The sequence below is a fragment of the Pseudomonas sp. 58 R 12 genome (genome assembly GCF_900005865.1).
GTDB classification, from domain to species: Bacteria; Pseudomonadota; Gammaproteobacteria; order Pseudomonadales; family Pseudomonadaceae; genus Aquipseudomonas; species Aquipseudomonas tritici.
Genome location: NZ_CVTP01000021.1, coordinates 226,509 through 283,184, shown reverse-complemented (window position 1 = coordinate 283,184; position 56,676 = coordinate 226,509). Strand labels below are relative to the sequence as shown.

Below are 56,676 nucleotides of genomic sequence, written 5' to 3'. Positions count from 1 at the left end.
CTACTTTGTGCAGATCGCGCACCCGTCTTTCGAATTCGCCAATGTGGATTCGGCGGCGTATGAAATCGCGCGCAACATCGGTGGCGACCTGTTTGTGTCGATCTTCCTGATCGGCCTGATCGTCGGCCAGTTCGCCTCGGGGCTGTCGGCCCAGGCCAGTGGTTCGCGCTTGTTGTTTGCGATGGGCCGCGATGGCGTGTTGCCCAAATCGTTCTTTGGCACCCTGCATGCGCGCTTTGGTACGCCGGTCAACAGCATCCTGTTGTGCGCGGTGGTGGCGCTGCTGGCGTTGAAGCTGGACGTGACCACGTCCACATCGTTTATCAACTTCGGCGCCTTCCTGGCGTTCAGTCTGGTGAACCTGTCGGTGATCTTCCATTACTGGATCGGCGCCAAGCAGCGGGGTGTGCGTGAGCTGATCCTGTTCCTGGTATTCCCGGCCATCGGCCTGCTGGCGGATTTATGGCTGATGGTCAGCCTCGATCACCTGGCGATTTACCTGGGCTTGGCGTGGTTGGCGATCGGGGTGGTTTACCTGGGCGTGCTCACCCGTGGTTTCTCGCAACAGCCGCCGGAGATGGATTTCCAGGAAGCGGCGTAGAGCTTTGCGGCTTGTTCGGCGGCGTGCCTTACGCCGCCGTCTGCCGAATCGGCAATACCACGCGGAATTTGGTGCCTTTGCCGAGTTCGCTGCTGACGGAAATATCGCCATGGTGTTTCTTGACGATACCGTAGGAGAGCGACAGCCCTAGTCCCGTCCCTTCGCCTACGGGTTTGGTGGTGAAGAACGGGTCGAAAATCTTCTGCACGGCGTCGGGGGCAATCCCGCAGCCGTTGTCCGCCACCTCCAGCCAGATGTTATCGCCTTCCACGCCATTGCTGATGGTAATGGTGCCGCGCTCCGGTCCCATGGCTTGCGCGGCATTGATCACCAGGTTCATCACCACCTGATTGAGCTGCGATGCCAGGCATTCGATCTCGGGCAATGCGCCGTAGTTTTTGACCACGTCGGCTTTGTACTTGAGTTCGCTGGCGACGATGTTCAGCGTTGAATCGATGCCCTGTTGCAGGTTCGCAAACTGCCAGGTCTGGTCATTGTCCACCCGTGAGAAGTTTTTCAGGTCTTTGACGATCTGCACCACGCGGCCGATGCCTTCCTTGGACTCTTTGATCAGGATCGGAATGTCCTCCTTGAGAAACTCCAGCTCAAGGTCGGTTCGCAGTGCCTTGAGCTGATCGCGCTGTTCCGGCGCCGCAATCAGCGTTTCGGCGCGTTGATAGGCATCCAGTATCTGTTGCAGCTGGTTGAAGTAGCCGTCCAGGGTGCTGAGGTTGGAGGAGATAAAGCCCACCGGGTTGTTGATTTCATGGGCGACACCCGCCGCAAGCTGCCCCAGCGACGCGAGTTTTTCGGACTGCACCAGTTGGCTTTCCAGGTGCTTGCGCTCGTCGATTTCCAGTTGCAGCGCCTGGGTGCGTTGCTCCACCAAATGTTCCAAGTGGGTGGTCTGCAGCGAGGCGCGACGGGCCATGTCCCATTTATTCGCCAGGGTGTTGGCCATCTGCTGGACTTCGATGTTGTCGAAGGGTTTTTTCAGAATCAGCAAGCGTTCATGGGCGTGCAGGCGTTCCAGCAGGTCTTCCCAGGAGTAGTCCGAATAAGCGGTGCACACCACGACTTGCAGGTCTGGGGCGATTTTCCACAACGCTTCGATGGTCCTGGCGCCATCCCAGCCTTGGGGCATACGCATGTCGACAAAGGCCAGTGCGTAGGGGCGTTTTTCCGCCATGGCCGTGGTCAGCAAGCCAAGGCCTTCTTCCCCGCCATACGCCGAGTGCAGCTCGAAAACCTGGGCCTGGGCTTTGGCCGTGTCGCCGAACAGCGCCGATTCCATGTCATCCAGCAGCGGGTTCGATTCAACGGTCGGCACCAGGATCTTGCGGAAATCGTCATGAATCGACGGCGTGTCGTCGATCAGCAGGATGCGCCGGTTGGGAGGTTGGTTCATGCGGGGCTTCCGACAAGGGTGAGAGGGATGGTCAAGGTAAACACCGCGCCCAGGCCCGGCCCGTCGCTGTGTGCGCTGAGCTGGCCATTCATTTCCACGGCGGCCAGGGCGCAGCTGTGCAGGCCAAAGCCATGGCCTTCCTTGCGAGTGGTGAAACCGTGAGTGAAGATTCGTGTCATGTTTTCTGCCGGTATGCCTTCGCCCTCATCCTTCACGCTGATCTGCAAGGTGTCGTCATTCAGCGACTGCACCGTGAGGGTCATTTGCCGCGGCCGGTCGGAGAGGGTGGACATGGCGTACTTCGCATTGCTGATCAGGTTGACCATGATCAGCAGCAACCGGTGTTTGTCCGCTAGGATTTCCGGCAGTTGCGCGTAATGCTTGACCACCGTGACGTTGTGCCGATTCAGCGCCCCTGCGTTCATGCGCAAGGCATCTTCCATCAGGGCGCTGATATGCACCGGTTCGCGAACCGCAGACGCACCGGCATAGGATTGTTGGGTGGAGACGATGTCTTTGATGTGGTCGACGCTTTTACTCAACTGCGCCAGTTCATCCGCCATGCCTTGTTGTTCCTGCGCAATGGCGTCCACCAGTTGGTTCAGGTAACCGGGCAGCAGCTTGCCCTTTTCATCCTCGGTGAAGAAGGTACCCAGGTCACCCTGGCGCTCGTTGATCAACTGCATGGCTTTGCCCAGGCCCAATGCTTTGCTGCTGCGCAGCTTTCGAGTGACCAGGTCGGCGGAGATATTCACGCTGTTGAGCACGTTGCCCACGTTGTGCAGCACGTTGGTGGCGATTTCCGCCATGCCGGCCTGTCGCGCGCTGTCGAGCAGTTCACTCTGGGCATCCTTGAGTTGTTGGGTGCGCCGCTCCACGCGTTGTTCCAGGGTCTCGTTCGCCGCGTGCAGCGCGCGGTTGACTCGGTTGATTTCGGCGAAACTGCGCAGCAGGCGCACCGCCAGGTACAGTAAAAGCGCCACCAATAAGGTCGAGAAAATCAGCAGGTAGCGATGGTATTGATGGTCGATGAGGTCAGAGGCTTGCTGGTCCTGATTGAGATGCGTGGTCAGCTCGTCCAGGCGTTCGGCCACCGGGACTGCGGCGATTCGTTCGAGCAAACCGTTGACCACCGGCTGTTCGCGCAGGATCAGCGAAATGTGATTACTGAGGATCTCAACCGGCGCCTGGAAATCACTGGGCAATCGCTCCTTGTTGATCGCCAGTTTGCCCAGGCCCACTAGGATATCGGCCGCGAGCTCGTCGCTGGTGACCTGAGCGAACTCCAGGCTGCTGAGTAGCAAGTCGTAAGTGTCGGTAGCTACGCCTTGCAGTTGCAGCCGGTCTTCATCATTAAAGCGGTTGAACTGAGCCTGAATGTCGTCCTCAGCGGTTGGTAAAAAAGCCAATGAGTTGCGCAGCACCGCATTGTGGGATTTGAACTGGTCCACCAACCGCGCTTTTTCCTTGATCGCGGCCTGATAAGCATCCCGGCTGGCTTGCCAACGTTGCAGGTCAGCAGGGTCGTGGTAGGCGTCGCCGTTTTCCAGGTCTACCCATAACCGCGTCATTTCCCGCAGGGGGGCCACCAGCGGATCATAGTTGTGGGTGATGGCGATCCTGGCCTTCAACACTTCACTGTCCCATTGGGCATTGAGTTGCTGGAGTTGGCGGATCAGGTCCCGTGAGTGTGTGTAGGTGGCGGTCTGGTCACGGGAAGACTTGAGGTACAGAAACACCAGGGTGGACGCCAACAGCAGCGTCATCAGGCTAAGCAACACTTGGCTGGCGAGGCGGCGGGACAGGGTCATGACGGTATGCTCATAAAGGCTTGCCTGACCATTCGCCGGTCAGGGTCTTGAGAAACTGGACAATCAGGTCCTTGTCTTCCTGGGACGGGGTGCGCCCCAGTTGGTACTTGAACATCACGTCGACCGCCTCTTGCAGTGTCTTGGCGGAGGCGTCGTGAAAGTAGGGCGCCGTGACCGCGACGTTACGCAAGCTGGGCACTTTGAACACGTGGAGGTCTTCTTCGTCCTGGGTCAGCAGGTAGCGCCCCAGGTCCGATTCGACCGGATTGCCGCGCGCCTTGAAGTAGTCGCCCATCACACCGAACTTCTGGAACATGTTGCCGCCGATGTTGATGCCCTGATGGCACGCGATACAGCCGTACTCCTTGAAGCGCTGATAGCCGTACTTTTCCTGGATCGTGAGGATTTCGGTATTGCCCAGGAGATATTGGTCAAACCGTGAGTTAAGGGTCAGCAGCGTTCGCTCATAGGTGGCCAGGGCATCTTGTACGTTAGCGGCGGTGACACCGTCCGGGTAGGCCTGCTTGAATGCCGCCTGGTACGTGGGCATGGCAGCGAGGTTCTGCACTACGGTTTTCCAGTCGCTGCCCATTTCCACCGGGCTGATCACCACGTGTTCGACCTGTGCTTCCAACGTGTCGACGCGGCCATTCCAGAACTGCTTGAAATTGAGGCTGGCGTTGAACACCGACGGCGTGTTGAGTTCTACCGGCTTGCCGTCGAAGCCAATGGAGAAGGGTTTGTCGTCGGCGCCTCCCGATGCCAAGTGATGGCAACTGGCGCAGGACAGCGTGTTATTGGCCGACAATCGCGGCTCGTTGAACAGTTGGCGGCCCAGTTCAACCTTGGCCGGGTCCAATGCAGGGACCGCGGGCAACGGTTTCAGGGCCTCTTCCAACGGCGCGGCCATCAATGGCGCACCCAGGCCCAGCCACAGCGTGAGGAAGAGGCTGGTACGGCAGGTTGAAACGTCGTTCAAGCGAGCACTCCTTGCAGGCGTAGGGCTATTGATCGGGCATCAGTGTCGCGCAGCCCTTCTGCAGTAACTGGGCGAAGTCCTCTGAGGGCACCGCTTTACTGAACAGATAGCCTTGGCCTTCCTCGCACAGCTGGTGTTGCAGGAAGTTCAATTGCTCGAGGGTTTCTACGCCCTCGGCGATGATAGTCAAGCCCAGGCTTTTGCCCATGCCGATAATAGCGCTGATCAGTTGTTCGTCCTGGCTATTTACCTTCAGGCCATGAATGAACGATTGGTCGATTTTCAGCACGTCGATGGGAAACCGTCGCAGGTAGCTCAGGCTGGAGTAACCCGTGCCGAAATCATCCAGGGCCAGGCGCACGCCCATGGCTTTGATCCTGTTCAGGATATCGACCGTGTCGTCGACATTCTGCATCAGCACGCTTTCAGTGATCTCCAGCTCCAACAGGGCCGGCGGCAGGTGTGTCTGCTCGAGGATCGCGGCGAGATTGTCGACGAAGTCCCGCTGGCGGAAATCGATGGCTGAGATATTCACGGAGATGCGTAGCGTGGGCAGGCCCATGTCACGCCAGGTTTGTGCCTGTTCACAGGCCTGGCGCACTACCCACTGGGTCAACTGCACGATCAATCCAGTGTCTTCGGCCACCGGAATGAAGTCAGCCGGGCTGATCCAACCCGAACGCGGTTGAAACCAGCGAAGCAGCGCTTCCGCCCCCACGATCTGCCCGGATTTCAGATCCAGCTTCGGCTGGTAGTGCAGGGCAAATTCGTTGCATTCCAGGGCATGGCGAATCGCGCTTTCCAGGTTTTGCCGGTGTTGGGCGTGCAGGTTCATGTCTTCGGTATAAAAACTGAAATCGTCCGGGCCGCGCTCTTTGCTGGCGTGCATGGCGGTTTCGGCCTGTTTGATCAACTCCACCGCTGTGCCGCTGTCATTGGGGCAAATGCTGATACCCAGGCTGGCGGTGATGCTCAGGTCATGCCCGGCGACGTGACGGGTGGCGCGGATGGCCTTGAGGATCTTTTGCGCAACGTGCTGGGTTTGCTGGGGATGCAAGATGTCGTTGAGCAGGACCACGAACTCGTCGGAACCGTAGCGAAACACCGAATCCGAACTTCGCACCGCCGCCACCAGGCTTTGGCTGACCTGCTGCAGCACCTCATCGCCCACGGGGTAGCCCAGGGCGTTATTGATGCGCTTGAAGCGGTCCAGGCCGATAAACATCACCGCCATTTGCGTGTCATGCCGCCGGCCAAGGGCAATTGCCTGGGTCAGCCGGTCGCCTAACAACGTGCTGTTGGGCAGTTCGGTCAGGGCATCGTAGTGCAGCAGGTGCGAGACTTTGAGCAGCTCCTGCACGCGTTCTTCGACGGTGCGTTCCAGGCTGATCACTTTCAGCGCAATGTCCTGGGCGAGTTGCCATTTCCAGGTCAGGGCGCTGGCCATCTGGCGGATTTCCAGGTGATCGAAGGGCTTTTTCAGGATCAGCAACTGGTCGTTGTACTTTAAACGCGCTTCGATGGCCTCGAAGGAGTAATCGGAGTAGGCGGTGCACAGGGCGATCTGCAGGTGGGGATCGACGTTCCAGAGGTGTTCGATGATCTGCAAGCCATCCCAGCCAGGTGGCATGCGCATGTCAATGAAGGCCATGGCATAGGGCGCGTTGGCGGCCAGGGCCTTGTTCACCAGGGCCAGGGCCTCCTGACCCTGATAGGCCGAGTCGAGCTCGAACGCCTGACGCACTTTGGTCGGTGTCCCGAACAGGGCCTCCTCGAGGTTTTCCAGGGAGGGTTCGCCTTCGGCACAGAGGATCTTGCGAAAGTCCTGATGGATCGAGGCGGTGTCATCGACGATCAGAATGCGCCGGTTGGCCCGTACGGAATCCGGGGTCATTGTGCGCACCACAACTGCAAGTGATTCGACGGCATGACGGTTCCTTCCCTGGGTGCATCGTGAGCGGGGCGTCTGCCTGCTCTGACAGCATAGTCGAACTCCCTTGATATCGACGGCTACTTGGCGTCAAATCAAGCCCGCGTGCCAAGCGAGGGAAGACGGCTCGGCACACGGGTTCAATTTAGCTCAATTCAATTTGATTCGAAGGCGCAGCAGGCATGGATGAACAATTCGCTACGCTCTCCACCGCACAACCCACCATTTTGCTGGTCGACGATGAAGAGTCGATCCTCAACAGCTTGCGTCGCCTGTTGCGCGGCCAGCCCTTTAATGTGGTGCTTGCCGGCAGCGGGGCCCAGGCTCTGGAAATAATGGCGGCCCAACCCATCGACCTGATCATGAGCGACGCGCGCATGCCAGGTATGGACGGCGCGCAGTTGCTGGCTGAAGTCCATCGCTTGTATCCCACCACCAGTCGTATCCTGCTGACCGGTTACGCTGACCTGCCGACAATCATCAAGGCGATCAACGAAGGGCAGATCCACCGTTATATCGGCAAACCCTGGAATGACGATGAACTGAAGCTGATCCTGCAGCAGGCCCTGGAACATCAGCGGCTTGAACGCTTGACCCTGGTGCAGAACGAGCAGCTCAAGGCGCTCAATGCGACCTTGGAAAAACGCGTGGAGTCGCGTACCGGCGAGCTGCAGCAGACCGCGGACATGCTCGACCTGGCTTACGAAGAACTCAAGCGCAGCTACGTGACGGGCACCGAAGTGTTTTCGCTGCTGGCCAACCTGCGCTTGCCCAAGGACAAGCAGACCAACCGCCAGTTGATCGAGCTGATCCGTGTGTATTGCGCCTCGCAGGCCATCGACGAGGTCAGCACACGCGACCTCACCATGGCCGCCGCGCTCTATAACATCGGCAAACTGAGCTGGACCGACAGCATGATGACTGCCCCGGCCGATAAACTGCACAGCACCGACCGCGATCTGTACCGCGCCTATCCGACGCAGAGCGAGTCGCTGTTGATGACGCTGGAGCCGATGAAGGATGCGGCGCGGATCATTCGTCATCATCAGGAGCGCTACGACGGCAGTGGTTTCCCCGATCACCTCAAGGAGGATGCGATCCCGTTTGGTTCACGCTTGCTGAAACTGGCGGTGGATTTCATCGAGTTGCAGAAAGGGCTGATCCTTGAGCGACAGATGAACAGTGATGAAGCGCTGCTCTATATCCAAAAGTATGCCGGGCGCCTCTACGATCCGAGCCTGGTCGAGGCTTTCGTGCAGGCTTGTGCCAAGTTCCTCAGTGATGTGACGCTGGGTGATCCCACCGTCAAGGTCCTGACCACCCGTGAGCTGGCTGACGGTATGGTCCTGGCGCGTAACCTCAATGCCGATAACGGCATGCTCCTGCTCAATGCCGGCAAGGTGCTGAACCTGCCGCTGGTGGACAAGCTCATTGCGTTCGAGGCAATGGAAGGCGCGAAATACGCCATTTTTATCAAAGTACCCGAAGAGACAGCAGACCTTTCATGAGCACTTCTACTATCCGCATCGCCGCCGCCCTCCTGATCGGCAGCGACGGCCAAACCCTGCTGGTGCGCAAGCGCGGCACCCAGGCTTTCATGCAACCGGGGGGCAAGATTGACGCTGGCGAGCAACCCGTCGAAGCCCTGGCCCGCGAGCTGCACGAAGAGCTCAACTTGCGTATCGAGCCCAGTGCCGCCGTCTACCTCGGCACGTTTTCCGCACCGGCCGCCAACGAGCCGGGTTTTACCGTGGAAGCCGAGTTGTTCCAGGTGCAGATCGACGTTGCGGTGACCCCCGCCGCCGAAATTGAAGAGGTCCGCTGGATTGACCCGGCCGGTGACGGCGGCTTGCAGTTGGCACCCTTGACGCGCGATTTGATCCTGCCGTTTTACCGCTCATCGCTGACCGCATGATTGTTCGCACGCTGGGGACGCATGACGCCGAGGCCTATCGTGCATTGATGCTCGAGGCCTATGGCGCCTATCCCCAGGCATTCACCTCCAGCGTGGCGGAGCGTGCCGCGATGCCGTTGAGCTGGTGGGAAAAACGCTTGGGCAGTCCGCTGGACCGGCTGCTCGGTGCCTACGAAGGGGATGAGCTGGCCGGCATTGTCGGCCTTGCATACGAGCCACGAGAGAAGGCTCGGCACAAGGTGACGCTGTTCGGCATGTATGTGAACGCGGGCCACCAGCAAAAGGGCTTGGGCCGTCAGTTGGTTGAAGCGGCACTGGATGAGGCGCGTAAGCAGCCGCGCCTCAAGGTGATCCAGCTGACCGTCACGGCCGGTAATGACGCGGCGTTTGCCTTGTACCAACGCTGCGGTTTTATCCAATACGGCCTGGAGCCATTGGCAGTGCGCGTCGGCGTTGAATACTTCGACAAGATCCACATGTGGCGCGAACTGGAAGATCACTGATGTTCAATGTTTTCTAATGAGTGCCGCTCAGCGAACAGCACTCACCCCATCCAGCGTTGAAAACGACGTGTCCTTCGCCGTCAGCAAAAAGTCGCGCATATATGGCGCGTCCAGCATGTCCGCGCGAATCCCCGCGTACAGCGTCGCAAACAAGCCTTTCTCGCCCAGGCGCTTGGCCTTCACGTAACCGCGCGAGCTGTATTCATGCAGCGCCCAATGCGGCATGCCGCACACGCCACGGCCGCTGGCGACCAATTGCATCATCATCACTGTCAGTTCCGAGGTGCGCACCTGGGCCGGTTCGACGTCGGCGGGTTCCAGGAAGCGGGTGAAGATGTCCAGCCGGTCGCGCTCCACCGGGTAGGTGATCAGGGTTTCGGTCAGCAAGTCTTCCGGCACGATGTACGCCTTGTTCGCCAGCGCGTGCTGGTTGGCCACCGCCAGCATGGCTTCGTAGGTGAACAGCGGCACATAGGTGATGCCCGGCAGTTCCAGCGGGTCGGAGGTCACCACCAGGTCGAGGTCGCCGCGCGCCAGGGCCGGCAGCGGCGCGAAGGCGAAACCGGACGCCAGGTCCAGCTCGACTTCCGGCCAGGCATCGCGGAACTGGTCGATGGTCGGCATCAGCCACTGGAAGCAGCTGTGGCATTCAATCGCCATGTGCAAACGCCCGGCGGTGCCGCCGGCCAACCGCGCAATGTCACGCTCGGCGCCGCGCAGCAAGGGCAGGGTGGCGTCGGCCAGTTGCAACAGGCGCAGGCCGGCGCTCGTGAAACGCAGCGGCTTGGTCTTGCGCACGAACAGTTGCATGCCCAGGCGCTCTTCCAGCTCCTTGAACTGGTGGGACAGCGCCGATTGCGTCAGGTGCAGGCGTTCGGCGGCTTCGACCAGGCTGTCAGCCTCGCGCAGGGCGTGCAGGGTCTTGAGGTGACGGATTTCGAGCACGGGCTCTCCATGAAGATAATTTGTGACGAAGGCGGATGGCGTGAGTTTGTCTCATGTTGCAACGTGTGTCGACCATGACCGCTGGGCACTCTTCATCAAACTGTCATGGAAGTGTGGCAGCGCGCTTGAACAAACTTCATCAGACTCGCGCTCTACTGGGGTTCTGCGTTTCGGTGTTTTTCATGCGCGTGTTGTTTTTACTGGCCGCTTTACTGTTCGGCCTGCCGTCTTTTGCGGCTTCTCGATGTGATGTCAATGTCCCGACCCAAACGGTCGACCTGGCTCAGGTGAGCATTGCTTACCAGAGCATCGGTCGTGCGTCCGACCCTGCCTTGTTGCTGGTGATGGGCCTGGGCGGGCAGTTGATCCACTGGCCGGACGAAGTGGTGGTCGCCCTGTGTCAACAGGGTTTCCGGGTGATCCGCTACGACAACCGTGACGTCGGCCTGTCGACCTGGCGCCAGGCGCCGGTAAACGCCAACCTGACCTTTGAGGTACTGCGCTACAAGCTCGGCCTGCCGGTGGCGGCACCCTACACGCTGACGGATATGGCCGACGACGCCCTGGGCTTGATGGACGCCTTGCAGATCCAGCAGTTTCACGTACTGGGCGCAAGCATGGGCGGCATGATCGCCCAGCACCTGGCGGCGATGGCGCCGCAGCGCGTGGAAAGCCTGACCCTGATCATGACCAGCTCCGGTGCCGAAGGCTTGCCGGCACCCAATGCGGCGCTGGTGCAGTTGTTGTCGCGACGCAGTGCGCCGAATCGTGAAGTGGCGCTGGAGCAGCAGGCCGATTTGCTCGCGGCGCTGGGCAGCCCGAACGTGAAGGATGATCGCCAGGCGTTGCTGCACCAGGCGGCGCTGTCTTACGACCGCGCCTTCAACCCGGAAGGCGTGAAGCGCCAGATCATGGCGATCCTCGCCGAACCGAGCCGCGTGCCGTTGCTCAACCAACTGCGTGTACCGACGCTGGTGGTCCACGGCACCGCCGATCCGTTGCTGCCGGTGATGCACGGCGTGCACCTGGCGGCGCATATCCAGGGCAGCCAGTTGAAGTTGATTCCCGGCATGGCCCATCGTTTCCAGGAAGCGTTCAAGGCGCCGCTGCTGACAGCGGTGTTGCCGTACCTGCAGGCTCATCGCGAAGATGCCGCACATTGGGCGCAGATTGACCCGGTCGCGCCTTCGAAGCTGCTGTGACATTGGTGTATCGTGCACCCTTTACGGCGTATTGAAGCCTGCGAGGTTGCCTACCATGAGTACTCCCCTGAAAATCGATTTCGTCAGCGACGTGTCCTGCCCCTGGTGCATCATCGGCCTGCGCGGCCTGACCGAAGCCCTCGACCAGCTTGGCGCCGAAGTACAGGCCGAGATCCATTTCCAGCCGTTTGAGCTGAACCCGAACATGCCCGCCGAGGGCCAGAACATCGTCGAGCACATCACCGAAAAATACGGCTCCACTGCCGAAGAGTCCCAGGCAAACCGTGCGCGAATCCGCGACATGGGGGCTGAGTTGGGCTTTGCTTTTCGCACCGATGGTCAGAGCCGTATCTACAACACCTTCGACGCCCATCGCCTGCTGCATTGGGCCGGGCTGGAAGGCTTGCAGTACAACCTCAAGGAAGCGCTGTTCAAGGCGTATTTCACCGATGGGCAGGACCCTTCCGATCATGCGACGCTGGCGATCATCGCCGAAAGCGTTGGCCTGGATATCAAACGTGCGGCCGAGATTCTTGCTTGCGATGAATACGCCGCCGATGTCCGCGAACAGGAACAGCTGTGGACTTCCCGTGGCGTGACCTCGGTGCCGACCATTGTGTTCAACGATCAGTACGCCGTCAGCGGTGGCCAACCGGCCGAGGCATTTGTCGGCGCGATTCGGCAGATCATCAGCGAAGCCAAATCCTAAAGTCGAGCGCAGTTCAAAGTGTGGGAGCGGGCTTGCTCATTGTCTTCAAGATAGGCGCTGGCCCGTCCCTTGCATTGACCCCCTAAAGCCCTAGGGGAACACTGCCTTGAACATTCTTGACCTCGACCACAGCCTCACCGGCCAGGCGCCGATTGCCCGGCGTTTGGCCAGCGGCCGTGCCACGCGTATCGACCTGCTGGACCTGGGCCCCAAGCTGCGCCTGTGGTCCACCGAAAAAACCTGGAAGCGCTTCGCTGAACGCCTGGCCCTGCGGCCTCGGCCTAAGGATGCGCGGCCGGAAATCCTGTTTGTCGGCTCCGGCGATTATCACCACCTGACGCCGGCGTTTCTCGCCGACTTGAAAGAACCCATCAGCCTGATCCACTTCGACAACCACCCCGACTGGGTGCGCTTTGCGCCCAAACGTCACTGTGGCTCCTGGGTCAACCGTGCGCTGAAAATGCCGGCGATCAAACGCATCGTCACCCTCGGCCCGTGCAGCGATGACCTGCATAACCCACAACTGCGTGGCGGCAACCTCGGTGCCCTCAAGCGTGGGCATTTGCAGCTGTTTCCCTGGCAGCATCCGCCGTCGAAAGTCTGGGGGCGGGTGGGGGATGGCGCCGGCCATCAGCAGCGCGAAGACCATTTGCATTGGCGCAACCTGGCCGAGCTGGACTGGACCGCGTTCCTCGATCAGATGATCAGCAGCCTGCCCACCGAAGCGATCTGGATCACCCTCGACAAGGATGTGCTGGCCAGCGAAGACGCGGCCACCAACTGGGACCAGGGCGGCATGCGCTTGACCCACCTGCTGCAAGCCCTGCGGGCGTTGGCGGCGCGCAAACGCATCATCGGTATCGACGTGTGCGGCGAGTTCGCCACACCGGCGTTCAGCAATGCGTTCAAGCGCTGGGAGGCCAAGTCCGACCAGCCACCGCCCGAGCGCTGGAGCGCAGAGGATCTGCAGCGCAATGCGGCGACCAATGAAGCCCTGATCGACCTGTTTGAGGAGCTGTTTCCGTGACGTTGACGGTGGTGTTGCTGGTGGCGTTTTCCATCGTGCTCGATGTGATCGGCCAACTGTGTTTCAAGCTCGGCCTGGACCGTTTACCCGAGCTGGACGGCGGTTTCCGCCTGAACGCGTTCTGGGGCCAGGTGTTTAATGCGCCGTTGCTGTGGGCGGGGATCGGTGCGTATGTCGTCGAGTTTTTCGTCTGGCTTGAAGCCCTGTCGCGTGCGCCGCTGAGCCTGCTGTTTCCAGCGGCGGCGCTCGCCTATTGCGGGGTGGTGCTGGCGGGCAAGGTGGTGCTGGGTGAAACCGTCAGCCGCCGCCGTTGGATGGGCACGCTGGTGATTACGTTGGGTGTGATGTTGGTGGCAATTGCAGGGAGTCAGGCATGAATACACAAACGATGAATACCGGATGGCTGCACGGGCGCTTCGGCACCGTGGTGTTGTGGGCCTTGTTGATCTGCACCGAAAGCGCTGGCCAGTTGTTTACCAAAGTGGCCGGTAATCAATTGGGGCAGATGGATTTCAACTGGCAATGGCTGGGTGAGGTGGCCCGCAACCCAGGCATTCTGGCGGCGATAGCCTGCTACATCGGCGCGTTCTTCGTGTGGATGCTGATCCTGCGGCGCAGCAGCCTGTCCCTGGCGTTCCCGCTGAGCTCACTGGTGTTTGTGGTGGTGTTGCTCGGTTCGTGGCTGGGGCTGGGGGAACACATCAGCCCGCTGCACTGGGTGGGGGTAGCGGTGATTATTGGCGGGATTGCTTTGCTGGCGGAAGGCGAAGAGAACTGAGGTCTCTCTCACTCTCTCGTAGCAGCTGTCGAGCCCCAGCGAGGCTGCGTCGGACGCGCTGCCGATTCAGGATCGAGTCGCGCCTGACGCAGCCTCGCTGGGGCTCGACAGCTGCTACGGAATTAATCGAATTTGTAGCTGATCGCCGTCTGCACCTGGCCCTGATTCACGTCGCCGGTTTGCTTGACGATGCTGCTGTCCGCCGCCGAGCCCACCAAATGCACCCAACTGGCACTGGTCAGCAGCGACCATTTTGCGTCCAGCGGGAACTCGAAACTCTGGGTCAGCGTCACGTTCTGGAAACCACCACTGGCGTTGTACGGGCGAATCCCGGAGGCCGCGGATTCATTGGCATCTACCCCAAAATACGTCTGGGTCTGGCGCGCGTCGGCGAAGTTCGCCGCCAGGCCGGTGCTGCCGATGATCCCGCCGCCCAGTGGGTACCCGAGTTCGCCGCCGAGCTTGCCCAGCGCGCCGCTTTGCGAATGCCCGCCGCCCACGGCCTGGCCCAGCCGCGCATAGATGCGCCAGAAATCGGCGGGCGCGTACTGGATGAAGCCGCCTATCTCAGCCATGTCCGATACATTGCGCAAACCTTGCAGCGAGCCGTTGGAGGTGCGTCCTTGCAGGTAATTGATATAGGGGCCGGCGGTGAGACCGTTGGTGTTCAGCGCGCTCCAGGTCAAGCCGTCATCGGTGCTCAGGCTGACATCGCCCCAGTCCAGATCCAGGTACGGCACGGGCCGTGTTTCATAGCGGCTGCCGGTGGGGTCGTGGGGCTGGTAGCTGAAGCCCGCGCCCACTTCGCCAGTGATTGCATCGGCCCGGACCGTGCTGGAGAAGCCGCACAGCCCCAGTAAACCGGCGAATACAGCAGAAGTAGCCTTGAGCATGGAGCCGTTTCCTCGTCTGGATAGGCACGCATGAACGCGCGAAGGGCCCTCCGTACGCAAGCACTCATCTTGTTTGTAGCAAGCTACAAAAATTGTAGCTTGCACGACACATATTGCCTCGGCACATCAGGCAAAGCCCCGGCCCCGCTGGGCGCCGGCCAGTTGGCACACTCCCTGCTCTACCCCCTTGTGCAAGCGCACTGAGCGCGCCCCTACAAGGTAAACGTAGATGATCCACTGGCATATCGTGTGTGATTTCGACGGGACCATTACTCCCACCGATGTCATCGACAACGTCCTCCAACGCTTCGCCGGCCCCGAGTGGGAAACCATCGAACAGGAATGGCTGGATGGGCACATCGGTTCACGCGAATGCCTGAGCCGCCAACTGGCGCTGATCAAGGCGACGCCCTCCGAACTGCTGGCGTATTTCGACAGCGTCGAGATTGACCCGGACTTCCCGGACTTCGTCGATCACGTGATCGGCCTGGGCGCGTCCATTGAAGTGGTCAGCGACGGCATCGAGCAGGGCATCGCGCGGATCCTCTCGCGCAACTACGTGACCTTGCTGCCGATCCTCGCCAACCGCCTGCGCCAGGTAGACCAGAACAGCTGGCGCATCGACTTCCCGTATGCCAGCGACGCCTGCCGTGCCGCTTCCGGCAACTGCAAGTGCAAATCCACCCCGCGCCACAAACGCGTGCTGGTGATCGGCGACGGCAAGTCCGACATGTGCGTGGCCTCCACCGCCGACTTCGTCTTCGCCAAGGGCAGCCTCGCCGACTACTGCGTGGCCAACCACATCCCTCACGCGCGCTTCGACACCTTTGCCGAAGTGCCTGCATTGCTGGCGCTGCTGCCACAAGGCATCGCCGCCAACGCCACCACCTTCAACACCTCTTCCGACAATCAGGAACTCTTCCACCATGTCTGATATCCGTATCGCTACCGCCGAAGACCAGATCCTTCTGGATAAAGAAGCCAAATACTGCTCCTACGGCGACACCGTCCACTACATCGAGCCGCCGCGTATTTTCAGCCGTTGCGAAGGCTCCTACGTGTGGGACACCGAGGACCAGGCCTACCTCGACCTGCAAATGTGGTACTCGGCGGTCAACTTCGGCTACGCCAACCCGCGCCTGAACAATGCGTTGAAACAGCAGATCGACACCCTGCCGCAAATCGCCAGCCAGTACCTGCACAAGGGCAAGATCGAGCTGTCGGAAATGATCGCGGTGGACGCCAAGAAGAAGTTCGGCCTCGACGGTCGCGTGCACTTCAACGTGGGCGGTTCGCAGTCCATCGAAGACTCCTTGAAGGTGGTGCGTAACGCTTCCAACGGCAAGAGCCTGATGTTCGCCTTCGAAGGCGGCTACCACGGCCGTACGCTCGGCGCGTCGTCGATCACCTCGAGCTTCCGCTACCGTCGCCGCTACGGCCACTTTGGTGAGCGCGCCAACTTCATTCCGTTCCCGTACCACTTCCGCGGCCCTAAAGGCATGACCAAGGAAGAATACGGCAGCCAGTGTGTGCAGCAATTCGCCCGCTTGTTCGAGACCGAATACAACGGCGTCTGGGACCCGAAAACCAATCAGTGTGAATACGCAGCCTTCTACGTCGAGCCGATCCAGGGCACCGGCGGCTACGTGATCCCGCCGATGAACTTCTACCGCGAACTCAAGCATGTGCTGGATCAGCACGGCATCCTGATGGTCTCCGACGAAATCCAGATGGGTTTCTACCGCACCGGCAAACTGTGGTCGATCGAGCACTTCGACGTGCAGCCGGACGTGATCGTCTTTGGCAAGGCGCTGACCAACGGCCTCAACCCGCTGGGCGGCATCTGGGCCCGTGAAGAGTTGATCAACCCCAAAGTCTTCCCACCAGGCTCGACCCACTCCACCTTCGCCTCCAACCCGTTGGGCACGGCGGTGGGCCTGGAAATGTTCAAGATGACCAACGAAGTCGACTACGGCGCTATGGTCATGGCCAAGGGCAAGTTCTTCCTTGAAGGCCTGCAAGACCTGCAGAAACGTTTCCCGATCATTGGCGACGTTGACGGCCTGGGCCTGGCCCTGCGCTGCGAAATCTGCGGCCCAGACGGTTTCACGCCAGACAAGGCGACCCTGGACTACATGGTCGAAGAAGGCATGAAAGGCGACATGGTCGTAGATGGCCAGAAACTCGGCCTGATCCTCGACGTGGGTGGTTACTACAAAAACGTGATCACCCTGGCACCGTCCCTGGAAATCAGCTACCCGGAAATCGAACTGGGCCTGAAGTTGCTCGAACAACTGCTGGTGCGGGCGACTAATCGGTGAGCCAGGCAGAGATCGACCTCGGTGAAGGTACTGCCGGTTTCGTTCTCGGTGAAGGTCCGGTCGGGATCCTGTTGATCCACGGCCTGACCGGCACCCCGACGGAATTGCGCCAGGTCGCCAAGGGCCTCGCCAAGGCGGGCAATTGCACGGTGTATGTGCCCACCCTGGCCGGGCACTGCGGTGACAACAGCGACCTGCAGGCCACGGGCTGGCGCGACTGGTACGAAGGCGTGCGCAGGACCTTCGTCGGTGTGAAACAGCGGCACGAGCAGGTCTTTGTCGGTGGTTTGTCGATGGGCGCGGTGATGTCGATGTACCTGGCGTCGGAGCATCCAGGCCAGGTCGCCGGCTTGCTGATGTACTCCACCACGCTCAAGTACGACGGCTGGAGCATTAACAAAATGGCGTTCATCACACCGTTGCTGATCCGTATTCCGTTCGGTGTGCGCCTGTTCCGGTTTACCGAGAAACCGCCCTACGGCATCAAGAACGAACGCCTGCGGGCCATCGTTGAACGGCAGATGAAAGAGGGTGAAAGCAGCGAGGCGGGCTTGTTGACGATGGAAGGCGTGACCGTGCGTGAATTGCACTGGATGAACGCCGTGGTCAAAAAACGCATGTCGTCGATCAACGTACCGGCGCTGGTGTTGCATTCCATCGAGGACGACATCACCAGCCGCTGGAACGCCGATTACGTGGAGCGCCACTTGGGCGGGCCGGTGACCAAGATTCTGTTGGACAACTGCTACCACATGATCACCGTCGACCTGCAATACCGCCGGGTGATCGAGTTGAGTGCCGAGTTCATCGACCAGCACACGCATTATGTTCTGCCAAATCGGGTCGGTGTGGGAGCTGTCGAGCTTAAGCGAGGCGGCGATGCAGGCGCCTCGGTCTATCAGTGAAACCTGGGTGATGCTATCGCAGCCTCGCTGGGGCTCGACAGCTCCCACATTGGATCGGCGTTCGCCAACGAAATAAGGGAAATACGTGATTACCACCCAAGCCTTCCCAACCATCCGGGCCATCCAGCGCAGTGCCTGGAACGACTGTTTCCCGGGCGCTCTGGAAGACTGGGACTATTACGTCGCCGTGGAAAACGCCGCTATCGATGATTTCCAGTGGCGTTACCTGGCTGTCTATGAAAATGGAACGCTGGTGGCGGTGGCCGCCGCGTTCATTACTCATTATCGCCTCGACACCACGGTATCGGGCGCCGTTAAGCGCCTGACCGAGCGTGTAGAGCGGCTGTGGCCCGGGCTTTTGCAGTTGGGGTTGTATGCCCTCGGCTCTCCGGTGGCCGAACGTTGCGACGTGGGTTTCGCCAGTGGCGTGGCGGATGCGCGCCGCCCGCAGATGCTCAAGCACCTGCTGGACGCCGCGCGCCGGGATGCTGATGACGTGGGTATCGGCCTGGTGGCGGTCAAGGACGCGCCGAGCAGAGACCCGCATTGGCTCGAGAGTTGCCGGGCCGCAGGCTTTCAAAGCATGCCGAGCCTGCCCACCGGCGTGTTGCCGCTGCCTTATGGATCGGTAGATGCTTACCTCGGCTCGCTGGGCAAATCCACCCGCAAGGACCTGCGCCGCAAACTGCGTGCGCCGGGGCCGCGGGTGGAATGGCGGCGCAATATCGACGACGTGTTGCCCGAAGTCATGCGCCTTTACGAAGCCACGCTGACACGCGCCGAGTTGCAGTTCGAACGGCTGCCTGCCGGCTACTTCACCGGCGTGCTCGAGCGGCTTGATCAGCGCGCGGTCTGTGTTCTTTACTGGGTAGACGAGCGACTGGTGGCGTTCAACCTGATGCTGGTGGACGAACAACGGCTGGTGGACAAGTTTTTCGGGCACGACGTCGCGTTCACCCGCGACTACAACCTGTACTTCCGTAGTTGGCTGACCAACGTCGACTACTGTATTCAGCATAATATTGCGTTGTATGAGTGCGGGCAGGCCGGGTATGCCAGTAAGCTGCGCCTGGGCTGTGAGTTCCAGGGTAACCGTGTGTTTTTCCGCCACCGCAACCGGCTGGTCAACGGCCTGCTCAAGCTTGTAAAAGTGTTTATTCGACCGGACCGTTCCGACCCCGCCATGGCTGCTGCGATAAGCGAAACCTGATGATTACCAAGACCCGCCAGAAAGCCCGCCCCTTTGCCATTTCGCGCTGGAGCGTCCAGCGCAAGCTGGTGCTGGCGTTCTGGTTGGTCAGTGTGATCCCGACCATGATCGCGGCGGAGTTGGCCGCCACCACGTTGTCGCAGATCTTCGACAGCAACGTGCGCATCTGGCTGCAGGAGTCCACCAAGATCGTCAAGGACGAGATCGGCGATATCCTTCATGACAACGCGCGCATGGCCAAATTGTTCCTGCGCTACACCAGCCCGCCTGAGAGCAAGCAAGCCGCCAAACACGACCGGCTGACCGCCGACATTGCCGATGCCACCGATATCGACGTGGTAGCGTTGATTCGCACCAGTGACCAAAAAGTCGTGTTCAGTACCGCCGCCTCCGACATCGTCAAGCAGATCAGCCTGGCCAAAAATACGGTGTTGCAGACTGTGCAGGTGGGGGGCGTGTCCACCGGCATCGTGGTCTCGACGTTCGAGACCTCCCAGGACGGCGTTGATTACGAGCTGCTGGTCGGGACTTACCTGGACAGCAGTTTCCTCACCAGCGTGGCCGATGTGCATTCCCTCGACCTGCGCCTGTACCTGGCCAACCCGGACGGTTTTTCCGAGATTTTCTCGACCCAACGGTTTGAGGATCACCCTTCGCGCATCCCCAAGAACGTCGAAACCGCGATGCGCGCCACAAGGCAGCCCAGCGAGCAGTTCACCAATAACTACAGCGGTTTGTACTGGCCGATCTTCAATGATGCCGGTGACCTGCAAGGCGTGATTTTCAGCGGCCTGCTGCGCCACACCAGCCTGGTTGGGCTGGTGAACCAGAGCAATCTGTTCGTGCTGATCTTCCTGCTCAGTTCGGCGCTGTCGTTGGCGGCCGGGGTGTTGGTGTCGCGACGCCTGACCAAGCCTTTGCGCGACCTGTCCCAAGGTGTAAATGCGGTGATTTCCGGCGACTACGCGCACCGCGTGGAGGTCAGCGGCGGCGACGAGCTGGCGCAGTTGAGCAGCACCTTCAACCATATGACCGAGCGCCTGGGCGAGTTGCATCACCTTGAAGCCCAGTTGCGTCGACGTGATCGCCTGCACGCCTTGGGTGAAGTCGCCATGGGCCTGGCGCACGAGATCCGCAACCCACTGGGGATCATCAAGACGGCGACGCAACTGCTGCACCGTCGCGCTGACCTGGCGGAAACCGACAAGCGTCACCTGGAATACGTGATCAGTGAAGTCAGCCGCATCAACGACCTGATCACCGAGTTTCTCGACTTTGCCAAGCCCAACCCGCCGTTGCGCGTGCTGCAGCCAACGCGACCCTTGGTGGAGGAAATCCTCGGCTTCTGCGGCCCGGAATTGGCCACCCATAACATCGATGCACACATCGATGACCAGGCGCCGGGGGCGACGATTTACGCGGATGCCAAGCAGCTCAAACAGGCGTGCCTCAACCTGATTCTCAACGCCATCGACGCAATGCCCGAAGGCGGGCGCCTGACCCTGGGCATTCGCACCGTGGGCGAAAATACGGTGATCAGCATCGCCGACACTGGCCAGGGCATTCCGGCGGAAATGGTCGAGCGTATCTTCACGCCATTCGTCACCACCAAGGCTTCCGGCACCGGCCTGGGCCTGGCTAAAGTCTATTCGATCATGGAAAGTCACGACGGCAGCATCGAATGTGCCAGCGAGAAAGATGCCGGCGCCACGTTCAGCCTGTACATTCCGGCGATGGGCGAAGACGACGAGGACAGTCATGACGCATAACATTCTGGTAGTCGACGACGAACCCAAGCTCTGCGACCTGCTCGCCTCGGCCCTGGGCCAGAACGACGTGCAGGTGTTTATCGCCGGCAACGGCCTGCACGCGCTCAAGGTGCTGGAGCAGGAAGACATCGACCTGGTGATCAGCGACTGGCGCATGCCCGGCATGGACGGGCCGGCGCTGCTGGCCGAGATCAAGGTGCGCTACCCGCACGTGCCGGTGATTGTGATGACCGCCTACAGCACGGTGAAAAATGCCGTGCAGTCGATGCGCAACGGCGCCTACGACTACATCGCCAAGCCATTCGATATCGATGAGCTGGACATCACCGTGGCCAAGGCCCTGCAATTTCGCGACATCATGCGCGACAACGCACGCCTGCGTGCCGAGCTGGATGAGCACGCGCAGTTCGACAGCCTGGTGGGCGACAGCCCGGCGTTTCGCAAGGTGCTGCAGGCAGTGGACTCGGTGCGTGACAGCAGCGCCACCATCCTACTAACGGGTGAAAGCGGCACTGGCAAGGAAATGGTCGCCCGCGCCATCCACAAACACGGCTGCCGGGCTGACAAACCGTTCGTGGCGGTCAATTGCGCGGCGATCCCGGAAGGCTTGCTGGAAAGCGAAATGTTCGGCCATCGCAAAGGCGCGTTTACCGGCGCTGTGGCTGATCGGGTAGGGCGCTTCCAGCAGGCTGATAAAGGCACCTTGTTTCTGGATGAAGTGGGCGATATGCCCCTGGCGTTACAGGCCAAGATCCTGCGCGCCTTGCAGGAACGGGTGATCGAACCGGTGGGCGACCCCCGCGAGCGCAAGGTGGATGTGCGGGTAATCGCCGCCACCAATAAGAACCTGCTGGAGGCGGTGGCTAACAAAGAGTTTCGCGAAGACCTGTATTACCGCCTCAACGTGTTCCCGATTCCTTTGCCGGCGTTGCGCGAGCGTGTGGAGGACATTGCGCCCCTGGCTCGTCACTTCGCCCAGACCCTCAGTGCCACTGCCGGCAAGCGCATTACGGGTTTCAGTGCCGAAGCGTTGCAGGCGATGGCGGCGTATCACTGGCCGGGCAATATTCGTGAATTGCAGAACTGCGTGGAGCGGGCGACCATCGTGGCCGCCTCACCCGTGATCGAAGATATCGACCTGCCGGGTTATTTGTTTGCCTCGACGCCGAGCGAGGGCGGCGTGACTGCGATCCTCAGCGACGGGCCGGGGATTCCTCAGGATCTGGATGCGGCGCTGGCAGAGGTGGAGAAGGCCTACATACTCGCGGCGTTGCAAGAAAGCAATGGCGTGCAGGCTGCGGCGGCGGCGAAGATCGGGATATCCGAGAGGAGTTTCTGGTACCGCCTGAAGAAGCTGGGGATTCAAGTGGACAAAATAGTCCGCTGACCTACCTGACACACCTCAATTCAAATGTGGGAGCTGGCTTGCCTGCGATAGCGGTGTATCAGCCAACTCATCTGGCGCAGACATACCGCAATCGCAGGCAAGCCAGCTCCCACAGTTTGATCGAGTTGTGTCAGGTGTGGACGCGTACCCAAATGCTCACCAACACCGTTGCGGCCATTAACCACGCTACCGCTGCTACGGCTAGAGAGGCCTCCAAGCGCATCCGATCCACCACCACATACAACGTCGCCAAATACACAAAATACGGAATGATCGACCACATGCCGAACAGGATCGTGGTCTTCAAATCGTCCACCGAGCGGCCCTTGCCGACGATGTAATGCGCGATCAACGCAAAGGTCGGAAACAGCGGTACCAACCCTGCAATGTAATAGTTCTTGGTCTTGGCCAGCGCCGCCAGGATCAGCACCACTGCCGCGCCCAGGGCGGCTTTCAAGAATAGATCCATCAGTGGCTCAACCCATACTTTTTAACTTTATCGAACAAGGTGGTCTTGGCCATCCCCAATTCCTGGCTGGCCTGGGTCAGGTTGCCGCCACTGCGTTGCAAGGCATCGTTGAGCAGGTTGCGTTCGAAGGCCTCCACCGCCTCAGTAAAGGCCAGGCCATGGTTGCCGCTGCCGGCGCCGCTTTTCTTGAAGGCGGGCAGGCCCAGGGCGAAGCGTTCGGCGACGTTGCGCAGTTCGCGCACGTTGCCGGGCCAGTCGTGGCTCATCAGGTTCGACAGGGTCTGGTTGTCCAACTCCGGCACGGTACGGTCGAAGCGCAGGGAAGACTGCTGCAGGAAATGTTCGAACAACTGCAGGATGTCTTCGCGGCGTTCGCGCAGCGGCGGCAGTTCAAGGGTGACCACGTTGAGGCGGTAGTACAGGTCGCTGCGGAACTGACTGGCGCGGCTCAATTCGTCGAGGTCGGACTTGGTGGCGGCGATCACCCGGCAATCCACTGCCACGCTCTGGTTAGAGCCCAGGCGTTCCAGGGTGCGTTCCTGCAGCACCCGCAGCAGTTTGATCTGCAGGTTGATCGGCATGCTTTCCACTTCATCAAGGAACAACGTGCCTTCGTGGGCGTGCTCGATTTTGCCGATGCGGCGCTTGCCGGCGCCGGTAAAGGCATTGGCTTCGTGGCCGAAAATCTCGCTTTCGAAGAGGTTCTCCGGCAAGCCGCCGCAGTTCAACGCGACGAACTGGTGCGAATGGCGCCGGCTGAAATCGTGCAGGCAGCGCGCGACCAATTCCTTGCCGGTGCCGGTCTCGCCTTCGATCAGCACGTTGGCCGAGGTGTCGGCGACGTTGGCGATCAGCTCGCGCAGGTTCTGCATGGCGGGCGAGCGGCCAATGATGCGGCCCTCAAGGGAGTCGCGCTCGGCCAGTTGACGGCGCAACGACCAGACTTCCCGCGCCAGCCCGCGCTGCTCCAGGGCGCGGCGGGCGACGTCCACCAGGCGTTCGGGGGAGAAGGGCTTTTCCATGAAATCGTAGGCGCCGTTGCGCATGGCGCCGACCGCCATGGAGATATCGCCATGCCCGGTAATCAGCACCACCGGCAGGCTTTTATCCAGGGCCTTGAGGCGGGTGAGCAGCTCCAGGCCGTCAATGCCCGGCAAGCGGATGTCGCTGATCACAATGCCCGCGAAGTTCTCGCCGATGTGCTTCAAGGCTTCTTCGGCACTGCCCACGCCGACGCTGTGGATGTCTTCCAGCGCCAGGGCTTGCTGGCAGCCGAGCAGTACATGGGGGTCGTCTTCGACGATCAGTACGGTGAGGTCGTCTTTAGGGGCTGTAGCGTCTGTATTCATGTCGACTCAGCTTTTTGAGCACCCGCCAGCGGCAGGCTCAGGACAAAGGCCGTTCCACCACTGGCCGGATGTTCCACGGCAAGGTTGCCGCCAGTGGCCGCCGCGAGGCTGGCGGAAAGCGTCAGGCCCAAGCCCAGGCCTTGCTCGCCGGGTTTGGTGGTGAAGAACGGTTCGAACAAATGTTTGCGCGCCTCGGCGTCGATGCCGTGGCCGTTGTCGCGCACGTGCAGGCGATATTTGCCCTCGCTGCTGCTCCCGTCCAGCCACAGCTCGGGGGCAGGTTGGGCCTGCATGGCGTCGAGGGCATTGCCGATCAGGTTGACCAGGATCTGCTCCAGGCGCGTCTGGTCGATTTGCAGTTGGGCGGGGACAAAGTCACGGTGCACGCTCAGCGACAGGCCGTCCAGGCGCGCGCCGAGTACCTGGAAAGCGGCGTCCACGGCTTTGGCGAGGTTGGCTTCGCCCTGGTCATCACCGCGCCGGGCGAAGGAACGCAGGCTGGCGGTGATGCGGCCCATGCGGTCGATCAGTTCGTTAATGGTCTTGAGGTTGGCGCTGGCGGTGTCCAGGGCGCCGCGCTCGAGGAAACGCACGGTGTTACCGGACAAGGTGCGCAAGGCGGCCAGGGGCTGGTTCAATTCGTGGGCGATGCTGGTGGACATCTGCCCGATGGCCGCCAGTTTGCCGGCCTGCACCAGTTCATCCTGGGCGCGGCGCAGGGTTTCTTCGGCCTGGCGGCGTTCGCGGATCTGGCCCTTGAGCCGTTCGTTGCTGGCGCGCAGGTCGGCGGTGCGTTCGGCAATCCGACGCTCCAGCTGGCTGTTGGCTTCCTGCAGGGCTTCGCGCGCGGCGAGGCGGGTGGCGATGACTTTGCGCCGCTCGTTCCAGGCAATCAGCAGGAACGCCACCAGGCCAAAGGCCACGGCCACCAGAATGCCCTGGTTGGTCGCGGCTTGGCGCAGGTCGTTGAGCGGGGTGAGCAGGGTGAAATTCCACGGCGTGTCGTTGAGCGGCCGCGTTTGGGCAAGGTAGCTGACTTCGCGCTCATCGTTCACCACTTCGCTATTGGCCGGGAAGGTCAGTTTCTCGGCGCCTTCGTTCAAGCGCTCGCGGGCCAAGGGCTCCAGCTCGTTCAGCGTCGCCCAGTAATATTGCAAGCTGTGGGCCAGGCGCTCCTTGGTGTCATCGCTCAGCGGGCGCACGGCCTTGAGGCGGCGGGCCGGGTCGCTGGAAAGGATGATGATGCCGTTCTCGTCGCTCACGAAGGCCTCGAGTCGCGCGCGTTGCCAGCGTTCCTCCAGGGCTTCGAGGCGCACTTTGACCACGGCGACGCCGATGATTTTGCCGTGTTCTTCCAGGCCGTGGGCCAGGTAGTAGCCGGGTTCGCCGTTGGTGCTGCCGATGCCATAGAACCGCCCGGGCTGGCCACGCACGGCATTCTGGAAGTAGGCACGAAAGGACAGGTCTTCACCCTGGTAACTGTCGGCATCGCGCCAGTTACTGGTGGCCAGCACGCGGCCGGTGGTGTCCATCACGTAGATGGCCCGACTGCGACTGCGTCGGTTCAGGCCTTCGAGGTAGTCGTTGACGGTCTTGCGGGTTTCCTGGGTTGGGTCGGCCAGCAGTTTGGAGACGCTGGACTCCAGCTCCAGAAGGCTGGGCAGGTAGGTGTACTTGCTCAGTTCGCTTTCGACGGTGCGGGCATGCAGCTCCAGCTGGCGTTCGCCGGTATCGCTGAGGGTGCGGATGCCGTAGTACTCACTGATCCAGAAGCCGATATAACCCAGGCCGATCATCAGGGCGATGATCAACGGCGGCAGGAACAGTTGGCGAATCAGGCGTGGTTTCACAGCAAGTGATGGCGGGGCGGCGCGAAATTGGTGGGGGTCGCATTTCATCACAGATGCCTTGGGTCAACCAGCGCTGTCAGCCCTGCTGTAAACCCACTTGTGTGGGCACTGGCTTATGTGGGAGCCGGGCTTGCCCGCGATGCAGGCGCCTCGGTGTCACAGTTGCACCGAGGCGATGCCATCGCAGGCAAGCCAGCTCCCACATAAGCCAGTGCCTGCACTAGCCGGGTTCTCAAAGGGAGAACAATGCTGTTTTAGTGCTGCAGGATTTTCTCAAGGAAGTGCTGCGCGCGTTCGGAGCGGGCGCTGATGTCGCCGAAGAATTCTTCTTTCGGGCAGTCTTCGATGATCTTGCCGGCGTCCATGAAGATCACGCGGTCGGCCACTTTGCGGGCGAAGCCCATTTCGTGGGTCACGCACATCATGGTCATGCCTTCGTGGGCCAGTTGCACCATTACGTCCAGTACTTCGTTGACCATTTCCGGGTCGAGGGCTGAGGTCGGTTCGTCGAACAGCATGACGATCGGGTCCATGGCCAAGGCGCGGGCAATGGCCACACGTTGTTGCTGGCCGCCAGAAAGCTGGCCCGGGTGCTTGTGGGCGTGCGCCGACAAGCCCACGCGCTCAAGCAGTTGCAGGCCCTTCTTGGTGGCTTCTTCCTTGCTGCGGCCAAGCACCTTGATCTGCGCGATGGTCAGGTTTTCGGTGATGGTCAGGTGCGGGAACAGCTCGAAGTGCTGGAACACCATGCCCACGCGTGAACGCAGTTTCGGCAGGTTGGTCTTCGGGTCGGCGATGGAGGTGCCGTCGACCACGATGTCGCCCTTCTGGAACGGCTCCAGCGCGTTGACGCACTTGATCAGGGTGGACTTGCCCGAGCCGGACGGCCCGCACACCACGATCACTTCGCCTTTTTTGACATCAGTGCTGCAATCGGTCAGCACCTGGAAGTCGCCATACCACTTGTTGATGTTCTTGATAGAGATCATACGGCAAACCTTTTTTGCAGACGCTTGACCAGCAGCGAGGCGGAAAAGCTGATGATGAAGTAGACGACACCGGCAAAGATCAGGAACTCATTGGAGCGGCCGATGATATCGCCGTTCGAGCGGGCGGAGTTGAGGAAGTCCACCAGGCCCACGGTGTAGACCAGCGAGGTGTCCTGGAACAGGATGATCGACTGTTGCAGCAGCAACGGGGTCATCTTGCGGAACGCCTGGGGCAGGATGATCAGGCGCATGGTCTGGCCATAGCTCATGCCCATCGCCTGTGCCGCCGCCATCTGGCCCTTGGGGATCGACTGCACGCCGGCCCGCACGATTTCGCAGAAGTACGCGGCTTCGAACATCATGAAGGCCACGACGCAGGAGGTGAACGCACCGATCGGGGTGTCTTCGCCGGTGATCCAGCGCAGCACGAACGGCACCGCCAGGTAGAACCAGGTGATCACCAGCAGCAGCGGGATCGAGCGGAAGTAGTTCACATAAGCGCCGGCCACGCGGGACAGCAGTTTGCTGGACGACAGGCGCATCAGCGCCAGGATCGTACCCAGGATGATACCGCCGACCACGCCCATGACCATCAACTGCAAGGTCATGACCATGCCGTTCCACAGGCCGGGGATGGCGGGGATGATGCCGCTGAAATCGAAGTCCATTATTTACCCCCCACGGAGATCAGGCCGGGCACCGCGACTTTCTTCTCGACCATGCGCATCAGCAGCATCAGGCTCATGTTCAGGGTGAAGTAGATCAGCGTGGCCAGGGTGAAGGCCTCAAACAGGTTGGCCGAGAACTCGGCGGTCTGCTTGGTTTGTGCCAGCAGTTCCATCAGGCCGATCAAGGACGCCACGGAGGAGTTCTTGAAGACGTTGAGGAATTCCGAAGTGAGTGGCGGAATGATGATCCGGTAGGCCTGGGGCAGCAGCACGTTCCAGTAGATCTGCGGCAGCTTGAAACCCATGGCACGTGCAGCTGATTCCTGGCCACGCGGAAGCGCCTGGATACCGGTACGTACTTGCTCACACACCCGGGCGGCGGTGAACAGGCCCAGGCACACGACGACGCTCAGGTAAGCCGAAGTAGTCGGGTTGAGGTCTTGTTTGTACCAGTCTTGCAGGTTCTGCGGCAGCAGGTCGGGTATCAGGAAATACCAGATGAACAGCTGAACCAGCAGCGGCACGTTACGGAACAGTTCCACATAGCAGGTCGCAATGCCCGCTACGAGACGGTTCGGCACGGTGCGCATGACGCCCAGAATGGACCCCAGCAGCAAGGCGATAATCCATGCCACGACAGCGATGGCGATGGTCCAGCCCAAGCCGGCGATGTACCAGTCGAGATAAGTCTCGCTGCCCACGCCAGTGGACTTGAAGAACACGCTCCAGTCCCAGTTGTAATTCATTAGGGTCTCCCCCGAAATCGATCGATGTACAAGCACCCGCTTGGGGAAGATCCTTTCCCGCCCGACGGTGAACGCCAGGCACACACGATCGGCTCGAAAACCGCCAGGTCGAGTGTTCCAATGTATTGCCAGCAGGTAGTAACAGACGCCTGAGGGAGGGTTGGCTCCCTCAGGACATAAGCTTAGTCAGGTATCAGATTTTTACTTCCGGAGCCGGTTTGTCGCTCGGAGTAGCGATCAAAGCCTTAACCTTTTCGCTCATCGGGAAGTTCAGGTTCAGGCCTTTGGGTGGGATCGGGCTCTCGAACCACTTGCTGTAGATCTTGTTGATTTCGCCGGATTTGTACAGGGCGACAATGGCGTCATCGACAGCCTTCTTGAAGGCTGGGTCGTCTTTACGCACCATGCAAGCATAGGCTTCAAAGGACTGTGGAGTACCAGTAATGACCCAGTCACCCGGCTTCTTGGCCTTGGCTTCTTCACCGGCCAGCAGGGCGTCGTCCATCATGAAGGCAACGGCACGGCCGCTTTCCAGCATCTGGAAGGATTCGCCGTGGTCTTTGGCGGAGATGACGTTCATGCCCATCTGCTTGTCGGCGTTCATCGACTTGAGGATGCGCTCGGACGTGGTGCCAGCGGTGGTCACGACGTTCTTGCCTTTCAAGTCAGCGAAGTCGGCGTAGCTCGGCTTGCCATCCTTGTCTTTCTTGACCAGCAGACGGGTGCCGATTTCGAAAATGTTGACGGTGAAATCAACTTGTTGGGCGCGTTCGGCGTTGTTGGTGGTGGAGCCGCACTCGAGGTCCGCGGTGCCGTTCTGGATCAGCGGAATACGGGTTTGCGAAGTCACCAGGTTGTACTTGGCCTTCAGGTCGGGTTTGTTCAGGTCTTTTTTCAGTTGCTCGACGACCGCCAACTGAATGTCGTGGGAGTAGCCCACTGGTTTGCCCGAACCATCCGCGATGTAGGAAAACGGAATGGAGCTGTCGCGGTGAGCGAGAGTGATGGTGCCGGAGTCGTTGATCTTTTTCAGCGTGCCGGTGAGTTCGGCGGCGAAAACTGGAGTGCTGATCAGAGCAGCAGCGATAGCTGCGCCCAGAATATGGGGAACGATGCGCATCAATACTTCCTCGACATTTGTTTTTTTTATGAAGCCGGCTAAACGGCTCTCTTGTACAGCGAATGCCCGTAACGGCTCCTGAGGCGTCTCAGGCAATCGTCCAAGAGTGTAGAGCATGAGTCGTGCCAGACCGGTACTAAAAGCTTAAAGCTATGATTTTTAAGAAAATTAACTTTATATGTCAGAAAAAACCGTATCTCCGGGTCCGGCAAACCGAATAGGGCTGGCTGTCGCGTTCGGAAAACCGAATGCAAAACAAAGCCCCTGGACCTCACGGTGCAGGGGCTTTTGTTGTTATTGGCAGTCAGGCCGCTTCAATCTTGCTGCGGTTCTGCTCGACCTTGGACAGATAACGCTGCACGTTCTCCTGTTCTTGCGCAGTGGTGAACAGGCCCAGCTTGGTACGACGCCACAGTATGTCTTGAGGCTGGGTCACCCACTCTTCAGCACACAGGTAATCGACTTCTCGGGTATACAGGCCGCCACCCAGGTGCTCGCCCAGGTCAGCGATCGATTGCACGCCTTCCAGCAAGCGCCATGTGCGGCTGCCATAAGTGGTTGACCAACGGCGGGCGATTTCACTCGGTACCCAGTCGAATTTGTTGCGAATGGCCTCGGCCAAGGCTTCTGGCGTGGTCATGTCCTCGCCGCCGGGCAGGCTGGCCCTGGCGGTCCAGCTCGGGCGCATCTGGGTGAAATACGGCGCCAGTTGCGCCATCGCCGATTCGGCGAGCTTGCGATAGGTGGTCAGCTTGCCGCCAAACACCGACAGGATCGGTGCCTCACCCGTGCCGCCGGACAGCGCCAGCGTGTAGTCGCGGGTAATGGCCGACGGGTTGTCCGACTCGTCGTTGCACAGCGGGCGCACGCCAGAGTAGGTATGAACGATGTCGTCGCGGCTCAGTTGCTTCTTGAAGTGTGCGTTGACCACTTGGAGCATGTAGTCGGTTTCACCTTCGGTGATCGCAACTGCAGCCGGGTCGCCCGTGTATTCGCGGTCGGTGGTGCCGATGATGGTCAGGTGGTTCAGGTACGGAATGGTGAAAACGATGCGTTGGTCTTCGTTCTGCAGGATGTGCGCGTGGGCACCTTCGTAGAGTTTCGGCACGATCAGGTGGCTGCCCTGGATCAAACGGATGCCGTAGGGCGAATCCAGTTTCAAGTCATCCTTGATGAACTTGGCCACCCATGGGCCAGCGGCGTTCACCAGTGCGCGGGCACGGATCGAGAACAGGCTGCCATCGGCGCGTTCCATGTTCATTTCCCACAGGCCCTTGCTGCGATGGGCGCTGACGCAACGGGTCTGGGTGTGGATGTGCGCACCTTTTTCGCGGGCGGCCATGGCGTTCAGGACGACAAGGCGGGCGTCATCGACCCAGCAATCGGAGTACTCGAAGCCTTTGGTGATTTCGCTTTTCAGTGGGCTGTCCGGGCCGAACTTGAGGCTTTTAGAGCCGGCGAGCTTTTCGCGCTTGCCAAGATTGTCGTACAGGAACAGGCCGGCGCGGATCATCCATGCTGGACGCAGGTGCGGGCGGTGCGGCAACACGAAACGCATCTGCTTGACGATGTGCGGGGCCTTGGCCAGCAGCACTTCGCGTTCGGCCAACGCTTCGCGCACCAGGCGGAACTCGTAATGTTCAAGGTAGCGCAGGCCACCGTGGATCAGCTTGCTGCTAGCGGAAGAGGTGTGGCTGGCCAGGTCATCCTTTTCACAAAGGAAAACCGACAAACCGCGACCGGCTGCGTCTGCTGCAATGCCGACGCCATTGATTCCGCCGCCGATAACGGCAACGTCATAGACTTCGGCAAGCGGTGGAGCAGGCAAGGTAGAAGGATTCATCGGCTGGCCTCGCGATCTTTTTCGTATTGGAATTCGAACATTAATGTTCATTTGCGAAAATAGTAGCGGATAAACGCGCGCACAGCCACCTGACTTCGATTGAAAAAACTCATCGAAGGGCGGGTAAAGGAAAATTTGTGAACATCAATGGGAGGGCGGAGCTACTTATGTAGTGAGCGGGCTTGCCCCGCGCTGGGTGGCGAAGCCGCCCTGAACCCAGGCGCCGCAGTCGATCAGATGCACCGCGGTGGCCATATTGGGGCGGCTTCGCCACCCAGCGCGGGGCAAGCCCGCTCACTACAGGTCACACTACTTCCAATCTGACCTTATGCTCATTCAACAATTGCACCAGCGCCGGCACCGGCTGTTGGTCGGTCACCAGACAATCCACCAGGCTGATCGGCCCCAGGCGAATCATGGCGTTGCGCCCGAATTTGCTGGAGTCGGCCGCCAGGATGACCTTGCGCGCATTGGCGATAATCGCCTGGGAAACCCGCACTTCCTGGTAGTCAAAGTCGAGCAAGCTCCCATCTTCATCGATACCGCTGATACCCACCAAGGCAAAGTCGACCTTGAACTGGTTGATGAAGTCGACACTCGCCTGGCCCACCACGCCGCCGTCACGGCGCACATTACCGCCCGTCAACAACACGTCGAAGTCGTCCTTGGCGCTGAGCATGGTGGCGACGTTGAGGTTGTTGGTGATGATTTTCAGGTGGTTGTGGTTGAGCAGCGCACGGGCGATGGATTCGGTGGTGGTGCCGATATTGATGAACAGCGACGCGTGATCGGGGATTTGCGCCGCGATGGCTTCGCCGATGCGCTGTTTCTCGTCGCGCATCTGGTCGGCACGCATGGCGTACGCGGTGTTTTCGACACTGGAATCATAGGCCGCGCCGCCGTGGTAGCGGCGCAGCAGATTGGCGTCCGCCAGCTGGTTGATATCGCGGCGGATGGTTTGCGGGGTGACAACGAATAGCTGCGCCATTTCCTCGATGCTGACATAGCCGCGTTCGCGGACCAGTTCGAGGATTTGTTGCTGGCGGGGAGGCAGATTCATGGGGCGTCCTTTGGGCTGCCGTACAAAAGTGGCCCATGATGACGCAGGAATCCGCTCCCTGCCAGTTACAACCCTATATGGATCCGGCGCTTGGCTTATTCAGCGCCTTCGTGCGGTTCCCAGTCGCGGGTACGGCTTACCGCTTTTTGCCAGCCGGCGTAGAGCTTCTCCTTGGCGACTTCGTCCAACTGCGGTTCGAATTCGCGTTCGATCACCGCCTTGCCGCGCAATTCATCCAGGCTGCCCCAGAAGCCGCAGGCCAGGCCTGCCAGGTACGCGGCGCCCAATGCAGTGGTCTCGCGCATTTGCGGGCGCTCGACCTGGGTGCCGAGGATATCGGCCTGGAACTGCATCAGGAAGTTGTTGGCCACCGCGCCGCCGTCCACACGCAGGGCTTTGAGGCGTTCGCCGGAGTCCTGTTGCATGGCGTCGAGCACGTCGCGGGTCTGGTAGGCAATCGACTCCAGGGCCGCACGAATGATGTGATCCACGCGTACGCCGCGGGTCAGGCCAAACAGGGCGCCGCGGGCATACGGGTCCCAGTACGGCGCGCCCAGGCCGGTGAACGCCGGGACCAGGTACACGCCGTTGCTGTCCTTGACCTTGCTGGCGAAGTATTCGGTGTCGGTGGCGTCGGCGATGATCTTGAGCTCGTCACGCAGCCATTGCACGGTGGAGCCGCCGTTGAATACGGCACCTTCCAGGGCGTAGGCCACTTCGCCACGCGGGCCGCAGGCGATGGTGGTAAGCATGCCGTGCTTGGATTTCACCGCTTTGTCGCCGGTGTTCATCAGCAGGAAGCAGCCGGTGCCGTAGGTGTTCTTGGCCTGGCCTGCTTCAACGCACATTTGGCCGAACAGTGCAGCCTGCTGGTCGCCGGCGATACCGCCGATAGCGATGCCGCTTTTGGTGCGGCCGTAGATTTCCGACGACGACTTCACTTCCGGCAGCATTTCGCGCGGCACGTCGAGGATCTCCAGCATCTTCGCATCCCACTCAAGGGTGTGGATGTTGAAAAGCATGGTGCGCGAGGCGTTGGTGTAGTCGGTGACGTGGGTCTTGCCGCCGGTAAATTTCCAGATCAGCCAGCTGTCGATGGTGCCGAACAGCAGCTCGCCGTTGCGCGCACGCTCGCGGCTGCCTTCGACATTGTCGAGGATCCACTTGAGCTTCGTGCCGGAGAAGTACGGGTCGGTGACCAGGCCGGTGGCGTCATTAATGTATTGCTCGTGGCCGTCGCGCTTGAGTTGCTGGCAAATCTCGGTGCTGCGGCGGCATTGCCAGACGATGGCGTTGTAGATCGGGCGACCGGTGATTTTGTCCCATACCACGGTGGTTTCACGCTGGTTGGTGATGCCGATGGCGGCGACCTGATCATGGTGCAGGCCGGCCTGGGCCAGGGCCTCGACCATCACCGCGCTCTGGGTGGCGAAGATTTCCATCGGGTCATGCTCGACCCAGCCCGGCTGTGGGTAGTGCTGGGTGAATTCACGCTGGGCGGTGCAGACCACGTTGGCGTCACGATCAAATATGATCGCGCGGGAGCTGGTGGTGCCCTGGTCAAGGGCGATGATGTAGTTCTTATTCTGAATATCGGTCATGTCGAATGCCTTGGAAAATAAGAAAGTCGGTAGTCAGCCGGGCCGCAAAAGGGCAGGAGCGGCCAGGCTGGCGTGATCAGGAAATACGGGTTTTGCCGTTGACAGCCGTGTCAGGTGTTTCTTCAGCTATAGCAGGTGCGGCGCTTGGCAGGTGACGGGCAATCAGCCCGCGATACGCTGCAGCACCGAGGCATGCGCCAACAATCGGCGCGAAAATCGGTACCAGGAAGTAAGGAATATCGCGGCCACCGGTAAAGGCCATTTCACCCCAGCCGGCGAAAAAGGTCATCAGCTTGGGCCCAAAATCCCGCGCCGGGTTCATCGCGAAGCCTGTCAGCGGGCCCATGGCACTGCCGATCACCGCAATCAGCAGGCCGATCAGCAGCGGGGCCAGCGGGCCGCGTGGCAGGCCGTTGTTGTCATCGGTGAGGGCCATGATCACGCCCATCAGGATCGCGGTGATGACCATTTCCACCAGGAAGGCCTGGGCGGTGCTCAGCAGCGCATGGGGGTAGGTGGAAAACACCGACGCCAGTTCCAGGCTGGCTTGCGTGCCGCGGACCATATGGTGGGTTTGTTCGTAATCGAAAAACAGGTTGCTGTAGAGGGTGTACACCAAGGCGGCCGAGCAGAAGGCGCCGGCGATCTGGGCGAGGATATAGAAGGGCAGTTTACGTTTGTCGAAGTCGGCGAAAATGCACAGTGCAATACTGACGGCGGGGTTCAGGTGCGCCCCGGAAATGCCGGCGCTCAGGTAGATCGCCATGCTGACGCCCACCCCCCAGATGATACTGATCTCCCACAAGCCAAAGCTGGCACCCGCGACCTTGAGCGCAGCGACACATCCCGTACCGAAGAAGATCAGAAGCGCAGTCCCCAGGAACTCGGCCATACATTGGCTCGAAAGTGAAGGCTGTTGAAGAGCAGTTGTCATGGAAAACCTCAGTTGTTGTTCTTGTCTAGCGCACAACCTCAACGGGTTATTGCGCGATTTTCACCGTGGCAAGGATCCCCATCCCGGACACGGCTTACTGCTTGAATGCTGCGGACTATTCCTACAGCATTCGGAAACGAAAAAATATAGACAAGAATGACCGCTGTCAAAGGTCGAAAGTGAACTATCAGTCACTTTCAAACTATTGGTCTGGTGAATGATCACGCTTGTCATCTTGCGTGTGTACCTTAAGAGCGGGCGTACTAGAGCGTTTTGCGTGGGCTTGGCCTAGAATCGGCCATCTGTTTGCCATGCCCGGAGACACCATGACGCCTGCATTGGATTTGTTGAAAAAAGTTCGCACCGAACATCGTATCCACAGTTACGAACATGACCCCAAGGCGGCTTCGTATGGCCTGGAGGCCGCGGAGAAGTTGGGCCTTGACCCGGCGCAGGTGTTCAAGACCTTGCTGGCGAGCAGTGAGAAAGGCGAATTGTTGGTGGCGGTGGTGCCGGTCGTCGGAAGTCTCGACCTGAAGGGGCTGGCGCACGCTGCCGGGGTGAAAAAAGTCGAAATGGCCGACCCGGCAGCGGCGCAGCGCTCTACGGGTTACTTGCTAGGCGGCATCAGCCCGCTGGGGCAGAAGAAGCGGTTGCGCACGTTTATCGATGTGACGGCGCAGCCGTTCGCGACGATTTTTGTAAGTGCGGGGCGGAGGGGGTTGGAAGTGGAGTTGTCGGCGGCGGTGCTGGCTGAGCATACCCAGGCCAAATTCGCGCCGATTGGCCGGGCCTGAATCTACTATGGAAGGTTGTGGATAACCCATGTGGGGGCCGGGCTTGCCCGCGATGCAGGCACCTCGGTGTGTTAGTTACACCGCGTTGATGCTATCGCAGGCAAGCCAGCTCCCACATTTTTGGATTCGGTTTTGTCAGTGCGCGGGGCTGTAGCGGCGTACGCCGGATTCGATTTTAGGGATTTGCGCTGCTGTACTCCCTGACGCCTGAAACAACACCAGATGCTCAGCCGCCACCCGAATTCCTACATCCGCCCCCACCTGATGGTCGGCGTGGCTGGGAAAAATCGACTCCAATTGCGCGCCTGTCGGAAGTTGCAGGCGGTACAAGGTAGACGCCCCCAGGAACGTCTTGCCGACGATCTGCGCTTTCAGCGTGCTGTCTGGCGCGTAGACGATGTCATCCGGGCGCAGCAGCACGTCCACCGCGCCGCCGGTAGGCCAGGTGTAGGCGCGGTTGCCGCGTAGCTCGCCGAGTTCGGTGCTCACGGATTCCGGTGAACTCAACTGGCCACGAATGAAGTAACCCTGGCCGATAAAGCTGGCGACATAGGGCGTCTGCGGTTCGTGATAGAGGTTGTAGGGCGTGTCCCACTGCTCAAGGCGGCCCTCCTTGAAAACACCGACCTGGTCGCTGACCGCGAAGGCTTCTTCCTGATCATGGGTCACCAGAATCGCACTGGTGCCGCGTGCCTTGAGGATATCGCGCACCTCGTGGCTGAGCTTGCGTCGCAACTCGCCATCCAGGTTGGAGAACGGTTCGTCCAGCAATAACAGGGCCGGCTCCGGCGCCAAAGCGCGGGCAAGGGCGACGCGTTGCTGCTGGCCGCCGGAAAGTTCATGAGGAAAGCGCTTGCCCAGGTTCTTCAGGTTCACCAGTTCCAGCAACTCAGCGACCACGCGGTCTTTCTGCGGATGCTTGCGAATGCCGAACGCAATGTTATCGGCCACGCTGAGGTGAGGAAACAGTGCGTAGTCCTGAAACACCATGCCGATGCGGCGTTTCTCCGGCGCCAGGGTGAACCCGGCACTGGAGATCACTTCGCCCGCCAGGCTGATTTCACCCTCGTGCACCGGCTCAAACCCGGCAATGGCGCGCAGCGTGGTGGTCTTGCCGCAGCCCGAAGAGCCCAACAGGCAACCGATATCGCCGGCATTCAGGTGCAGGTTGAGGTTCTGCACCACCCGTTGATCTTGATAGCCGCATGCCAGATTGCGCAGGTTCAGCAGTAATGGCTGGCTCATGCGTGGTGGTACGACGGCGGGACGAGGAACTCGAGCAGGGCTTTTTGCGCGTGCAGGCGGTTCTCGGCCTGGTCCCAGGCGACCGAACGCGGATCGTCGAGCAGGTCAAGGCTGATTTCTTCGCCACGGTGCGCCGGCAGGCAGTGCATGAACAACACGTCCGGCGCGGCCAGGTCGAGCAGGGCGCGGTTCACTTGATACGGGGCGAACTGGGCCAGGCGCTTGGTGGTTTCGTCTTCCTGGCCCATGGAGGTCCAGACGTCGGTGCTCACCAAGTGCGCGCCGATCACCGCGTCACGCGGGTCGCGAACCAGGGTCACGCGGTCACCGGCCTGCGCCAGGAAGCGCGCATCAGGCTCATAGCCTTCCGGGCAGGCAACGCGCAATTGGAAGTCGAACTGGATCGCCGCTTCTATATAGCTGTTGCACATGTTGTTGCCGTCGCCGATCCACGCCACGGTCTTGCCCTGAATCGAGCCGCGGTGCTCAAGAAAGGTTTGCATGTCGGCCAGCAACTGGCACGGGTGCAGGTCATCGGACAGGCCGTTGATCACCGGTACGCGGGAGTTGGCGGAAAATTCGGTCACGGTGCTGTGGGCAAAGGTACGGATCATCACGGCGTCGAGCATGCTCGACATGACCTTCGCGCTGTCGGCGATCGGCTCGCCCCGGCCCAGTTGGGTGTCGCGCGAGGACAAGAAGATGGCTTGGCCGCCCAGTTGAATCATGCCGGCTTCGAAAGATACGCGAGTGCGGGTTGACGACTTCTCGAAAATCATCCCGAGCACGCGGTTTTTCAAAGGCTCGAACAGTACGCCGCGGTTACGCAGGTCTTTAAGCTCAATGCCTCGACGGATCACGCTGACCAGCTCTTCGGGCGTGCAATCCATCAGGGAGAGAAAGTGCCTTGCGCTCATCATTAACTACCTTTTTGCAACAGACCGCAGATACTCAAAGCCTTGTTTATTGTGACAACGGGCGAGACCTGCGGCGAAAGCCGCACGGGGCGACGAAATAGGGGAAGGCGCGATCTTATAATTAAATGTCGCGTCTTACCAATAGGGCTACGGTTTTAAAGGGTGTTCAAGCAGGGCGCCAAGGCGCTTTTGAAGACGAATTCCAGACAGCAGCGGGCCATTTGTACACTGGCGTAGCAACCTTTTGCAATGCGCGGGGGCGGCTGCAGGCCAGGCTGCGTCGGTTTCAGCGCGAGTGTGTGAGGTTTCTGAAACATTTGCTCATGCTTAGCCATGGCCTGGCCTGATGCTTGTCGATTCACGGGGCGAACGTTGGTGGCGCGCGTGCCGGTCGCGGCCCATAGTTGGACCAAAGCCCTTATAAGAGACTGGCCATGACCAAGACTCTCCACCACCGTGCCTGCCATCTGTGTGAAGCCATCTGCGGCCTGACGCTGGAAACCACCCGAGCCGACGACGGCAGCCTGGCGATCACCTCGATCAAGGGCGATGCCCAGGACAGTTTCAGTCGAGGGCATATCTGCCCCAAGGCCGTAGCGCTGCAGGATATCCAGAATGATCCTGACCGCCTGCACCAGCCCATGTTGCGGGTGGGTAGCGAATGGCAGCCGATCGCCTGGGATGAGGCTTTCGCGCTTGTAGCCGAACGGTTGGCGGGCATTCAGGCGCGCCACGGGCAGAATGCGGTGGCGGTGTATCAGGGCAACCCCAGCGTGCACAACTATGGGCTGATGACCCACAGCAACTACTTCCTCGGCCTGTTGAAGACGCGCAATCGATTTTCCGCCACCTCGGTCGACCAACTGCCCCATCACCTCACCAGCTACCTCATGTACGGCCACGGCCTGTTGCTGCCGATCCCGGACATCGACCACACCGACTTCATGCTGATCCTGGGCGGCAACCCGCTGGCATCCAATGGCAGCATCATGACCGTGCCCGACGTGGAAAAGCGCCTCAAGGCGATCCAGGCGCGGGGCGGTAAAGTGGTGGTGGTCGACCCACGGCGCAGCGAGACGGCGGCGATGGCTGATCAGCATCTGTTCGTGCGCCCAGGCGGTGATGCGGCGCTGTTGTTCGGGGTGCTCAACACCTTGTTTACCGAGCACCTGACCCGCGACAGCCATTTGCCGGTTGAAGGCTTGGAGGATGTACGCTGCGTGATCGCCGGGTTTACCGCCGAGGCCATGAGCCGTCAATGCGCGGTGCCTGCCGAGCAGATACGTCAATTGGCACGCGACTTTGCCGCAGCGGACAAAGCGGTGTGCTACGGGCGCATGGGCGTATCAACCCAGGCGTTCGGCACGCTGTGCCATTGGCTGGTGCAACTGATCAACCTGGTGACTGGCAATCTCGACCGTGTGGGTGGCGCCTTGTGCACCACGCCCGCGGTGGATCTGGTGGCGTCGACCGGTGGCGGGCATTTCAATCGCTGGCAGAGCCGGGTTTCCGGGCGTCCGGAGTACGGTGGCGAGTTGCCGGTGTCTGCCCTGGCGGAAGAAATGCTCACTGAAGGCGAAGGACAAATCCGCGCGTTGGTGACAGTGGCCGGTAATCCGGTGTTGTCGACGCCTAACGGGCGGCAGTTGGAGCAAGCCCTGGATGGCTTGGAGTTCATGGTCAGCGTCGACCTCTATATCAACGAGACCACGCGGTATGCCGATTTGATTCTGCCGTCCACGTCAGCGTTGGAAAACGATCACTACGACACGACCTTCAATATGTTCGCGGTGCGTAACGTCACCCGTTTCAACCAGGCGATCTTGCCCAAGCCCGAGGGTGCGCTGCATGACTGGGAAATCTTCGTCGGGCTGGCCAAGGCCTTTGCGGCTCAGACCGGCGCCACACTCAAGCCGACCATACCGCCGGCGCAGATGATCGATTTCGGGCTGCGCGCGGGCGCATACGGTGATGCCTCCAGCCACAAATTGTCGGTGGCGATGCTGGCCGACCATCCCCATGGCGTGGACCTGGGGCCGCTTCAGCCCAACCTTGCCGCGCGTCTGAAAACCGTTGATGGCAAGGTGCAGGCGGCGCCGGCAGTTATCCTCGCTGACCTGGTGCGGTTTGCCGCGCAGCCCGGGCCTGTGGCCGACGAACTGTTGCTGATCGGCCGCCGCCATGTGCGCAGCAATAATTCCTGGATGCATAACTATCACCGGCTGGTGAAGGGCAAGCCGCGTCATCAATTGCTGATGCATCCCGACGACCTGGCCAGCCGGCGTTTACTGGATGGCCAGCGGGTGCGGGTGAGTTCTCGGATTGGCATGATCGAGGTGGAAGTGGTCTCCAGCCTGGACATGATGCCTGGTGTCGTCAGCCTGCCCCACGGCTGGGGCCATGGTCGCCCGGGCGTCCAGATGGGCATCGCCAGCGCGCAACCCGGAGCGAGCGCGAACGACCTGACCGACGAACGGCAATTGGACGAGTTGTCGGGCAATGCGGCGCTCAATGGTGTTCCGGTCCAGGTCGCAGCCGCCTGAGCACCGCGCTGGAATTTTGCGTTACAATGCGCCACCGTGCCGACCTGTGAGTCGCAAAGTTCCAGCCGAGGTGTTCCATGGATATCATCGAAACGATCAAAGAGCAGATTGCTGCCAACACCATTCTGCTTTACATGAAGGGCGCACCCAACGCTCCTCAGTGCGGTTTCTCCGCGAAGGCGTCCCAGGCCATCATGGCGTGTGGCGAGAAATTCGCTTACGTGGATATCCTGCAAAACCCTGAAATCCGCGCCAACCTGCCGAAGTACGCCAACTGGCCTACGTTCCCACAACTGTGGGTGGCCGGTGAACTGGTCGGCGGTAGCGACATCATCACTGAAATGGCCGCTGACGGTTCGTTGCAGTCGTTGATCAAAGATGCAGCGGCAAAAGCGGCAGCCAAGACTGAAGCTTGATCCGGACGCAATAAAAAGCCCCGCTTCTCGTAAGAGAGCGGGGCTTTTTTATGCCTGCGTATTGATGGGTTATTCACCCATCTGCGATTGCAGGTAGTTTTCCAGGCTGACTTTGTCGATCAGGCCCAGTTGAGTTTCCAGCCAGTCGATGTGTTCTTCCTGGTCTTCCAGGATATCTTCCAGCAGTTCACGGCTACCGTAGTCGCCGGTCAGTTCGCAGTGAGCGATGGCGGCCTTGAGGTCGCTGTGGCTCTTGCGCTCAAAACCAAGGTCGCTGCTGATCATTTCCTGGGTGTGTTCGCCGATGTTCAGCTTGCCCAGGTCCTGCACATTTGGCAGGCCTTCCAGGAACAGGATGCGCTTGATCAGCGCGTCAGCGTCCTTCATGGCCTTGATCGATTCTTTGTATTCACGCTTGCCCAGCTTTTCCAGGCCCCAATCGTCGTACATGCGTGCATGCAGAAAGTACTGATTGATCGCGACCAGTTCATTGGCAAGGATTTTGTTGAGTTGCTGGATGACTGAGATGTCGCCTTTCATGACTGGGGTCCTGCCCTGTAATAGCTGTATATAGAGCGGAGTTTGAGCGGCGCAATCCCTAGTGTCAAACCTAAGTTATTGAATAATAAATGAAAATTAATCGGAATAAGAATGTTTGTGTTCCGCGTCTTGGCGCTAACTAATTGAATTTCGGGCATAAAAAAACCGGACACTAAGTCCGGTTCTCTAAAATATGCCAAATTAGGCGTGTGTAAATTCTGCTGAATAGGGGAGCGCGGCCTGGGCAGTCTGCAGCTGCGTCAGGGTTTCCCGTACCACTTGCTTGGCGAGGCAAGCACATTTGCCACACTGGCTGGCCACACCGGTGGTTTCACGTACTTCCTTGTAGCTGCAGCAACCTTCGTAGATTGCTTCGCGGATTTGTCCGTCGGTGACGCCAGTACAGAGGCACACATACATAAGGGAGAACCATCGCGGGTTAAGGCTTAAGTGCGATGGATCTTAATGTTAACGAGAATGATTGTCAAAGTAGATTCGCCGGGTATTTGCTGGCATCGCGCCCGCACTGACGAACGGTTTTTTCAGTGTATGATGGCCGGTCTTCACGAAGCGTGACTGCGTCACAGGGCTGTCGCTTATAAACGGCAGACTCTGGGCCGGTCCTTTTACTTCAATCGTCACCCTTACATCAGGAGATACCCAATGAGCGTACTCGTCGGCAAACAAGCCCCGGATTTCGACGTTCCAGCCGTTCTCGGCAATGGCGAAATCGTTGACAGCTTCAAACTGTCTGAAGCCATCAAAGGCAAATATGGCCTGGTGTTCTTCTACCCGCTGGACTTCACCTTCGTCTGCCCTTCGGAGCTGATCGCTCTGGACCACCGCATGGACGATTTCAAGGCGCGCAACGTTGAAGTGGTAGCCGTTTCCATCGACTCCCATTTCACCCACAACGCCTGGCGCAACACGGCCATCAACGATGGCGGCATCGGCAAAGTCAAATACACCATGGCTGCCGACATGAAACACGACATCGCCAAGGCCTACGACGTTGAGTCCGAAGGCGGCGTAGCGTTCCGTGGCGCATTCCTGATCGATGACAAGGGCGTTGTTCGCTCCCAGATCATCAACGACCTGCCACTGGGCCGTAACATGGAAGAGCTGATCCGCCTGGTCGACGCACTGCAATTCCACGAAGAGCACGGCGAAGTCTGCCCTGCCAACTGGAAAAAAGGCGACAAAGGCATGAATGCTTCGCCAGAAGGCGTTGCCGCGTACCTGACCGAGAACGCTGGCAAGCTGTAAGCCAGTTTCACGGTGAAAAAAAACCGGCCTGAGAAGGCCGGTTTTTTTATACGCGGGAAACGACTGTAGTGAGCGGGCTTGCCCCGCGCTGGGTGGCGAAGCCGCCCCAATAAGGCCACCTCGGTTTCTCAGAAGTACCGAGGCGCCTGGGTTTGGGGCGGCTTCGCCACCCAGCGCGGGGCAAGCCCGCTCACTACAAAAGCTTGCGGTGTCAGTCGTTGAAGTCTTCCCAGCCGCCCATCTGCTTCCAGCGGTTGACGATGCCGCAGAACAGCTCGGCGGTCTTCTCTGTGTCGTAGCGGGCCGAATGGGCCTCACGACCGTCAAAGTCGATACCGGCTGCCTGGCAGGCCTTCGCCAATACCGTCTGGCCATAAGCCAGGCCGGCGAGGGTCGCGGTGTCAAAGCTGGAGAACGGGTGGAACGGGTTGCGCTTCATGTCCAGCCGCGTCACGGCGGCGTTCAGGAAACCCAGGTCGAAGCTACTGTTATGGCCGACCAGAATCGCGCGTTTGCAGCCATTGGCCTTCAATGCCTTGCGCACGCCGCGGAAGATATCGGTCAGCGCCGCTTCTTCACTCACCGCCATGCGCAGTGGGTGATCGAGCTTGATCCCGGTGAACTCCAGGGCGGCCGCTTCGATGTTGGCGCCTTCGAACGGCTCGACACGGAAGAAGTGGGTGTGTTCCGGGAACACAAAGCCCTGTTCATCCATGCCGATGGTGGTCGCGGCGATTTCGAGCAGTGCGTCGGTGGCGCAATTGAAACCACCGGTTTCTACGTCGATGACGACTGGCAGATAACCGCGAAACCGCTCGGCCATCGGGTGACGGGAACCGCCACCACTGTGCTCATGTTCGTCGTCGTAATGGTCTTCACTCACTTGCTTTCCTCCAGCAGGCGCCAGCGCAGTGTTTCACCGGCGCGCAGCGGGATAACGGTCAGCTCGCCAAACGGCAGGCTGGCAGGGGCGGTCCAGTCTTCACGAACCAGGGTAATGCGGTCGGTATTTGCCGGCAGGCCGTAGAAGCGCGGGCCGTTGAGGCTGGCGAACGCTTCGAGCTTGTCCAGGGCGTTGCGCTGTTCGAACGCTTCGGCGTACAGCTCGATGGCTGCATAGGCGGTGTAGCAACCGGCACAGCCGCACGCCGCTTCTTTGGCGTGCTGGGCGTGGGGCGCGGAGTCGGTGCCGAGGAAAAACTTCGGGTTGCCGCTGGTCGCAGCATCCAGCAAGGCCACCTGGTGGGTGTTGCGCTTGAGGATCGGCAGGCAATAGAAGTGCGGCCGAATCCCGCCCACCAGCATGTGGTTGCGGTTGTACAGCAGGTGGTGCGCGGTGATGGTCGCGCCGACGTTGGCCGAGGCCTCGGTGACGAACTGAACGGCATCGGCGGTGGTGATGTGCTCGAACACCACCTTCAGGGTCGGGAACAGCTCGACCACACGGCGCATGTGTTCGTCGATGAAGATCTTCTCGCGATCGAACACGTCCACGTCGCCACGGGTCACTTCACCGTGGATCAACAGCGGCATGCCGACTTCGGCCATGGCTTCGATGGCTGGCAGGATCTTGTCGATACTGGTCACACCGGAATCGGAGTTGGTGGTCGCGCCCGCCGGGTACAGCTTGGCGGCGTGCACGAAACCGCTGGCCTTGGCCTCGCGAATTTCTTCGGGCTGGGTGCGGTCGGTGAGGTAGAGCACCATCAACGGTTCGAAGCGGCTGCCGGCCGGTCGTGCAGCGAGGATTCGCTGGCGATAGGCATCGGCTTGCTCGGCGTTACGCACCGGAGGTACCAGGTTAGGCATGATGATGGCGCGGCCAAAGGTGCGCGCTACATCGGCCACGGTGTGGGGTAACGCAGCACCATCGCGAAGATGAATATGCCAGTCGTCGGGACGCAGCAGGGTCAGGCGGTCGGACATTGGGGATTCCAGGCGGGTCAATCTGGTGGGAATGCTACCGGAAAAGACTCTTGCAGGCACTCGCTATCAAGTTTTGCAGGAGGCAACCGATAGCCTTTCGTATGCCTTATCGATGTATGACGCTTTGAAGTGTTGTAGAAACCAGTGGAGCCTCCCGTGCGCCAGCATTATCTAGCCCTGCTCAGTGTGTTCGCCAGCCTGCCTGCGATGGCCCTCACGTTCCAGACACGTCTGGAGAATATTGAGTGGAAGGTAGAAGGGGACCAGTTCGAGTGCCGCCTGACCCAGCCGATCACCGACTTCGGTTCGGGTGAGTTCGTGCGCCGGGCCGGCGAGCAGGCGACGTTTCGTCTCAAAGCCTATAACGGCTCGCTGGGTGCGGGCTCGGCCACGTTGCTGGCCGCCGCCGCCCCTTGGCAGCCGGGGCGAGGTGATATCAACCTCGGCGCCGTGCGTGCCGGCAGTGGCGATGTCTTGTTCAACAGCTCCCAGGCCCAGGCTGGGCGGCTGTTCAATGGTTTGCTGGAAGGGCGTAGCCCGACCGTTCGCCATTACGGACGTGAAGGCGGTTACTCGGAAATTCGCCTGTTGCCGGTCAAATTCAACAAGGCCTACAACGACTATCAGTTGTGCACCACCAAGCTATTGCCGATGAATTACGACCAGGTCAAACAGACCGAAATCGGCTTTCCCGGTGGCGGCATTGAGCTGGACGCGGCGGCCAAGAAGAAACTCGACGTGATTCTCGCGTTCATGAAAGCCGACCCCACCGTCAACCACATCGAGCTCAATGGCCATTCGGACAACAGTGGCAACCGCCTGACCAACCGCGACGTGTCGCGCCGCCGCGCCTTGGCGGTGATGGACTACTTCAAAGCCAATGGCGTCCAGGAATCCCAGGTCACCCTGCGCTTTCATGGCGAAAGCTACCCGCTGGCGCCCAACACCAATGCGGCCAACCGGGCGCGCAATCGTCGGGTCAATATCCAGCTTGAGCGCGTGGCCGCCCCCGAGAAACCGGCCCCCCAGGCTACGGGCCCGAGCAACCCTGCGCACACGTCATAAAGTGCCAGCATCAGGTGCGACCATCGGTCGCCCGCTCGACATAATCTGTCGCTTTATCTTCATTTGCTGTCGCGCCCCTGTAAATTCACGGTTTTGGTCGGTAGAATCGACGCCTTTCCGTACAACCCCGTGGAGTGATGGCATGGCCGACGTAAACAAGGTCGTTCTCGCGTATTCCGGCGGCCTGGACACTTCGGTGATCCTCAAGTGGCTGCAGGATACTTATAACTGTGAAGTGGTGACCTTCACCGCTGACCTGGGTCAGGGCGAAGAGGTCGAACCTGCACGTGCCAAGGCGCAAGCCATGGGCGTGAAAGAGATCTACATTGACGACCTGCGCGAAGAGTTCGTCCGCGATTTCGTCTTCCCGATGTTTCGCGCCAACACTGTCTACGAAGGCGAGTACCTGCTGGGTACTTCCATCGCACGTCCGCTGATCGCCAAGCGCCTGATCGAAATCGCCAACGAAACCGGCGCTGACGCCATTTCCCATGGCGCTACCGGCAAGGGCAACGACCAGGTGCGTTTCGAACTGGGCGCCTATGCACTCAAGCCAGGCGTGAAAGTGATTGCTCCTTGGCGTGAATGGGACCTGCTGTCCCGTGAAAAGCTGATGGATTACGCTGAAAAGCACGCGATCCCGATCGAGCGTCATGGCAAGAAGAAGTCCCCGTACTCGATGGACGCCAACTTGCTGCACATCTCCTATGAAGGCGGCGTGCTGGAAGACACCTGGACCGAACACGAAGAAGACATGTGGAAATGGACCGTCTCCCCTGAGAACGCTCCTGACAAAGCCCAATACCTGGAACTGACCTACCGCAACGGCGACATCGTCGCGCTGGACGGCGTCGAAATGACCCCGGCCACCGTACTGGCGACCCTGAACCGTATCGGTGGCGAACACGGCGTCGGCCGTCTCGACATCGTCGAGAACCGCTACGTGGGCATGAAGTCCCGTGGCTGCTACGAAACCCCGGGCGGCACCATCATGCTGCGTGCCCACCGCGCCATCGAGTCCATCACCCTGGACCGCGAAGTGGCTCACCTCAAAGACGAGTTGATGCCCAAGTACGCCAGCCTGATCTACACCGGCTACTGGTGGAGCCCTGAGCGTCTGATGCTGCAACAGATGATCGACGCTTCCCAGGCCCACGTGAACGGCGTTGTGCGCCTGAAGCTGTACAAGGGCAACGTGATTGTGACCGGTCGCAAGTCCGATGACTCGCTGTTCGATGCCAACATCGCCACGTTCGAAGAAGACGGCGGCGCCTACAATCAGGCGGACGCAGCAGGCTTTATCAAGTTGAACGCATTGCGCATGCGCATTGCGGCCAACAAAGGTCGCTCGTTGTTCTAAGTTTGCGCGCGCTGTGAAGAATGGCCCCTTGTACAAGGGGCCATTTTTTTGCCTGGGGTTTTGTCGGTACTTGTGGTGTTTATAACGCTTAAACATGTGTTGATGTTTTTGGTCGAGGTCTCTCTCAAATGAAGGCCTTGAATGAATTGTTGTTGAAAGTTTGTAGGGGGAATGAATTTTTTACATCTGCGTAGGAACTGGTCTTACAGAAAATTCACTCATGTAAGTACCGCGAATATATAAATCGCAGAATGGTCTGTAGGAAATATGGAAGTAAGTGGATATGTTGAATGGAACTAAACCGACTCGTTTTTTCTTGCTGGGTTTCTCGGCAGCAGGCCAGAGGCAAGGGGCATTTCCTGAGAGTTACGTGCGGCGCGTTTACCCTGCCCCCCATACGCCATGGATATTTCACTCAAAGTATGTAAGTCCCCGGAAAGGTCTGAAAGGATCCATAAAACTGGATACGTCCGAGACGGCGTTTTTTTGTAGGCCAATTCCTTTATCGCTGTGGGTTGGGTCTCTGCTTGCTAATGCTTGGGGGTGAATGCTATGCCAACTAGTAAACGACTAGGCTATTGTGCTTGCTCTAAATAATTCGAACAGCGAAATTGGACTTTCTCATGAATAAAGTGCTGATCGTGGATGATCATCCCGTCATTCGTCTTGCTGTGCGTATGCTAATGGAACGTCATGGTTATGAGGTCGTTGCCGAGACCGATAACGGTGTCGATGCGTTGCAACTTGCGCGGGAGCATATGCCGGACATTGTCATACTGGATATTGGGATACCCAAACTTGATGGCCTGGAAGTTATTTGCCGGCTGTCCTCTACCAAACAACCTGCGCCGTTCAAGGTGCTGGTGCTTACGTCCCAGGCCCCTGGCCATTTTTCCATGCGCTGCATGCAGGCGGGGGCTGCCGGCTACGTGTGCAAGCAACAGGACCTGACCGAGTTGCTGAGTGCGATCAAGGCGGTCTTGTCGGGCTACAGCTACTTCCCGAACCAGGCGCTGAACTCGGTACGCTCCACCATGGGCAATGCCAGTGAGGCTGATATGGTCGAGCGCCTGTCGGGACGGGAAATGATGGTATTACAGCAGCTGGCCAGGGGCCGAACCAACAAGGAGATCGCCGACGGCATGTTCCTCAGCAACAAGACCGTCAGCACCTACAAGACACGTTTGCTGCTCAAGCTGAACGCACGCTCCCTCGTAGACCTGATTGAACTGGCCCAGCGTAACGGCTTGGTATAGAAGAGGGCAGCGCACCACGCATTGCTTGGATAAACGGCAGAAAAAAGCCTCCGTGAGGGAGGCTTCCGGCCGTCAACCGTTCGATCAGAGATCGAAGTCGTAATCGGCCAGCTGTTTTTGCAAGCGTCTTTCTTCCAAAAGGTTGTCGATGGTGCGGCGTTTGCTCAAATTGGTCTTGGCGACCTCTGCCACTGGTGCCTCGGCCACATCGTCATCCGATTCAACGAGGTCGTCTTCCACTTCCAGTTGTTCTTTGCCAGTGCTCATAAGGTTCACTCCGGGCTAAGACTGCCGTTGGCGCTCCTTATAACGATAATCCATGATCCGGTAAAAAAGATTTTTTCAATCGACTGATCGAGAAAACCAATGATCCCTCAATCGTCGGACGTTTTTTCCTTGTATTCGCACAAGTCTTCGATGCGACAGCTACCACAACGCGGCTTGCGAGCCTGGCAAACATAGCGCCCGTGAAGGATCAGCCAGTGGTGGGAGTCCAGCAGATAGGGCTTGGGCACGAACTTCATCAGCTGCTTTTCCACCTCCACCACATTCTTCCCGCGGGCGATGCCGGTGCGGTTGCTGACCCGGAATATGTGGGTGTCCACGGCCATGGTCAGTTGCCGGAATGCGGTGTTGAGCACCACATTAGCGGTCTTACGGCCAACGCCCGGCAGGGCTTCCAGTTCTTCACGGGTTTGCGGCACTTGACTGCCATGCCGCTCGACCAGCAGGCGGCACGTCTCGATAACGTTCTTGGCCTTGCTGTTGTACAGGCCAATGGTCTTAATGTACTCCGATAACCCGTCCACACCCAGGGCATAAATCGCTTCCGGTGTGTTCGCCACGGGATACAGCTTCGCCGTGGCCTTGTTGACGCCTACGTCGGTGGATTGCGCCGACAGGATCACCGCAATCAGCAACTCGAACGGCGTGGTGTAAGCCAGTTCGGTCTTGGGTTCCGGATTGTCTTCGTGAAGCCTGCGGAAAATTTCCAGGCGTTTTGCGGCGTTCATGGGGTGGGGCGTTCCTAGGAGTCAGTCGGCGGGATTGTAGCAATACACGCAGCAGGTTTTTGCGGATCAGATGTTGCCATGGGCATCGACTTGGCGCTGCGCCTCGTCGAGGTTATGTTGTGCCTCGGCCAGTTGCTGCGCGTCGGCGTTCAAGTCCTGGGCTTTCTTCAATTCCGCACGGCGCATCGCCAGCTGGATTTTGGCGCGTTTCAGGTCGGCCATATTCATGGTCGTACCGACGGCCTTCGATGCGGTGCCCGGTTCCAGGGTCGCCAGCGCTTGTTCTGCTGCTTCGTACTGCTGCTGCAGGACAATCAACTGCGCCTGTTGTTCATAGGTTGGCGGGTGACCGAAAGCCTTCAAGGATTTATGCAGTTGGGCGCGACTCATTGCGACCGTGATTTTGGCTTTTTTTATCGCCGCATCCTGTGCGGTACCGACCTCTACAGGTAAAACCGGTACTGAGCGTTTGGCCCGAGCCAGGCGTTCGGCGAGTTTTTGCGCTTCTTCCCGCTGCAGCCGCGCATTGCGATGTTCATAACGCCGCCTTGCGCGGTCGCGCTTGAGCCCTCGTTCATGGCGTTGCTGATCATTGGCGGCCAGGCCGCCGACAATTGGCAATACGGTCGCTGTCGGGCGCATTTCAATGCAGTCTACGGGGCATGGCGCAACGCAGAGGTCGCAGCCGGTGCACTCGTCGATGAGCACGGTGTGCATCAGCTTGGCCGCGCCAACAATGGCATCCACCGGGCAGGCCTGGATGCATTTGGTACAGCCGATGCACTCGGCCTCGCGAATATAGGCGATCTGGGCCGGCGCTTCCCCTCGGCTGGTATCCAGTTCCAGCACTGGCACATGCAGTAGTTGCGCAAGGCCAGCAATGGTCTCCTGTCCGCCAGGCGGGCACTTGTTAATCGCCTCGCCTTGAGCAATACCCTCGGCGTAGGGTTTGCAGCCGGGATGCCCGCATTTGCCGCACTGGGTTTGCGGCAGCAGCGCGTCGATACGTTGAATCAGATTCATGGGGTGATCATTGGCATGCCGTTGAGCGAACGGGCGTGTTGTGGAGTTGTAGGAGCCCGGCAAGCCGGGCTCCTACAGTAGACCTAATTCGCTTGCAGCAGGCCCATGGGCTTACTTGATCCGTTGACCCGGCTTGGCGCCGCTGTCAGGGCTCAGCAGGTAGATCTCTTCGCCGCCAGGGCCGGCCGCCATGACCATGCCTTCGGAAATACCGAACTTCATTTTCCGTGGCTTGAGGTTGGCGATCATCATGGTCAGCCGACCGTCGAGCTTGGACGGGTCTGGGTAAGCGCTCTTGATCCCGGAGAACACGTTGCGTTGCTCGTCACCGATGTCCAGTGTGAGGCGCAGCAGCTTGTCGGCCCCTTCCACGGCTTCAGCCTTGACGATCAGCGCGACACGCAGGTCCACGGCAGCGAAGGCATCAAAGTCGATTTCCGGCGAGATCGGATCTTTGGCCAGCTCACCGTTGCCGGCTGGCGCAGCCGAGCCGGTGTCTGTCTGGCTGGCGACCAGGTCTTCTTTCGAAGCGTCGGTCATGGCCTGGACTTTAACCGGGTCGATACGGGTCATCAGCGGCTTGAACTCGTTCAACTGATGGTTGCTGAGCAAGGTGGCGTGATCGTTCCAGGTCAGCGGCGCCACATTGAGGAACGCCTCGGCATCCGCGGCCAGCAATGGCAGCACCGGCTTGAGGAAGATCACCAGTTGGCGGAACAGGTTGATGCCCGTGGCGCAGATCGCCTGGACTTCCGCCTGCTTGCCTTCCTGCTTGTTCAGCGACCACGGCGCCTTGTCGGCGATCCACGCGTTGGCGCGGTCGGCCAGGCCCATGATCTCGCGCATGGCGCGGGCAAAGTCGCGGGCTTCATAGGCGTCGGCGATGCTTGGCGCAGCGGCCAGGAACGCTTCCGTCAGTTCCGGCGCGGCGTTCTCGGCCACCAGTACACCGGCGTTGCCCTTGTGGATAAACCCGGCGCAACGGCTGGCGATGTTGACGACCTTGCCGACCAGGTCCGAGTTGACCTTCTGTACGAAGTCTTCCAGGTTCAGGTCGAGGTCATCGACGCCACGGCCCAGCTTGGAGGCGTAGTAGTAGCGCAGGTATTCCGGCGACAGGTGGTCCAGGTAGGTGCGCGCCTTGATAAAGGTGCCACGGGACTTGGACATCTTCTGGCCGTTGACCGTCAGGTAGCCATGCACCGCGATGCCGGTTGGCTTGCGGTAGCCCGAACCTTCAAGCATCGCCGGCCAGAACAGGGCGTGGAAGTTGACGATGTCCTTGCCGATGAAGTGGTACAGCTCGGCGGTGGAATCCTTGGCCCAGAAGGCATCGAAGTCCAGCTCAGGCGTGCGATCGCACAGGTTCTTGAAGCTGGCCATGTAGCCGATCGGCGCGTCCAGCCACACATAGAAGTACTTGCCCGGCTCGCCCGGGATCTCGAAGCCGAAGTACGGCGCATCGCGGGAGATGTCCCACTGCTGCAGGCCGGCATCCAGCCATTCGGCGATCTTGTTGGCCACGGCGTCCTGCAGCGTGCCGCTGCGCGTCCAGCTTTGCAGCATCTGCTGGAAGTCCGGGAGCTTGAAGAAGAAGTGCTGGGAGTCCTTGAGCACCGGGGTGGCGCCGGAGATCGCCGACTTGGGATCCTTCAAGTCTGTCGGTGCATAAGTTGCACCGCATTTTTCGCAGTTGTCGCCGTACTGGTCTTCGGTGCCGCATTTCGGGCAGGTGCCCTTGATGAAGCGGTCGGCCAGGAACATTTTCTTTTCAGGGTCGAAATACTGCGTGATCGAGCGCTGGGCGATGTGCCCGGCGTCTTTCAAACGTAGGTAGATCTGGCTCGACAGCTCGCGGTTCTCGTCGGAGTGGGTCGAGTGGAAGTTGTCGAAATCCACCAGGAACTCGGCAAAGTCGGCGCTGTGTTCAGCCTGCACATTGGCGATCAGTTGTTCCGGGGTGATGCCTTCCTTTTCGGCGCGCAACATGATGGCCGAACCGTGGGCGTCGTCCGCGCAGACATAAATGCATTGATTGCCGCGATGCTTCTGGAAGCGCACCCACATATCGGTCTGGATGTACTCAAGCATATGGCCAAGATGGATCGAACCATTGGCATAGGGCAGGGCGCTGGTGACGAGGATCTTGCGTGGCTCGGACATGGGGCTCGGCTACTTGATGAAACGGAGGTCGGCCACTATAAAGCGCCGGGAAATATATTTCACCCCGTGGCGCTGTTTCAGAATCCTCCGAACCTGCGAAAGCATGCCGTTGGGCTGCTGGAACGGTTAGGATAGCCGCCTGTTTCAGTCAGTCTTTTTCGGGAGTAGCCCATGAGCGCCGTCAATCGCGCAGCGGTGGAAGCCGTTCTTCGCCAGTACACCGACCCCTATTTGAGCCAGGACCCGGTCAGTTCCGGCTGTGTGCGCGCCATCGAAGTCCACGGCGACCAGGTGTCGGTCCAGTTGGAATTGGGCTATGCCGCAGGCCTTTTCAAGAACGGATGGGCGCAGATGCTGCAAATGGCCATCGAAGGCCTGGACGGCGTACGGTCGGCCAAGGTCGACATTCAATGCGTGATCGCCGCGCACAAGGCCCAGGCGCAGATTCCGGGTCTGGCCAACGTCAAGAACGTTGTAGCCGTGGCGTCCGGCAAGGGCGGCGTGGGTAAGTCCACCACGGCGGCCAACCTGGCCCTGGCCCTGGCTCGTGAAGGTGCGCGCGTGGGCATTCTCGACGCGGATATCTACGGCCCGAGCCAAGGTGTGATGTTCGGCATCGCCGAAGGCACGCGGCCGAAGGTCAAGGACCAGAAGTGGTTCGTGCCTATCGAATCCCTGGGCGTGGAAGTGATGTCCATGGCTTTCCTCACCGATGACAACACGCCGATGGTCTGGCGCGGGCCGATGGTTTCCGGCGCGTTGCTGCAACTGGTTACCCAGACCGCTTGGGGCGATCTGGATTACCTGGTGATCGACATGCCGCCAGGCACCGGCGATATCCAGCTGACCCTGGCGCAGAAAGTCCCGGTGGCCGGCGCGGTGATTGTCACCACCCCCCAGGACCTGGCGCTGCTCGACGCGAAAAAAGGCGTGGAGATGTTCCGCAAGGTCAATATCCCGGTGCTGGGCGTGGTTGAGAACATGGCGGTGCATATCTGCTCCAACTGCGGCCACGCCGAGCACCTGTTTGGTGAGGGCGGTGGCGAGAAGCTGGCGACTCAATACGGTGTGGAACTGTTGGCCTCGCTGCCGTTGTCAATGCTGATCCGTGAGCAGGCGGACGGCGGCAAGCCCACCGTAGTAGCCGAGCCGGATAGCCCGGTCGCCATGATCTATCAGGAGCTTGCACGTCACGTGGGCGCGCGAATCGTCCTGCAGGAAGCCGCAGCGCCGGCCATGCCGACTATTACCGTCAGCGACGACTGAGGGTGATGCAGGGAAAAAGCCTCGACCCTGTCGGGGCTTTTTCATGTCTGGAGGACGGTCAAGCGGTGTCTGTTACGCATTTACGCAATTGGTCGTGTAAGCATTTACTTACTTTTTCGTAAGTGATTGGTTTTTTTACCCGTCTTGTGCGGCCCAGTTCTTCGAGAGCTTTTTCTATCTAATTGAAATATAACAATTAATTATTTCATGGTTTCCGCGAGAGCCTGTCAGCCAATGGGTTAGAAGCCTTTGAACTTCCTATGGAACTCTCTAACATCAGCCCTGTGTCCACGGATTGGCACAGCCATCAAGGAACGATGGTTGAAGGAACGTCGCAGGATGCGATTCATCAGGATGATGAAAAGGAATAAAGGGACTAGGGAAAAAATGTGGGCGGGTCATACCGCCCCTTTTTTTTGCCTGTAGAAAAGTGAAACCCGCCATCCAGGAACGCGAAAAGGCCCGCAAGGGGCCTTTTTAGGGGGAGGCGACGTTATTAGCGTTCGAGCTCTGCAATCTTACCTTTTTTGCCATCCCACTCCGCTGCGTCCGGCATCGGGTCCTTGCGCTCAGTGATGTTCGGCCAGATTTCCGCCAGCTCGACGTTCAACTGAATAAATTGCTGCATCTCTGCCGGGACTTCATCCTCGGAGAAAATAGCGACGGCCGGGCATTCAGGCTCACACAGGGCGCAATCGATGCACTCATCCGGGTGGATAACCAGGAAATTCGGGCCTTCGTAGAAGCAGTCCACCGGACACACTTCTACGCAGTCGGTGTACTTGCACTTGATGCAGTTGTCGGTGACGACGAAGGTCATTTCTAATTTTCTCCTCAGGCGGCGGCAGCGAAACCCCTTATGGCGGGGTCCGCGAGGTTCGGGAGCGATAGTCTGCAGGCCAGGCTAAAAGCCCGCAGCATCCCAAACCGCGCGAGATAATATCAGCTTGCAAGCGTCTGCGTTAGACCCGTGTCTTCAGTGCATAGAGCAATTCCAACGCTTTTCGCGGCGTCAAGTCGTCCAGGTCAAGCTTTGCCAACTCATCCAGTACCGGATGGGGCAGGCTCGCGAACATATCGCTCTGGTGCGGCGCGGCTGGCTTGTTGGAGGCTTTGGCAGCGCTGGTGACCACGGTTTCATGGGGCAGCGCCGTGGTTTCCAGCCGGCTGAGGTGCTCGCGAGCGCGGGTGATTACGTCGTTCGGCACACCGGCCAGTTGTGCCACGGCCAGGCCGTAACTCTGGCTGGCAGGCCCCGGCAACACATGGTGAAGGAACACGATGCGCTCGTTGTGCTCGGTGGCGTTCAAGTGCACGTTGGCCACCAGTGGTTCGCTCTCCGGTAGAACGGTCAGTTCGAAATAGTGGGTGGCGAACAGCGTATAGGCGCGCAAATGCGCCAGGCGCTCGGCCGCCGCCCAGGCCAGGGACAGGCCGTCGAAGGTGCTGGTGCCGCGTCCCACTTCGTCCATCAATACCAGGCTGCGTTCGGTGGCGTTGTGCAGGATATTGGCGGTTTCGCTCATTTCCACCATAAAGGTCGAACGGCCACCGGCCAGGTCATCGCTGGAACCGATCCGGGTGAAAATGCGATCAACCAGTGACAGCTCGCAACTCGCGGCCGGGACAAAACTGCCGATATGCGCGAGCAACACAATCAAGGCGGTCTGACGCATATAGGTGGATTTACCGCCCATGTTCGGACCGGTGATGACCAGCATGCGGGTGTCGTCGTCCAGCGACAGGTCGTTGGCGACGAACGGCGTGGTCAGCACCTGCTCTACAACAGGGTGGCGACCTTGCACGATACGCATGCACGGCTCGCTGACAAAACGCGGGCAGTTCAGGTCAAGGTTCAGCGCACGTTCGGCCAGGTTGCTCAGCACGTCCAGTTCGGCCAGGGCGGCGGCGGTATCCTGCAACGGCGCCAGTTGGCTGATCAAGTCTTCCAGCAACGCTTCGTAGAGCATTTTTTCCCGAGCCAGGGCGCGGCTCTTGGCGGACAGTGCCTTGTCTTCGAATTCTTTCAGCTCCGGCGTGATAAAACGCTCGGCGCCTTTGAGGGTCTGGCGACGTTGATAGTCGATAGGTGCCGACTCGGCCTGCTTGCTGGGCAACTCAATAAAGTAGCCATGCACGCGGTTATAGCCGACTTTCAGGTTGGCCAGGCCGGTGCGGGCTTTTTCGCGGGCTTCCAGGTCAATCAGGAACTGCCCGGCGTTTTCGCTCAGGGATTGCAGTTCATCCAGCTCGCTGTCGTAACCGGTCTTCAATACGCCACCGTCGCGGATGATCGCGGGCGGGTTGTCGATGATGGCTTTTTCCAACAGCGCCGCCAGTTCCGGGTAGGTGCCAGCGGTTACCGCAAGCTGTTGCAGGTGCGGCGTATCCAGTTCAGTCATCGCGACCTGCAGTTGCGGCAAGGCGCTGAGGGCGTCGCGCAAGCGCGCCAAGTCACGCGGGCGCGCGTTGCGCAGGCCGATCCGCGCCAGAATGCGCTCGATATCGCCGATTTCCTTCAACTGCGGCTGCAGCTTTTCAAAGCGATAGCCGTCCAGCAGGCAGGTAATAGACGACTGACGCGCTTGCAGCACGCTCAAGTCCCGCAACGGACGGTTCAGCCAGCGGGTCAGTAAACGGCTGCCCATGGCGGTCTGGCAACGGTCAACCACCGATTGCAGGGTGTTATCGCGTCCGCCGGCCAGGTTGGTGTCCAACTCCAGGTTGCGACGGCTCGCACCGTCGAGCACAACTGTGTCGTCCAGACGCTCATGGCGCAGGCTACGCAAATGCGGCAGGGCCGTGCGCTGGGTTTCCTTGGCATAGCCAAGCAAGCAACCGGCAGCACCAATGGCCAGGGTCAGGGTTTCGCAGCCGAAGCCTTTGAGGTCCTGCACCGAGAATTGCTGGCACAGACTTTTCAACGCCGAATCGCGCTCAAAATCCCACGGTGCACGA

The 56,676-nt window shown here is 59.8% G+C and carries 52 protein-coding genes and 1 pseudogene (2 of these 53 running past the window's edge); 23 read left to right on the top strand and 30 right to left on the bottom strand.

The window, feature by feature from the left end:
* Positions 1 to 601, top strand: partial view of an APC family permease gene (locus BFP95_RS18675; protein ID WP_065880110.1) — the 3' end only. It extends 725 nt beyond the left edge of the window; only the last 601 of its 1,326 coding nucleotides appear in the window; the start codon falls outside the window, past its left edge; its stop codon occupies positions 599 to 601.
* Positions 602 to 629: 28 nt separating this feature from the next.
* Here BFP95_RS18675 and BFP95_RS30385 read toward each other — a convergent pair whose 3' ends face one another.
* The 5 genes and pseudogenes from BFP95_RS30385 to BFP95_RS18655 all read right to left on the bottom strand — a co-directional run bounded on the left by BFP95_RS30385 (position 630) and on the right by BFP95_RS18655 (position 6,693).
* A complete protein-coding gene (locus BFP95_RS30385) occupies positions 630 to 1,007 on the bottom strand; it encodes a sensor histidine kinase (protein ID WP_371905339.1) in 378 nt (125 codons plus the stop codon).
* A gap of 345 nt (positions 1,008 to 1,352) precedes the next feature.
* Positions 1,353 to 1,436, bottom strand: a pseudogene (locus BFP95_RS30380) (hypothetical protein); the annotation flags it as partial.
* Between the two features lie 569 nt (positions 1,437 to 2,005).
* On the bottom strand, positions 2,006 to 3,820 hold the full coding sequence (locus tag BFP95_RS18665) for a DAHL domain-containing protein (protein ID WP_065910522.1): 1,815 nt from the start codon (positions 3,818 to 3,820) through the stop codon (positions 2,006 to 2,008).
* 10 nt (positions 3,821 to 3,830) lie between these two features.
* Entirely contained in the window at positions 3,831 to 4,799 is a 969-nt protein-coding gene (locus tag BFP95_RS18660; protein WP_065872545.1) for a cytochrome-c peroxidase, read from the bottom strand.
* A gap of 25 nt (positions 4,800 to 4,824) precedes the next feature.
* Positions 4,825 to 6,693, bottom strand: a complete 1,869-nt coding sequence (locus tag BFP95_RS18655) for a putative bifunctional diguanylate cyclase/phosphodiesterase (protein WP_065910521.1) — start codon at positions 6,691 to 6,693, stop codon at positions 4,825 to 4,827.
* A gap of 218 nt (positions 6,694 to 6,911) precedes the next feature.
* Here BFP95_RS18655 and BFP95_RS18650 point away from each other — a divergent pair, with 218 nt between their 5' ends.
* Genes BFP95_RS18650 through BFP95_RS18640 form a run of 3 tightly spaced genes read left to right on the top strand, consistent with a single transcriptional unit; the run spans position 6,912 to position 9,147 of the window.
* Positions 6,912 to 8,237: an HD domain-containing phosphohydrolase gene (locus tag BFP95_RS18650; protein WP_049709784.1), complete on the top strand. Its 1,326-nt coding sequence runs from the start codon at positions 6,912 to 6,914 to the stop codon at positions 8,235 to 8,237.
* Complete coding sequence (locus BFP95_RS18645; protein WP_065872542.1) at positions 8,234 to 8,644, top strand: NUDIX hydrolase; 411 nt, start codon at positions 8,234 to 8,236, stop codon at positions 8,642 to 8,644. The genes BFP95_RS18650 and BFP95_RS18645 overlap by 4 nt, the downstream gene beginning before the upstream one ends.
* Entirely contained in the window at positions 8,641 to 9,147 is a 507-nt protein-coding gene (locus BFP95_RS18640; protein ID WP_065872541.1) for a GNAT family N-acetyltransferase, read from the top strand. The genes BFP95_RS18645 and BFP95_RS18640 overlap by 4 nt, the downstream gene beginning before the upstream one ends.
* A gap of 27 nt (positions 9,148 to 9,174) precedes the next feature.
* Here the strand turns inward: BFP95_RS18640 and metR are convergent, their stop codons facing one another.
* Positions 9,175 to 10,092 carry a transcriptional regulator MetR gene (gene metR / locus BFP95_RS18635; RefSeq protein ID WP_049709781.1) on the bottom strand — a complete coding sequence of 306 codons (918 nt, stop codon included), beginning with the start codon at positions 10,090 to 10,092 and terminating at the stop codon, positions 9,175 to 9,177.
* Between the two features lie 182 nt (positions 10,093 to 10,274).
* On the opposite strand from metR, the gene BFP95_RS18630 reads away from it, so the two are divergent.
* The 5 genes from BFP95_RS18630 (at position 10,275) to BFP95_RS18610 (ending at position 13,808) form a co-directional block, all read left to right on the top strand.
* Positions 10,275 to 11,294 (top strand): alpha/beta fold hydrolase, encoded by a 1,020-nt coding sequence (locus BFP95_RS18630; protein ID WP_065872540.1) that lies wholly within the window; start codon positions 10,275 to 10,277, stop codon positions 11,292 to 11,294.
* Between the two features lie 55 nt (positions 11,295 to 11,349).
* Positions 11,350 to 12,003 carry a DsbA family oxidoreductase gene (locus tag BFP95_RS18625; RefSeq protein ID WP_065872539.1) on the top strand — a complete coding sequence of 218 codons (654 nt, stop codon included), beginning with the start codon at positions 11,350 to 11,352 and terminating at the stop codon, positions 12,001 to 12,003.
* A gap of 106 nt (positions 12,004 to 12,109) precedes the next feature.
* The gene (locus tag BFP95_RS18620; protein WP_065872538.1) at positions 12,110 to 13,030 is read left to right on the top strand and encodes an arginase; all 921 of its coding nucleotides are present in this window, start codon (positions 12,110 to 12,112) and stop codon (positions 13,028 to 13,030) included.
* Positions 13,027 to 13,407, top strand: a complete 381-nt coding sequence (locus BFP95_RS18615) for a transporter (protein ID WP_065872537.1) — start codon at positions 13,027 to 13,029, stop codon at positions 13,405 to 13,407. Before BFP95_RS18620 ends, BFP95_RS18615 begins: the two co-directional genes overlap by 4 nt.
* Complete coding sequence (locus BFP95_RS18610) at positions 13,404 to 13,808, top strand: EamA family transporter (RefSeq protein ID WP_065910520.1); 405 nt, start codon at positions 13,404 to 13,406, stop codon at positions 13,806 to 13,808. The genes BFP95_RS18615 and BFP95_RS18610 overlap by 4 nt, the downstream gene beginning before the upstream one ends.
* 122 nt (positions 13,809 to 13,930) lie before the next feature.
* On the opposite strand, the gene BFP95_RS18605 is transcribed toward BFP95_RS18610, so the two are convergent.
* Entirely contained in the window at positions 13,931 to 14,701 is a 771-nt protein-coding gene (locus BFP95_RS18605; protein ID WP_065872535.1) for a MipA/OmpV family protein, read from the bottom strand.
* A 229-nt stretch (positions 14,702 to 14,930) separates the two neighbouring features.
* Between BFP95_RS18605 and BFP95_RS18600 the strand changes: the two genes are divergently transcribed.
* From BFP95_RS18600 to BFP95_RS18575, 6 genes are all read left to right on the top strand, one after another.
* Positions 14,931 to 15,635, top strand: coding sequence for an MtnX-like HAD-IB family phosphatase (locus tag BFP95_RS18600; RefSeq protein WP_065872534.1), 705 nt, complete (start codon positions 14,931 to 14,933; stop codon positions 15,633 to 15,635).
* Complete coding sequence (locus BFP95_RS18595) at positions 15,628 to 17,022, top strand: aspartate aminotransferase family protein (protein WP_065872533.1); 1,395 nt, start codon at positions 15,628 to 15,630, stop codon at positions 17,020 to 17,022. The genes BFP95_RS18600 and BFP95_RS18595 overlap by 8 nt, the downstream gene beginning before the upstream one ends.
* A complete protein-coding gene (locus tag BFP95_RS18590; protein ID WP_065910519.1) occupies positions 17,019 to 17,927 on the top strand; it encodes an alpha/beta hydrolase in 909 nt (302 codons plus the stop codon). The genes BFP95_RS18595 and BFP95_RS18590 overlap by 4 nt, the downstream gene beginning before the upstream one ends.
* Before the next feature lie 85 nt (positions 17,928 to 18,012).
* Positions 18,013 to 19,137, top strand: a complete 1,125-nt coding sequence (locus BFP95_RS18585) for a GNAT family N-acetyltransferase (RefSeq protein WP_065910518.1) — start codon at positions 18,013 to 18,015, stop codon at positions 19,135 to 19,137.
* Positions 19,137 to 20,906: a sensor histidine kinase gene (locus BFP95_RS18580; RefSeq protein ID WP_065872530.1), complete on the top strand. Its 1,770-nt coding sequence runs from the start codon at positions 19,137 to 19,139 to the stop codon at positions 20,904 to 20,906. Before BFP95_RS18585 ends, BFP95_RS18580 begins: the two co-directional genes overlap by 1 nt.
* Positions 20,896 to 22,293 carry a sigma-54-dependent transcriptional regulator gene (locus tag BFP95_RS18575; RefSeq protein ID WP_065872529.1) on the top strand — a complete coding sequence of 466 codons (1,398 nt, stop codon included), beginning with the start codon at positions 20,896 to 20,898 and terminating at the stop codon, positions 22,291 to 22,293. The genes BFP95_RS18580 and BFP95_RS18575 overlap by 11 nt, the downstream gene beginning before the upstream one ends.
* A gap of 130 nt (positions 22,294 to 22,423) precedes the next feature.
* Here BFP95_RS18575 and BFP95_RS18570 read toward each other — a convergent pair whose 3' ends face one another.
* The 11 genes from BFP95_RS18570 to BFP95_RS18520 all read right to left on the bottom strand — a co-directional run bounded on the left by BFP95_RS18570 (position 22,424) and on the right by BFP95_RS18520 (position 34,922).
* Positions 22,424 to 22,762: a GlpM family protein gene (locus tag BFP95_RS18570; RefSeq protein WP_049709767.1), complete on the bottom strand. Its 339-nt coding sequence runs from the start codon at positions 22,760 to 22,762 to the stop codon at positions 22,424 to 22,426.
* Positions 22,762 to 24,111 carry a sigma-54-dependent transcriptional regulator gene (locus BFP95_RS18565; protein WP_065872528.1) on the bottom strand — a complete coding sequence of 450 codons (1,350 nt, stop codon included), beginning with the start codon at positions 24,109 to 24,111 and terminating at the stop codon, positions 22,762 to 22,764. Before BFP95_RS18565 ends, BFP95_RS18570 begins: the two co-directional genes overlap by 1 nt.
* Positions 24,108 to 26,009 (bottom strand): sensor histidine kinase, encoded by a 1,902-nt coding sequence (locus BFP95_RS18560; protein ID WP_065872527.1) that lies wholly within the window; start codon positions 26,007 to 26,009, stop codon positions 24,108 to 24,110. The genes BFP95_RS18565 and BFP95_RS18560 overlap by 4 nt, the downstream gene beginning before the upstream one ends.
* 206 nt (positions 26,010 to 26,215) lie before the next feature.
* On the bottom strand, positions 26,216 to 26,950 hold the full coding sequence (locus BFP95_RS18555; RefSeq protein WP_049709764.1) for an amino acid ABC transporter ATP-binding protein: 735 nt from the start codon (positions 26,948 to 26,950) through the stop codon (positions 26,216 to 26,218).
* The gene (locus BFP95_RS18550; RefSeq protein WP_065872526.1) at positions 26,947 to 27,618 is read right to left on the bottom strand and encodes an amino acid ABC transporter permease; all 672 of its coding nucleotides are present in this window, start codon (positions 27,616 to 27,618) and stop codon (positions 26,947 to 26,949) included. The genes BFP95_RS18555 and BFP95_RS18550 overlap by 4 nt, the downstream gene beginning before the upstream one ends.
* Positions 27,618 to 28,364, bottom strand: a complete 747-nt coding sequence (locus BFP95_RS18545) for an amino acid ABC transporter permease (RefSeq protein WP_065872525.1) — start codon at positions 28,362 to 28,364, stop codon at positions 27,618 to 27,620. The genes BFP95_RS18550 and BFP95_RS18545 overlap by 1 nt, the downstream gene beginning before the upstream one ends.
* A 193-nt stretch (positions 28,365 to 28,557) precedes the next feature.
* Positions 28,558 to 29,484, bottom strand: a complete 927-nt coding sequence (locus tag BFP95_RS18540; protein ID WP_049709761.1) for a glutamate/aspartate ABC transporter substrate-binding protein — start codon at positions 29,482 to 29,484, stop codon at positions 28,558 to 28,560.
* Positions 29,485 to 29,788: 304 nt separating this feature from the next.
* Positions 29,789 to 31,327 (bottom strand): glycerol-3-phosphate dehydrogenase, encoded by a 1,539-nt coding sequence (gene glpD / locus BFP95_RS18535; RefSeq protein ID WP_065872524.1) that lies wholly within the window; start codon positions 31,325 to 31,327, stop codon positions 29,789 to 29,791.
* A gap of 304 nt (positions 31,328 to 31,631) precedes the next feature.
* Positions 31,632 to 32,387: a DeoR/GlpR family transcriptional regulator gene (locus tag BFP95_RS18530; RefSeq protein WP_049709759.1), complete on the bottom strand. Its 756-nt coding sequence runs from the start codon at positions 32,385 to 32,387 to the stop codon at positions 31,632 to 31,634.
* 95 nt (positions 32,388 to 32,482) lie between these two features.
* Positions 32,483 to 33,988, bottom strand: a complete 1,506-nt coding sequence (gene glpK / locus BFP95_RS18525; protein ID WP_065872523.1) for a glycerol kinase GlpK — start codon at positions 33,986 to 33,988, stop codon at positions 32,483 to 32,485.
* A 76-nt stretch (positions 33,989 to 34,064) separates the two neighbouring features.
* Positions 34,065 to 34,922 (bottom strand): MIP/aquaporin family protein, encoded by an 858-nt coding sequence (locus BFP95_RS18520; RefSeq protein ID WP_049709757.1) that lies wholly within the window; start codon positions 34,920 to 34,922, stop codon positions 34,065 to 34,067.
* 326 nt (positions 34,923 to 35,248) lie between these two features.
* On the opposite strand from BFP95_RS18520, the gene ybaK reads away from it, so the two are divergent.
* Positions 35,249 to 35,719 (top strand): Cys-tRNA(Pro) deacylase, encoded by a 471-nt coding sequence (ybaK, locus tag BFP95_RS18515; RefSeq protein ID WP_065910517.1) that lies wholly within the window; start codon positions 35,249 to 35,251, stop codon positions 35,717 to 35,719.
* A 135-nt stretch (positions 35,720 to 35,854) separates the two neighbouring features.
* On the opposite strand, the gene BFP95_RS18510 is transcribed toward ybaK, so the two are convergent.
* Both BFP95_RS18510 and argF read right to left on the bottom strand, forming a co-directional pair.
* Positions 35,855 to 36,964, bottom strand: a complete 1,110-nt coding sequence (locus BFP95_RS18510) for an ABC transporter ATP-binding protein (protein WP_065872521.1) — start codon at positions 36,962 to 36,964, stop codon at positions 35,855 to 35,857.
* Positions 36,961 to 37,881, bottom strand: a complete 921-nt coding sequence (gene argF, locus BFP95_RS18505) for an ornithine carbamoyltransferase (RefSeq protein WP_065872520.1) — start codon at positions 37,879 to 37,881, stop codon at positions 36,961 to 36,963. The genes BFP95_RS18510 and argF overlap by 4 nt, the downstream gene beginning before the upstream one ends.
* Before the next feature lie 434 nt (positions 37,882 to 38,315).
* Here argF and BFP95_RS18495 point away from each other — a divergent pair, with 434 nt between their 5' ends.
* Positions 38,316 to 40,424, top strand: a complete 2,109-nt coding sequence (locus BFP95_RS18495) for a molybdopterin oxidoreductase family protein (protein WP_065910516.1) — start codon at positions 38,316 to 38,318, stop codon at positions 40,422 to 40,424.
* A 77-nt stretch (positions 40,425 to 40,501) separates the two neighbouring features.
* Positions 40,502 to 40,840 (top strand): Grx4 family monothiol glutaredoxin, encoded by a 339-nt coding sequence (gene grxD / locus BFP95_RS18490; RefSeq protein WP_049709752.1) that lies wholly within the window; start codon positions 40,502 to 40,504, stop codon positions 40,838 to 40,840.
* Between the two features lie 69 nt (positions 40,841 to 40,909).
* Here grxD and bfr read toward each other — a convergent pair whose 3' ends face one another.
* Together bfr and BFP95_RS18480 are read right to left on the bottom strand one after the other, a co-directional pair.
* A complete protein-coding gene (bfr, locus tag BFP95_RS18485) occupies positions 40,910 to 41,380 on the bottom strand; it encodes a bacterioferritin (RefSeq protein WP_065872518.1) in 471 nt (156 codons plus the stop codon).
* Positions 41,381 to 41,581: 201 nt separating this feature from the next.
* On the bottom strand, positions 41,582 to 41,800 hold the full coding sequence (locus BFP95_RS18480; RefSeq protein ID WP_010564137.1) for a bacterioferritin-associated ferredoxin: 219 nt from the start codon (positions 41,798 to 41,800) through the stop codon (positions 41,582 to 41,584).
* A 243-nt stretch (positions 41,801 to 42,043) separates the two neighbouring features.
* Here BFP95_RS18480 and BFP95_RS18475 point away from each other — a divergent pair, with 243 nt between their 5' ends.
* Entirely contained in the window at positions 42,044 to 42,646 is a 603-nt protein-coding gene (locus BFP95_RS18475; protein WP_003172097.1) for a peroxiredoxin, read from the top strand.
* 211 nt (positions 42,647 to 42,857) lie between these two features.
* On the opposite strand, the gene rnt is transcribed toward BFP95_RS18475, so the two are convergent.
* Together rnt and pyrC are read right to left on the bottom strand one after the other, a co-directional pair.
* Positions 42,858 to 43,529 carry a ribonuclease T gene (gene rnt, locus BFP95_RS18470; protein WP_017137041.1) on the bottom strand — a complete coding sequence of 224 codons (672 nt, stop codon included), beginning with the start codon at positions 43,527 to 43,529 and terminating at the stop codon, positions 42,858 to 42,860.
* Positions 43,526 to 44,572: a dihydroorotase gene (gene pyrC / locus BFP95_RS18465; RefSeq protein WP_065910515.1), complete on the bottom strand. Its 1,047-nt coding sequence runs from the start codon at positions 44,570 to 44,572 to the stop codon at positions 43,526 to 43,528. Before pyrC ends, rnt begins: the two co-directional genes overlap by 4 nt.
* A gap of 156 nt (positions 44,573 to 44,728) precedes the next feature.
* On the opposite strand from pyrC, the gene BFP95_RS18460 reads away from it, so the two are divergent.
* The 3 genes from BFP95_RS18460 (at position 44,729) to BFP95_RS18450 (ending at position 48,253) form a co-directional block, all read left to right on the top strand.
* The gene (locus tag BFP95_RS18460; RefSeq protein ID WP_065910514.1) at positions 44,729 to 45,637 is read left to right on the top strand and encodes a flagellar protein MotY; all 909 of its coding nucleotides are present in this window, start codon (positions 44,729 to 44,731) and stop codon (positions 45,635 to 45,637) included.
* Positions 45,638 to 45,779: 142 nt separating this feature from the next.
* A complete protein-coding gene (locus tag BFP95_RS18455) occupies positions 45,780 to 46,997 on the top strand; it encodes an argininosuccinate synthase (RefSeq protein WP_065872515.1) in 1,218 nt (405 codons plus the stop codon).
* Positions 46,998 to 47,620: 623 nt separating this feature from the next.
* Positions 47,621 to 48,253, top strand: a complete 633-nt coding sequence (locus BFP95_RS18450; protein ID WP_010212736.1) for a response regulator transcription factor — start codon at positions 47,621 to 47,623, stop codon at positions 48,251 to 48,253.
* A gap of 84 nt (positions 48,254 to 48,337) precedes the next feature.
* Here the strand turns inward: BFP95_RS18450 and BFP95_RS18445 are convergent, their stop codons facing one another.
* The 4 genes from BFP95_RS18445 to metG all read right to left on the bottom strand — a co-directional run bounded on the left by BFP95_RS18445 (position 48,338) and on the right by metG (position 52,452).
* A complete protein-coding gene (locus BFP95_RS18445; RefSeq protein ID WP_058423775.1) occupies positions 48,338 to 48,520 on the bottom strand; it encodes a PA3496 family putative envelope integrity protein in 183 nt (60 codons plus the stop codon).
* Positions 48,521 to 48,627: 107 nt separating this feature from the next.
* Positions 48,628 to 49,266 carry an endonuclease III gene (nth, locus tag BFP95_RS18440; RefSeq protein ID WP_065872514.1) on the bottom strand — a complete coding sequence of 213 codons (639 nt, stop codon included), beginning with the start codon at positions 49,264 to 49,266 and terminating at the stop codon, positions 48,628 to 48,630.
* A 66-nt stretch (positions 49,267 to 49,332) separates the two neighbouring features.
* Entirely contained in the window at positions 49,333 to 50,352 is a 1,020-nt protein-coding gene (rsxB, locus tag BFP95_RS18435) for an electron transport complex subunit RsxB (protein ID WP_256530429.1), read from the bottom strand.
* 48 nt (positions 50,353 to 50,400) lie between these two features.
* Complete coding sequence (gene metG / locus BFP95_RS18430) at positions 50,401 to 52,452, bottom strand: methionine--tRNA ligase (protein WP_065872512.1); 2,052 nt, start codon at positions 52,450 to 52,452, stop codon at positions 50,401 to 50,403.
* Positions 52,453 to 52,623: 171 nt separating this feature from the next.
* On the opposite strand from metG, the gene apbC reads away from it, so the two are divergent.
* Entirely contained in the window at positions 52,624 to 53,718 is a 1,095-nt protein-coding gene (gene apbC, locus BFP95_RS18425) for an iron-sulfur cluster carrier protein ApbC (RefSeq protein ID WP_065910513.1), read from the top strand.
* Between the two features lie 496 nt (positions 53,719 to 54,214).
* Here the strand turns inward: apbC and fdxA are convergent, their stop codons facing one another.
* A complete protein-coding gene (gene fdxA / locus BFP95_RS18420) occupies positions 54,215 to 54,538 on the bottom strand; it encodes a ferredoxin FdxA (RefSeq protein WP_065872510.1) in 324 nt (107 codons plus the stop codon).
* 142 nt (positions 54,539 to 54,680) lie between these two features.
* Positions 54,681 to 56,676, bottom strand: the 3' portion of a protein-coding gene (gene mutS / locus BFP95_RS18415; protein ID WP_065872509.1) for a DNA mismatch repair protein MutS. The gene runs 596 nt beyond the window's last position; 1,996 of the gene's 2,592 nt are visible here — the last part of the coding sequence; the start codon falls outside the window, past its right edge; its stop codon occupies positions 54,681 to 54,683.

Excerpts from the sequence above, each read along its gene's own strand:
- BFP95_RS18665 (WP_065910522.1), bottom strand. The coding sequence starts at position 3,820 with ATGACCCTGTCCCGCCGCCTCGCCAGCCAAGTGTTGCTTAGCCTGATG.
- BFP95_RS18655 (WP_065910521.1), bottom strand. The coding sequence starts at position 6,693 with ATGACCCCGGATTCCGTACGGGCCAACCGGCGCATTCTGATCGTCGAT.
- BFP95_RS18650 (WP_049709784.1), top strand. The coding sequence starts at position 6,912 with ATGGATGAACAATTCGCTACGCTCTCCACCGCACAACCCACCATTTTG.
- BFP95_RS18645 (WP_065872542.1), top strand. The coding sequence starts at position 8,234 with ATGAGCACTTCTACTATCCGCATCGCCGCCGCCCTCCTGATCGGCAGC.
- BFP95_RS18640 (WP_065872541.1), top strand. The coding sequence starts at position 8,641 with ATGATTGTTCGCACGCTGGGGACGCATGACGCCGAGGCCTATCGTGCA.
- BFP95_RS18630 (WP_065872540.1), top strand. The coding sequence starts at position 10,275 with ATGCGCGTGTTGTTTTTACTGGCCGCTTTACTGTTCGGCCTGCCGTCT.
- BFP95_RS18625 (WP_065872539.1), top strand. The coding sequence starts at position 11,350 with ATGAGTACTCCCCTGAAAATCGATTTCGTCAGCGACGTGTCCTGCCCC.
- BFP95_RS18610 (WP_065910520.1), top strand. The coding sequence starts at position 13,404 with ATGAATACACAAACGATGAATACCGGATGGCTGCACGGGCGCTTCGGC.
- BFP95_RS18605 (WP_065872535.1), bottom strand. The coding sequence starts at position 14,701 with ATGCTCAAGGCTACTTCTGCTGTATTCGCCGGTTTACTGGGGCTGTGC.
- BFP95_RS18600 (WP_065872534.1), top strand. The coding sequence starts at position 14,931 with ATGATCCACTGGCATATCGTGTGTGATTTCGACGGGACCATTACTCCC.
- BFP95_RS18595 (WP_065872533.1), top strand. The coding sequence starts at position 15,628 with ATGTCTGATATCCGTATCGCTACCGCCGAAGACCAGATCCTTCTGGAT.
- BFP95_RS18580 (WP_065872530.1), top strand. The coding sequence starts at position 19,137 with ATGATTACCAAGACCCGCCAGAAAGCCCGCCCCTTTGCCATTTCGCGC.
- BFP95_RS18575 (WP_065872529.1), top strand. The coding sequence starts at position 20,896 with ATGACGCATAACATTCTGGTAGTCGACGACGAACCCAAGCTCTGCGAC.
- BFP95_RS18570 (WP_049709767.1), bottom strand. The coding sequence starts at position 22,762 with ATGGATCTATTCTTGAAAGCCGCCCTGGGCGCGGCAGTGGTGCTGATC.
- BFP95_RS18565 (WP_065872528.1), bottom strand. The coding sequence starts at position 24,111 with ATGAATACAGACGCTACAGCCCCTAAAGACGACCTCACCGTACTGATC.
- BFP95_RS18560 (WP_065872527.1), bottom strand. The coding sequence starts at position 26,009 with ATGAAATGCGACCCCCACCAATTTCGCGCCGCCCCGCCATCACTTGCT.
- BFP95_RS18555 (WP_049709764.1), bottom strand. The coding sequence starts at position 26,950 with ATGATCTCTATCAAGAACATCAACAAGTGGTATGGCGACTTCCAGGTG.
- BFP95_RS18550 (WP_065872526.1), bottom strand. The coding sequence starts at position 27,618 with ATGGACTTCGATTTCAGCGGCATCATCCCCGCCATCCCCGGCCTGTGG.
- BFP95_RS18545 (WP_065872525.1), bottom strand. The coding sequence starts at position 28,364 with ATGAATTACAACTGGGACTGGAGCGTGTTCTTCAAGTCCACTGGCGTG.
- BFP95_RS18540 (WP_049709761.1), bottom strand. The coding sequence starts at position 29,484 with ATGCGCATCGTTCCCCATATTCTGGGCGCAGCTATCGCTGCTGCTCTG.
- glpD (WP_065872524.1), bottom strand. The coding sequence starts at position 31,327 with ATGAATCCTTCTACCTTGCCTGCTCCACCGCTTGCCGAAGTCTATGAC.
- BFP95_RS18530 (WP_049709759.1), bottom strand. The coding sequence starts at position 32,387 with ATGAATCTGCCTCCCCGCCAGCAACAAATCCTCGAACTGGTCCGCGAA.
- glpK (WP_065872523.1), bottom strand. The coding sequence starts at position 33,988 with ATGACCGATATTCAGAATAAGAACTACATCATCGCCCTTGACCAGGGC.
- BFP95_RS18520 (WP_049709757.1), bottom strand. The coding sequence starts at position 34,922 with ATGACAACTGCTCTTCAACAGCCTTCACTTTCGAGCCAATGTATGGCC.
- ybaK (WP_065910517.1), top strand. The coding sequence starts at position 35,249 with ATGACGCCTGCATTGGATTTGTTGAAAAAAGTTCGCACCGAACATCGT.
- BFP95_RS18510 (WP_065872521.1), bottom strand. The coding sequence starts at position 36,964 with ATGAGCCAGCCATTACTGCTGAACCTGCGCAATCTGGCATGCGGCTAT.
- argF (WP_065872520.1), bottom strand. The coding sequence starts at position 37,881 with ATGAGCGCAAGGCACTTTCTCTCCCTGATGGATTGCACGCCCGAAGAG.
- BFP95_RS18495 (WP_065910516.1), top strand. The coding sequence starts at position 38,316 with ATGACCAAGACTCTCCACCACCGTGCCTGCCATCTGTGTGAAGCCATC.
- grxD (WP_049709752.1), top strand. The coding sequence starts at position 40,502 with ATGGATATCATCGAAACGATCAAAGAGCAGATTGCTGCCAACACCATT.
- bfr (WP_065872518.1), bottom strand. The coding sequence starts at position 41,380 with ATGAAAGGCGACATCTCAGTCATCCAGCAACTCAACAAAATCCTTGCC.
- BFP95_RS18480 (WP_010564137.1), bottom strand. The coding sequence starts at position 41,800 with ATGTATGTGTGCCTCTGTACTGGCGTCACCGACGGACAAATCCGCGAA.
- BFP95_RS18475 (WP_003172097.1), top strand. The coding sequence starts at position 42,044 with ATGAGCGTACTCGTCGGCAAACAAGCCCCGGATTTCGACGTTCCAGCC.
- pyrC (WP_065910515.1), bottom strand. The coding sequence starts at position 44,572 with ATGTCCGACCGCCTGACCCTGCTGCGTCCCGACGACTGGCATATTCAT.
- BFP95_RS18455 (WP_065872515.1), top strand. The coding sequence starts at position 45,780 with ATGGCCGACGTAAACAAGGTCGTTCTCGCGTATTCCGGCGGCCTGGAC.
- BFP95_RS18450 (WP_010212736.1), top strand. The coding sequence starts at position 47,621 with ATGAATAAAGTGCTGATCGTGGATGATCATCCCGTCATTCGTCTTGCT.
- BFP95_RS18445 (WP_058423775.1), bottom strand. The coding sequence starts at position 48,520 with ATGAGCACTGGCAAAGAACAACTGGAAGTGGAAGACGACCTCGTTGAA.
- nth (WP_065872514.1), bottom strand. The coding sequence starts at position 49,266 with ATGAACGCCGCAAAACGCCTGGAAATTTTCCGCAGGCTTCACGAAGAC.
- metG (WP_065872512.1), bottom strand. The coding sequence starts at position 52,452 with ATGTCCGAGCCACGCAAGATCCTCGTCACCAGCGCCCTGCCCTATGCC.
- apbC (WP_065910513.1), top strand. The coding sequence starts at position 52,624 with ATGAGCGCCGTCAATCGCGCAGCGGTGGAAGCCGTTCTTCGCCAGTAC.
- fdxA (WP_065872510.1), bottom strand. The coding sequence starts at position 54,538 with ATGACCTTCGTCGTCACCGACAACTGCATCAAGTGCAAGTACACCGAC.